This window comes from Bradyrhizobium ingae, from assembly GCF_055791185.1.
The window spans coordinates 111,745-165,871 of sequence record NZ_JBVUBB010000012.1; the positions used below are offsets into that span (position 1 = coordinate 111,745).

A 54,127-nucleotide genomic window follows, 5' to 3' on the forward strand; every position below is an offset into this window, starting at 1 on the left:
TCGCCAGCCAGCGCCTGCTCGAAAACATCCAGCGCCTGCAGGACCAGCTCAAGGCTGAGCGGGCGGCGACCACGAACAGGATCGCGTGAGCCTCATTGCAAGGGCAGCGATGAGCTGTTGAAGCGCTCGCCTACGCTCACTGTCATCGCCCGCCTTGTGCGCCACTTGCGCACTGGGGCGGGAAATCCAGTATTCCAGAGACGGTGACGTGATACGGAGAAGCCGCGGCGCGCTGCCCCTACCCCGCCTTCGCTTCCTCCGTCACCATCCGTACCGCGACGCGGTCGCGGCGGATGTAATGGTGCCACGCGGTGGCCGCGACGTGGACCACGATCAGAGCCAGCAGCACATAGGCAAAGAGAATGTGGCGGTCTTCATAGGCGCGCGCCGCTTCGCGGTCGGGCGAGGTGAATTGCGGCACGTGAAACAAGCCGAAGAAGCTGGAGTAATCGGGCGCATGTGCGCCGGAATGTGCCCAGCCGAGCATCGCGACCAGGATGACGATAAGATAGAGTGCCGCGTGGCTGATACGCGCGGCAAACTTTTGCCAGGGACGACTGTCGTCCGGCAGCGCCGGCGTCGGGTTACCGATGCGCCAGGCCAGGCGAATGACGGTGAGCAGCAGAACCACATAGCCGATGTCGGCGTGGATCGAGCGATAGAAGAAGCGATCGGGCCGCGCCGGCACGTGATTGACCCACCAGCCGAAGCCGATCATGCCGATGATCGCGACCGCGAGTATCCAGTGAAACCAGCGGGAGATACTGCCCCAGCCGGCAGGCGTGTTTCTGATCATGTCGGCTCCCCGAACTTTGCGGACGTCCCCAACTGCGGCGCAGCAATGGCGCGATCTGATAGCGGGCAAGCGGGGTCGAAGCGATTTGAATCGTTCCAAATTGGGCAGGACCCGTGTCCGCCGCAAAAGCGCCCCAAAAACCGAATGGTAACCATGGCAGGGCTAGGGTGACCACGTGACCGACTCTCCGACCATACTGGTGTTCGATTCCGGCCTCGGCGGGCTCACCGTGCTGCGCGAGGTCGTCGCTGCGCGCCCCGACGCTCATTATGTCTACGTCGCCGACGATGCCTTCTTCCCCTACGGCCATCACAGCGAGGACGAGATCATCGCCCGCGTGGTGCCGCTGGTCGGAGATCTGATCACCGCGCACAGGCCCGATCTGGTGGTGATCGCCTGCAACACCATGTCGGTTTCGGTCATGAGCCATTTGCGTGCTGCCTATCGCGTGCCCTTCGTCGGCACGGTGCCGGCGATCAAGCCGGCCTGCGCGCAGTCCAAGACACGACGCGTCTCGGTGCTCGGCACCAAGGCCACCGTCAAACGCGAATACACCCAGGCGCTGATCCGGGATCACGGCCAGGGCTGCGAGGTGACGCTGGTCGGCTCACCCGAACTCGCGTCGCTCGCCGAGGCGGCGCTCAGCGGTGCCACGGTCGCCGACGGCGCCATTTTCGCGGAGCTGAAGCCCTGCTTCGTCGGTAAGGCCGAGGAGACGACTGCACGCACCGACACCATCGTGCTCGCCTGCACGCACTATCCGCTGCTGCTCGACCGGTTGACCAGGCTCGCCCCTTGGCCGGTGAATTGGATCGATCCGGCTCCGGCGATCGCCCGCCGCGTTTCGGACCTGCTCGGCCCGCGCGTCACCGACCTTGTGCAGTCCGGCGCAGAGATCGTTTTCACGTCCAAGCGCAGCCATACGCTCGGCCCTGCACTGAAGCCATTCTTCGGCGGGCGCGTCCCGGCCTGACTTTTCCGGTCGCTGGCGCGCTGCTAGGTTGCGGAGCCCCTATCCCGCAGGTTCTGCGCCATGTCAGTCACGTCAACGCCGCTCAACCGTCTCCGCCAGCTCTGGCGTGAAGGTCGCCCCTCCTTTGGAGCGATCGCGACCATTCCGAGCGTGCAGACGGTGCAGATCATGGCGCGCTCGCTCGACTGGATCATCGTCGATCTCGAACATGGGCCGATCGGGCTGACCGAAGCGCACGCTATGATCGCCGCCACGACAGGCACGCCATGCACGCCGCTGGTGCGGATCGCCGCCAACGAGCCCTGGCTTGCCAAGGCCCCGATGGACATCGGTGCCTTCGGCATCAACTTTCCGATGATCACCAGCCGCGAGGAAGCCGAGAAAGCAGTGCGCAGCGTACGCTATCCTCCGCGCGGCGATCGTCTCTGGGGCCCCTTCCATGCGCCGTTCCGCTGGGGCCAGTCGATGCCTGACTACATGGCATCAGCCGACGACGAGATGCTCTGCATGATCACCATCGAGCATATCGACGCCGTCAACCGCATCGACGAGATCATGGCAACGCCCGGAATCGACATCGCAGTGATCGGTCAGGGCGATCTCGCCACCTCCATCAACAAGCGCGGCCAGATGGACGACCCCGAGCTGTTGGAGCTGATCGCCCGGGCCGAGGCCGGCATTCTCAAAAGCGGCGTGCCGATCGGCGGAGCGGCGCGTACCGCCGAGCAGGCCAACCGCCTGATCGACCGCGGCTATCGCGCCATAGCGCTTGGCTTCGACTGGTCATTGTTCCAACGCGGCATCATGACTGCTTTCGAGGGGATCAGGCGGTAGATCGCCCTTCGAGCGATTCTCAAGATCGGCTGCAGCTTACATCAAATTAACCATTTAAGGCATTGAAACGACATCATTTTACCGAAATTGACGAACCTTCTTGTGAACCCGGCCGGCCCCTGATTCATGAACCCGCTGGCTTCAACATGCCTGGTTCATGCTAGATCAGGGCGAGACGATCGACTCGTCCCACTTGTTTGAGCCCGCGGAAACCCGAGGACGATGCGCGGTACACCCAGGAAAATCTCGCTGCTGCGGCGCATGGTCTTTGACCTCATGTACGCCTCGATGGGCGTGCCCTTCGTCTCGCTGTCGCGGCCGCTCGAGATCCGCCCCCTGCTCGAGGCCCGCGCCAGCGCAAAGCTGCCGGCCGGCTGGGCCTCGATCTTCGTCAAGGCCTTCGCGCTCGTCGCCAGGGACGAGCCGATCCTGCGCACTCTCTACGCCAAATGGCCGTGGCCGGCCTTCTATGAGCTGCCCAAAAGCGTGGCGATGGTGGCAATCGCCCGCGTCGTGGATGACGAGGAATGCGTGGTGGCGCAGCGGATTGCCGGCCCGGACGCTCTGCCGCTGGCCGAGATCGACGTCCAAATCCGGCATGCCAAGGAGGCACCGCTCCAGGACGTGCCCATGGTTCGCAAGATGATGCTGGCAATGCGGCTGCCGCTGCCGCTGCGCCGGCTGGCGTGGCTGATCGGGCTCAATTTCGGCCGCCAGCGCGCCAGCTTTTTCGGCAGCTATTCGGTCACCTCGGTTGCGGCCTATGGCGGGGGCGAGCTCCACGCCATCACGCCCGGACCATTCATCCTGAGCTATGGGGTGGCCGAACCGGACCAGACCATCAATGTCGTCCTTCGCTGGGATCACCGGATTACCGATGCCGCCCCGATCGCTAGAGTCCTGACCAAGCTGGAACAGGTCCTGAACACTGAAATCGCTGCCGAATTGCGTGGCAGCCGGCAGGCTGCCGAGCCCAAGCCGATGCGGGCCGTTGCAACGTAAAAGATTGACAGGACGGCCCGATTTCTCCTAAAAGCCGCCTGCTCGCGGGCCGGTTTCGGCCCGCGAAGCGTTTCGCGACCCGTGGCCTTGTCCCTTGAAGCTTTGGGGATAGGGTCTGTCGGTGCCGGGTTTCCCGGTCACACAGGAGGGCGCGTTTCCTCAAACCAACCTAACTCTATCAAGAGGACGCGATGACTAAGCGCAGTGAGGCGAAGTACAAGATCGATCGCCGTATGGGCCAGAACATCTGGGGCCGCCCGAAGAGCCCCGTGAACCGTCGTGAGTACGGCCCTGGCCAGCACGGCCAGCGCCGCAAGGGCAAGCTCTCCGACTTCGGCGTGCAGCTCCGCGCCAAGCAGAAGCTCAAGGGCTACTACGCCAACATCAGCGAGCGCCAGTTCCACGGCATCTATGTCGAGGCGAGCCGCCTGAAGGGCGACACCGGCGAGAACCTGATCGGCCTGTTGGAGCGTCGTCTCGACGCGGTCGTGTACCGCGCCAAGTTCGTCTCCACCATCTTCGCCGCGCGCCAGTTCATCAATCACGGCCACATCAAGGTGAACGGCCGCAAGGTCAACATCTCGAGCTACCAGCTCAAGGTCGGCGACGTGATCGAGGTCAAGGAAGCCTCCAAGCAGCTCGCCCACGTTCTCGAAGCGAGCCAGCTCCCCGAGCGTGACGTGCCCGACTATCTCGAAGTCGATCACGGCAAGATGACCGCGAAATACGCGCGCATCCCCGGCCTCTCCGACGTGCCGTTCCCGGTGCAGATGGAGCCCCATCTGGTCGTCGAATTCTATTCGCGCTGATAACGAAGTTCGAAAGGCCCCGGCAAAACCGGGGCCTTGTCGTTTGGGCTGGTCACTCCCATTTCTCGATCCGCTCGTGCTATGATCGCATGCGATGGAGCTTGATCATGACACGTCTTTTGGACGAGGCCTTTAGCAAGGTATCGATCCTGCCCGACTCCGAGCAGGACGAGCTCGCGCGAGCACTGCTCGAGCTCGCAGGTGTCGACCAACCGCCGATCCAGCTCACAGAGGCAGAAGAGGCCGATCTGGCCGAAGCCGAAGCCGAGATCGCCCGCGGTGAGCTGGCCAATGCTGACGAAGTTCGCGCGATGTGGGCAAAGCACGGGCTGTGAAGGTCCGTTACACACTGCGGGCCCTCGCCCAGATCGACAATGCTTTGACCTACATCGAATCCCGATCACCGCAGGGAGCAGCTCATGTGCGCGACCGCATTGTTGCTCTGATTGCGTTACTGCGACCATCCCTATGCAGGACGGCAGACAACTCGAGCGAGCGTGCGCCGCCTCCCGGTCAATCCCTATCCCTATCTCATCGATTATCGCGTGACCGCGACGGAAATCGTTATTATGCGATTTCGACACGCCGCCCGACGTCCCCTTAAGAGCCGCTGACAACGAGCGAATGGAACTGCCCAAGGAGCAATGCCGATGCTCTATACCCCTCCCCCCGTCGATCCCAAGGCGCCGCCGGTGCGCGTCAACCTGCTCTCGGATACACAGACGCGGCCGACGCCTGCGATGCGCGAGGCGATGGCGCGTGCCGAGGTCGGCGACGAGCAGGTCGGCGACGACCCGACCACGAATGCGCTCTGCGAGCGCGTTGCGGACCTGCTCGGCAAGGAAGCTGCGGTGTTCATGCCCTCGGGCACGATGTGCAACATCACCGCGACGCTGGTGCATTGCCGTCCCGGCGACGAGATCCTCGCGCATGAAACCGCACATATCATCGCACGCGAAGGCGGCGCGCATGCAGCGCTCGGCGGCTTTCAGATTACGCAGCTCCAGGGTCCCGACGGACAGTTCACACCAGAGACGCTCCGCAAGGCGCTCCATCCGCGCACGCGCTATCAGCCGACCCAGAGGGTGGTCAGCGTCGAGCAGACCGCCAACATCGGCGGCGGCACGATCTGGAAGAAGACGGCGCTCGACGAGATCGTCGCGATCGCGAAGCAGAATGGGCTTGCGACTCATATGGACGGCGCGCGCCTGCTCAACGCCACCGTCGCCGCCGGAATCTCGGCACGTGACATGACGGCGGGCTGGGATTCAGCCTGGATCGACTTCTCGAAGGGCCTCGGCGCGCCGATCGGCGGCGTGCTTGCCGGCTCGCGCGACTTCATCGACGCGGTCTGGCAGTGGAAGCAGCGGCTCGGCGGCTCGATGCGGCAGTCCGGCATCTGCGCGGCCGCCTGCATCTATGCGCTCGACCACCATGTCGATCGCCTTGCGGATGACCACGCCAATGCGCGCGCGCTGGCGCGCGGGCTGTCGCAGATCGCAGGGATCGAGGTGCAGGAGCCCGAGACCAATCTCGTATTCTTCAAGCCCGACGGCGCAGGCGTCCCCGGCGACAAGATGGTGGGCGCCTTGCGCCAGCACGGCGTGATGCTTGCGATGATGGATGGCCGCATCCGCGCCTGCACGCATCTCGACGTGACGGCTGCGATGATCGAGGAGACGATCGGCCATGTGCGAGAGATCGCGCGCGGCGCATGATCAGCGCCCCATCGCCTCGTAGACCAGCCGCTTCAATTCGGCCTGGATCGGCCCACGCTGCGACGCCGACTGCATCATGCAGATGACGAACATGTCGTCTGTGGGATCGATGAAGAAGAATGTGCCGCCGACACCGTCCCAGCGATATTCGCCGGCCGGCAGAGGCGGCTTTGCTTCCGTCCGCACCGCAAATCCCAGGCCGAAGCCGCTATCAGGGCCCGGAAAATAGAACTCGGGATCCTTCCCGATCCCGCTCCCCTCGCCGATCTGATCCGACGCCATCAGCGCGACCGTCTCGCGCCTGAGATAGCGCCTTCCGTCGAACTCGCCGCCATTGAGCAGCATCTGCGCAAAGCGCGCATAGTCGCCGATGGTGCCGACCATGCCGGCTCCGCCGGATTCCCAGCGATGCGGTGCGGTGGGCTCCTTGATGCCTGCCACCGGCCGATCGAACCAGTCGCTCGGCAAGGGCTCTGCGATCATGGGGCGCTTGGTATCGTCGGCGACGAAGAACGCCGTATCGCGCATACCGAGGGGATCGAGCAGGCGCGCCTTCTCGAACTGATAGAGTGATTGCCCCGAAACAATTTCGATCACCCGCCCTAGCACGTCCGTCGAATGGCCATAGTCCCATAGCGTCTCCGGCTGCTCGGCCAGCGGCAATCGCGCCAGCCGCGCGACGAATTCTGCATTGTCGGGGTCGTCGTCGAACAAGCCGGCACCCGCATAGAGCTTGCGCACCGGGCTGTCGCCATAGAAGCCATAAGTGATGCCGGAGGTATGACGCAGGAGGTCGCGGATCGTGATCGGCCGCGCCGCCGGCACGAGCAGCAAGCGGCCGTCCGGCTGTGCGACACCAACCTTCACATCAGCAAAAGCCGGAATGTATTTCGAAAGAGCGTCGTCGAGATCCAGCCTGCCGTCGTCGACCAACATCATCGCTGCGACCGAGGTGACCGGCTTCGACATCGAATAGAGGCGGAAGATGGTGTCGTCCGTCATTGGCTGCACCGTCTTCACGTTGCGCAGGCCGAATTTTTCGTAGAGCGCGGGCCTGCCGTGCTGCTGGATCAGCAGGATCGCGCCGGGAATCTTGCCGGCCGTAACCTCGTTGCGAAGATAGTCTCTAACGGGCGCAAGCTTCTGCGGGTCGAGTTCACGTCCGGCAAGCAGGTCTTCCGCCGCTGCAACCGCGGCAAATGCCAGGAGCCCAGCGCAGACAAGCAGCCAACGTATGAGGGCCAGACGTCCTTCGGTGGAACGACGGCCCGGCTTCATCGTCAATCGTCGGCGCTGTGCGCCAACAGCGCCTCACGATGCAAGACAGCACTTGGCTCGGAGAAGCAGCAGAAGATGACCTGAGTAACGGAGGGGGTCGCAGCCAGAGCATCGACCGTGGTGGCGACCGCAATCTGCGCGGCGCGATCCGCCGGGAAACGATAGATGCCGGTCGAAATCGCCGGGAATGCTACCGAAGCGAGATCGTGCTTGCGGCAGAGCTCCATCGAACGGCGATAACAGGAGGCGAGCAGATCGTCTTCGCCGAGGGTGCCGCCATTCCACACCGGACCGACGGTGTGGATCACATGCGCCGCTTTCAGCTGATAACCCCGCGTGATCTTGGCATCGCCCGTCTTGCAGCCATGGAGCATGCGGCACTCGGCGACAAGATCCGGGCCGGCGGCCCGGTGGATCGCACCATCGACACCGCCCCCGCCGAGGAGCGACGTATTGGCGGCGTTGACGATGGCGTCAACGCCGAGCGTGGTGATGTCGGCAACAATGATCTCGAGCTGCGCGCCACCGATCCGGCGCGTCAGCATCGCCAAGGATCAGGCCGCCGCGTTGACGGCAACGCCCTTGTCGGAGAAGAGCTGCTGCAATTCGCCGGCCTGAAACATCTCGCGCACGATGTCACAGCCGCCGATGAACTCGCCCTTCACATAGAGCTGGGGGATGGTCGGCCAGTTCGAATAGACCTTGATGCCGTTGCGCAGCTCGGCCGATTCGAGAACGTTGAGGCCCTTATAGCCGACCCCGAGATGGTCGAGGATCTGCACGACCTGGCCGGAGAAACCGCACTGCGGAAATTGCGGCGTGCCCTTCATGAACAGAACCACGTCGTTCGACTTCACTTCGCTGTCGATGAATTCCTCGATGCTCATATCAATGTCCTTCCGGGGCGGAGCCCTTATCGCTTCGGGCCGGCTCAGCCATCTAACCCGATACCTGCCCCTATATGTAGCGCAAACTATTGGACATCCAAAGTAAAATGGCGGCGACGAAGCCCTGCCATGCGGCCGGATCGCCAGTTCAAGCCCCGGCCGAGCCATAGCCTGATGGCTCTAATATGATCACCGAGGAGGACTTTTATCCCGTAACGGAGGCCCTATCTAGGACGAACCTGTCTCTTGGAACCGAGCTACGCCTGCAACGTTTTCTTGTCCACCTGGAGAAAACCGTGACGAAACAAGCCTCCGCGACGGCCAGCCCGCTCCCTGCGTCACCGTTCTCCGAATCCGGCAGCCTCGCCGAGGCGCTCGTGGATGCCTTTGTGTCGGTCCGCAACGAGACCGAGCGCCGCGCCGCGCCGCTCAGCGCGGAAGATCAGCAGATCCAGTCCATGCCAGATGCGAGTCCGGCGAAATGGCACCGCGCGCATACGACCTGGTTCTTCGAGCAGTTTCTGCTCGGCGAGCACTGTTCGGGCTACAAGCCCTTCCATCCCGACTTCGCATTTCTGTTCAATTCCTATTACGTCAGCGCCGGCCCACGTCATGCCCGGCATCGCCGCGGCGACATCACGCGACCGAGCGCGGAGCAAGTCACGGCCTATCGGGCCTACGTCGATGCTGCCGTCGTGAGATTCTTCCGCGAGATGGACGAGGCCAAGCTTCACGCGATCCGCCCGCTCGTCGAAATCGGCCTCAATCACGAGCAGCAACACCAGGAATTGATGTTCACGGACATCCTCCACGCCTTTGCGCAGAATCCGGTCCTGCCCGCTTACGATCCCGAGTGGCGCTTCCCGGCCCCGAACCAAACCGGCGCAAAATGGCTTCCCCTGAACGAAGGCATTCACAGCATCGGACATGCCGACGACAGCTTTCATTTCGACAATGAGAAGCCGGCGCATCGCGCGCTCGTCGGCCCGGTGCGGATCGCACGAAATCTCGTCACCAATGCCGAGTGGCTCGCTTTCATGAAGGACGGCGGCTATTCGACGCCGGCGCTCTGGCTGATGGATGGGTTTGCCGCGGTCAGCAACGAGGGCTGGCAGGCGCCGGGCCACTGGCGCGAGATCGATGGTCGCTGGCACATGATGACGCTCGCCGGCCTCAAGCCGATCGATCCCGAGGCGGCCCTGTGCCACGTCAGCTATTACGAGGCGGATGCGTTCGCGCGCTGGGCCGGAAAGCACCTGCCGACCGAGATGGAATGGGAGGTCGCGGCCCGCGCCGGCCAGCTCAACGATGCCTTCGGCATCGTCTGGCAATGGACCCGCAGCTCATATTCGCCCTATCCCGGTTACCGCGCCGTGGAAGGCTCGCTCGGCGAGTACAACGGCAAGTTCATGGTCAATCAATTGGTACTTCGCGGCTCTTCGCTTGCAACTCCGGACGGGCACAGCCGTATCACCTATCGCAACTTCTTCTATCCGCACCACCGTTGGCAGTTCACGGGATTACGCCTCGCCGACTACGAGTAAAGTTTCATCCGACGATCAATGCGCGCCGGACAGCGCGTTCAGGAGAGTATCATGAATGTGCACGCCAGCGCTTTGGCCGAAGCCCATCTTCCTGACGAACAGACCACCGCCTTTGCCCGCGACGCCATCGGAGATCTGTCGCAGCAGCCGAAAAGACTGTCACCGAAATATTTCTACGACGCGACGGGATCAGAGCTGTTCGAGGCGATCACGCGCCTGCCGGAATATTACCCGACGCGCACCGAACTCTCGATCCTGCGCGAGCGCGGCAGCGAGATCGCGAAAATCATCCCGGAGCATGCGGCACTGGTCGAGTTCGGCGCCGGCGCGACAACCAAGGTTCGCCTGCTCCTGAAGCAATGCAAGTTCGCCGCCTATGTGCCCGTCGATATATCCGGCGATTTCCTTCAGGAACAGGCAAATGGCTTGCGACGGGATTTCCCTTCGCTCGGCATCCACCCGGTCGCCGCCGACTTCACCACGCCGTTTGAGCTGCCGCCAGCCGTCGCCGCGCTGCCCAAGGTCGGCTTCTTCCCCGGCTCGACCATCGGCAATTTCGAGCCGCACGAAGCCCAGGCCTTCCTGAAAAGCGCGCGCGAGATTCTCGGCCGGGGCGCGCTGATGATCATCGGCGCCGACCTCGAAAAGGACGAGCGCGTGCTTCACGACGCCTACAACGATGCAGCCGGTGTCACTGCCCGCTTCAATCTCAACGTGCTCGTCCGCATCAACCGCGAGCTCGGCGGCAATTTCGATCTCTCCGCCTTCACCCATCGCGCGATCTACAATCGCGAGCAGCACCGCATCGAGATGCACCTGATCAGCAGGAAGAACCAGACCGTGCGCATGCTGGGCACGAGCTTCTCGTTCCGGGCGGGCGAGAGCATTCATACCGAGAACAGCTACAAATACAGTCTGGAGCGGTTCGCAGCGTTGGCGCGCGGTGCCGGCTGGCAAGTGCGAGAGACCTGGACCGATTCGGCGCGGATGTTCTCGGTGCATGCGCTGGTCACGTCTGACTAGGCCAGACAACCGGCTCAATCGGCCTCGTCAGGCTTCGCGCGCAACGACACGGACTCCCACACCGCCACCACGATCAGGATCGCCGTCGTCGCGATCGACAGCCAGAGCGGCGACAGCTCGCTGCCGAACCAGCCAAGACCTAGCAGCGCGACGATGCCGACGCCGTGCGAGAGCTGGAGGAAGCCGCGGATGGTGTGCTTGAACAGGATCGTGCCAACCAGGAACACCAGGGGACCGCCGACCGTGCTCAATACCGTCCTGAGATCGGAATGCCCAGTGGGATGCTTCAGCACGAGCTCATCGGACACGGCGGTCAGGATGATGCCGGCAATGATCGGCATGTGCAGGTAGGTGTAGGCGAGCCGCGCCAGCCGCCCGGATTCGGCCGATTTCGAGATCAGCTCGGAGCCCGCCTCGGCGCCCTTGTGGAAATAGATCCACCACATCACGATGCTGCCGAGGAGAGCTGCCAGGAAGGCAGAGATATTTTCGCCGGTCCAGCTCAGCTCGGCAAAGGTCGCGCCGTTGACGACGATGGCCTCGCCGAGCGCGATGATGATGAAGCCGGCGCAGCGCTCGGCCATATGGCCACCCTCGACGCTCCAGGCCTCCATCGAGGAAAATCCCAGCTTCGGGACCCAGAAGCGCGCGGCCGGCGAGATGTATTCGAAGGCGACGGCCGCGAGCCAGAACCACAGCCGCCTCTCGCCCTCCGCAAATCCGCCCGCGATCCACAGCACGGCAGAGACGGAAAGCCAGGCCAGGATGCGGATCGCATTGTGCCGCACCAGGATCCGGTGCGGCGGCGTTGCGAACAGCCAGAAGGCGGTACGTCCTACCTGCATCGATGCGTACGCAATCGCAAACCACAGCCCGCGTCCCTCGAAGGCCGTCGGGATCGAGATCGACAGCACGAGGCCGCCCAGCATCATCAGGAACAGCAGGACGCGGACCGGCGTCAGCTCGGGGTTCAGCCAGTTCGTGACCCAGGCGGTGTAGACCCAGACCCACCATACCGCGAGGAACAGCAGCGTGACCTGCACCGCGCCGAGCGGCGTAAAACGGCCGAGCAGCGTGTGCGAAATCTGCGTGACGGCGTAGACGAAGACGAGATCGAAGAACAGCTCGACATAGGTCACGCGGCTAGGCTGGTCCGGCACGATGACACGAAACATCGCGCCGCGTGGATTTTCCGCAGCCATAACCTACCCCGGCGGCAAAAAGATCAATTCGACATCAGCTTCCGGGCACGCCGGTTTGCAGCGCCAGCGCGTGAAGCACGCCGCCCATCTGGCCGCGTAGCGACTGATAGACGATCTGGTGCTGCTGGACGCGGGACTTGCCACGGAAGGATTCCGAGATCACGGTCGCGGCGTAATGGTCGCCGTCACCGGCGAGGTCCCGGATCGTCACCTCGGCATCGGGGATCGCTGCCTTGATCATCGCCTCGATATCGTGGGCGTCCATTGGCATTCTGCTCTCGCTCCTGTCTTGGCAATTCAAGCTTTCGAATCACTTGCCGGGGTCCCCTGGACCGGCAGGCCCAAACTTAGCGTGAACGGCCTTCTGGGTCACGCTTCCCGGCACTATATTCTCCCCACTAGCGGGATAAAGGCACGACAAAGTGCCGCGCGCGGCCAATCGACCAAAAAGGCGTGAAATCATGAAGCTTCCGGGCCCCGACCACCCCATCACCATCACTCACAATCCCAGGCGCGTCCGCGTGACGGCGGGCGACGTCGTGATCGCCGACACCACGAAGGCCCTGACGCTGAAGGAGGCCCGGTATCCGGCCGTCCAATATGTGCCGCGGGAAGACGCCAACATGGCGTTGCTCGAGCGAACTGACCGCGTCACCCATTGTCCCTACAAGGGCGACGCGAGCTATTTCAGCGTCAAGGCCGACGGCAAGACGCTGGACAATGCGATCTGGACCTACGAGACGCCGTTCCCCGCCATGACCGATATCTCCGGCTATCTCGCCTTCTATCCGGACAAGGTGAAGATCGAGGAAGTCGGGTAGCCCCGTCATTCCGGGCGATGCGAAGCATCGAACTATGGTGCGCAGTTGCGCGCCTGAGGGCTGGTGCTAACGCACCATCCCGGACTGACGAGCTCAGCTACGCCCTGAAGATCGTGAGCCCCAACACCAGAAGCACCAGGAAGATCACGACGAAAACGTAGAACAGGAAGCGCGCGACGTCGGCGGACGCAGCCGAAACGCCGGTGAAGCCGAGCACGCCGGCCACGATCGAGATCAACAGGAAGATCAGCGCCCATTTCAGGATGGTCATCGCCTGCTCCGCGAGGTCCACACCGCCAAGGAGGGCGGGTATTTGAAAACTTCGTGAACTTTAACGTGCAGGGGATAGACCGGTTCCTCCGCCACTGGTACGGCCGCGAGACGAAGCATAGCCAGGCTAAACAGAACTTGCTGAATTCCCGGCGCGGCGGCAACATCCGCACCCAGGGAAGGATGCAACCGGGGCGAACATGACAACGATTTCACCTGCGGCGACGGCTGGCGTTGAGGTCAGCGCAACTCCCAAGAGCAAGGCGCGAAACCTGTCGCTGGATCGGGCGCGCACATTCCTGACGCTGGTGGTGCTGCTGCATCACTCCGTCATCCCCTATACCTATTTCGGTCACACCGATCCGACCGAGTGGATCGGGTTCGACTTGATCGTGCTCGCCAATGACTCGTTCTTCATGGCGATGTTCTTCTTCCTGTCGGGCCTGTTCGTCTGGCCCGGCCTCGGTCACAAGGCGCCGCTGGCCTTCATCCGCGACCGCCTGCTGCGGCTCGGCCTGCCATTTGCGGTCTGCGCGCTGACGCTGATCCCGCTCGCCTACTACGCGCTGGCATTGCAGGGCGGCTCCGATCTCACCTTCCCGGCGTTCTGGTGGAAGACGGTGACGGTCGGGCCATGGCCAAGCGGCCCGATCTGGTTCGTCTGGGTGCTGCTCGCCTTCGACGTCACGGCGTGCCTGCTCTACCGGGTCTCGTCGACGCTGGTATTTCCGATCAACCGGGTCTCACAATTGGGCTTCAAGGAGCCGTGGCGGTTCTGGCTGCTGCTCTGGATCGTCACCGAGATCGCCTACATCCCGATGCTGATCCATTACGGCGTCAATCACTGGTTCGAATTCGGGCCGTTCTCGGTGCAGGCGAGCCGCCTCCTGCTCTACGCCTCCTATTTCTTCATCGGCGCCGGCGTCGGCTGTGCCGGCATGGCCACCGGCGTGCTGGGCCCGGACGGCCAGTTGCCGAAAAGCCGATGGAGCTGGCTGTTCGTGACGCTCCTTCCCTATGCGGGCATGTGGTGCATGATCTACGTCAAGCGCGAGATCCTGGGCAATCCGCCTCATCTGCCGTGGTGGTACCATGCAGTCTACGGCTCGTTCTTTGTGCTGTTCTCGGCCGCAATCCTGCTGACGATCCTCGCCTTCTTCCTGCACTCGAAAGCACCGGGACCGACGTTGCTCGACCGCATGCAAGGCGAAGCCTACGGCATGTTCCTGGTGCACTATCCGATCGTGCTATGGATCCAATACTGGCTGTTCGACGTCAGCGTGCCGGCGATCGTGAAGGCGACGATCGCGTTCGTGCTCACGGTGATCTTGAGCTGGGCCGCCACCGCTGCGCTACGGAAGATCCCCGGCGCTACGCGGGTGTTGTGAGGCTCAAGAGCCGCAGCCCGGATGAGCGAAGTGACATCCGGGAAACCGCGTAAAGTAAAGGAAACAATCCAGACCGTCTCCGCGGAGAGATTCTGGATCGCTTCGCGGAGCCTGTCATCGGGCGGCGCTTCGCGCGGACCCGGTGGCACGGAATGACGGAGAATGCGGCAGCAACTTACGCCACCTTCGCGCCCATGTACTCCGGCAGCCAGCGCTCAAAGGCCGTGCGCAGCGACTCGATCTTGACCGGCGCCTCGCCGGCAATCGCGATCGTGTCGCCGCCGGTGGTTCCGATGCGCACGCAGGGCACCTCGCAGCCGCGCATTTTCGCGAGCACGAGGCCGGCCTGCGTCTCAGGCACGGTCACGATGTAGCGCGCCTGGTCCTCGCCGAACCAATAGGCGTGCGGCACGAGCGCGGCCGGCGCAGCCAGAAGGCGCGCGCCGATGCCGCTGGCCATCGCCATCTCGGCCAGCGCGATCAAAAGGCCGCCGTCGGAAAGATCGTGCGCCGCGGTCGCGGTGCCCGCATGGATCATGCCGCGCACGACATCGCCATTGCGCTTCTCGGCGGCGAGATCGACCGGCGGTGGCGCACCCTCCTCGCGACCGCAGATGTCGCGCAGGTAGACCGACTGGCCGAGCCAGCCATGGGTCTCGCCGATCAACAGGATCGCCTCGCCCTCGGCCTTGAAGGCGAGCGACGCGGATTTCGTGAAATCATCGAGCACGCCGACGCCGCCGATCGAGGGCGTCGGCAGGATCGCGCGGCCGTTGGTCTCGTTGTAGAGCGAGACGTTGCCGGACACGACCGGGAAATCCAGCGCGCGGCAGGCTTCCGAAATGCCCTTCAGGCAGCCGACGAACTGGCCCATGATCTCGGGCCGCTCCGGATTGCCGAAGTTGAGATTGTCGGTGATCGCGAGCGGCTTGCCGCCGACCGCGGTGATGTTGCGCCAGGCTTCGGCCACCGCCTGCTTGCCGCCCTCGAACGGATCGGCCTCGCAATAGCGCGGCGTGACGTCGACGGTCATCGCGAGGCCCTTCGGCCCGTCCTCTACGCGCACGACGGCGGCATCGCCGCCGGGACGCTGCAGCGTGTTGCCGAGAATGACGTGATCGTACTGCTCCCAGACCCAGCGCTTGCTGCAGAGCTCTGGCGTGCCGATGAGCTTTTCGAGCGCGGCACCGATGCCCATCGGCGCCGCCACTTCGCGCGCATGCACGACCGGCAGTGCGCCTGAGGCGACATGCGGCCGGTCATAGACCGGCGCCTCGTCGCCAAGCTCCTTGATCGGCAGGTCGGCCATGACGTCACCGCCATGCTTGACCACGAAGCGCTTGCTGGGCGTGGTGTAGCCGACCACGGCGAAATCCAGCCCCCACTTCTTGAAGATCGCCTCGGCCTCTTTCTCCTTCTCGGGCTTGAGCACCATGAGCATGCGCTCCTGGCTTTCCGAGAGCATCATCTCGTAGGCGCTCATGCCGGTCTCGCGCGTCGGCACCGCGTCGAGGTCGAGATCGACACCGAGGTCGCCCTTGGCGCCCATTTCGACTGCCGAACATGTGAGCCCCGCCGCACCCATGTCCTGGATCGCGATGACACAGCCCTTTTCCATGATCTCGAGGCAGGCTTCGAGCAGAAGCTTTTCGGCGAAGGGATCGCCGACCTGCACGGTCGGACGCTTCTCCTCCGACTTGTCGTCGAACTCGGCCGACGCCATCGAGGCGCCGTGAATGCCGTCGCGCCCCGTCTTGGAGCCCAAATAGACGATTGGCATGTTCACGCCGGAGGCCGCCGCATAGAAGATCTTGTCGGCATCGGCGAGACCGACCGCCATGGCGTTGACGAGGATGTTGCCGTCATAGCGGGTGTGGAAGCGCACCTGCCCGCCGACCGTCGGCACGCCGAAGGAATTGCCGTAGCCGCCGACGCCGGCGACCACGCCGGAGACGAGGTGCCGCGTCTTGGGATGCTCGGGTGCGCCAAAGCTCAGCGCGTTGAGGCAGGCAATGGGGCGCGCACCCATGGTGAAGACGTCGCGCAAGATGCCGCCGACGCCGGTGGTCGCGCCTTGATAGGGCTCGATATAGCTCGGGTGGTTGTGGCTCTCCATCTTGAAGACCACCGCCTGCCCGTCGCCGATGTCGATCACGCCGGCGTTCTCGCCGGGGCCCTGGATCACCCAGGGTGCTTTCGTCGGCAGGCCGCGGAGATGGATGCGCGAGGATTTATAGGAGCAGTGCTCGTTCCACATCGCCGAGAAGATGCCGAGCTCGGTGAAGGTCGGCTCCCGCCCGATCAGCTTGAGGATGCGCTCATACTCATCGGGCTTGAGCCCGTGGGCGGCGACCAGTTCGGGGGTGATCTTCGGTTCGTTCTTGAGCATGGATTCGGCGCTTTCGGCGGGGTCTGGCCGTTCTTAGGAACATCCACGGCCTGGGAAAAGCCCTTTAAGGCGCATTTTCCCACTGTCCATAGTTTTGCAGAAGAGGCCCGCGGGAGCAGGAATTGCACGGCGCGGACGGATCGGATTTAAGGGCAAAATCCCCTCATTTGAAGGCCCTATTCCTTGCACGAGCTGACCAAGACGACTTCTTCCCCCCGCCCCGACCTGCACGTCGCGACCGAGGGGGAATTCAAGGGCTGGCAAACCTGGATTCGCGACAGTTTTGAGAACCATATCGGCCCCTTCTGGCACCGCTTCGAGGAGGACGGCCACGTCCGCTGCGCCTTCCGGGTCGAGAAAAAGCACCTCAACGGGTCCCAGAACGTCCACGGCGGATGCTTCATGGCGTTCGCCGATTACTGCCTGTTCGCGATCGGCCGCCATGCGCTGCAGGGTCGGGGTGTGACCGTCAATTTTGGCTGCGAATTCCTCGATGCCGGCCACGAGGGCGAACTGATCGAATGCACCGGCGAGGTCACCCGCGCCGGCGGCTCGCTGATCTTCCTGCGCGGGGAGATGATGGCCGGCGAGCGCAGGCTGTTCACCTTCTCCGGCACGATCAAGCGGGTAAAGCGGAAGGCGCCATCATCGACCGGCGCTTAGCAATCCATAGTTGTCTGGTTCGCGCTGGTCTTTCGCGCGATCCAACACCCCTCCGTCAGCGTCCCGTAAGGGGATTCACGCCGCGCGATCGAGATGCGCGACGAGGCCGGCGAACAGGCCGCGCCCATCCGTGCAGCCCATGATGTCTTCGACGTGGTTTTCCGGATGCGGCATCATGCCGAGCACGTTACCCTTGTCGTTGACGATGCCGGCGATGGAATGGGCCGCGCCGTTGATGTTGCTGATATCGTCGACCACGCCTTCGGCCGAGCAGTAGCGATAGAGCACCCGGCCCTCGCCTTCGAGGCGCTTGATGGTCTCCTCATCCGCCTCGTAATTGCCCTCGCCATGGGCAACCGGTACGCGGATCACCTGGCCGGCATTGTAGCCGCGGGTGAACGGCGTATCGGAACGTTCGACGCGAAGATGCACGTCGTGACAGATGAACTTGAGCCGCGCATTGCGCATCAGCACGCCCGGCAACAGGCCGGACTCGCAGAGGATCTGAAAACCGTTGCAGACGCCGAGCACGAGGCCGCCCTTGGCCGCATAGTCGCGCACCGCGTCCATTACCGGCGCGCGTGCCGCGATGGCGCCGCAGCGCAAATAATCGCCGTAGGAGAAGCCGCCTGGCACTACGACGAGATCGGTCCCAACGGGGAGCGACGTCTCGGCGTGCCAGACCATCGCCGGCTCGTGTCCCGAGATCAGCTTCAACGCCCGCGCCATGTCGCGCTCGCGGTTGATTCCGGGAAAGACGAGGATAGCGGCTTTCATGGCTTTGAGTTCCGAAGCGAGGAATGGAATCGGGCTGGCCGGCGGCCAAATCGTGAGGAGACATAACCATTTGACGCGGATTTTACCAGTGCTAGCCTCACTTGGCCGCCTTGTGCACAGGCCATAACCGCCCTCTGGCCGAACGATTTTGCCGGGAATTGAAGTCATGAACGTGCCGTCGTCGCTCACCTCCTCAGCCGAGCCGATTTCCACCGAGGGCGTCGTTGCGGCCGGCGCCTATGTCGACGGCCGGCGCGTCGCCAACATCGCGATCAGCGAAGCCTCCAGCTGGCGGGCGAAGCCCGGGCATGTCGTCTGGATCGGGTTGCACGAGCCCGACATGTCGCTGCTCAGCGCCGTGCAGAAGCAATTCGATCTCCACGAGCTCGCGATCGAGGACGCCAACCACGCCCATCAGCGGCCGAAGATCGAGCAGTATGGCGAGGCGCTGTTCATCGTCGCTCGGACTGCGCAGCTGATCGACGGCCGCATCGCGTTCGGCGAGACGCACATCTTCGTCGGCGACGGTTATCTCGTCACCGTCCGTCACGGCGCCTCGACGTCCTATACGACGGTGCGCGAACGCTGCGAGAGCTGCCCGCGGGCGCTGGCGCGCGGCGAGGACTACATCCTCTATGCGATCCTCGATTTCATCGTCGACAACTACTCCCCCGTGCTCGAAAGCATTCACGATGAGGTCGAGGGGATCGAGGACGACGTGCTCTCGAAGCCGATCAGCAAGGCGCAGATCGAGCGGCTCTACATGCTGCGCCGCGACCTCCTGCGGCTGCGCAATGCGATCGGCCCGCTGGTCGAAGTCTGCCGCCGGCTGGAGCATGACGAGCTGTCGATGGTCCGCCCCACCATGCAGCCATTGTTCCGCGACGTCACCGATCACGTCAGGAATATCCAGGAGCGCATTGATTCCATGCGCGAGGTGCTCGCGTTCGCGTTTGAAGCAAGCCTCCTGGTCGGCCAGGCGCAGGAGACCGCGGTCTCGAAGAAACTCGCCTCATGGCTCGCGATCCTCGCCATCCCCACCGCGCTTGCCGGCATCTACGGCATGAACTTCAAGAACATGCCGGAGCTGCAATGGGAGTACGGCTATTACGCCCTGCTCAGCGTCATGGTGATCTCATGCACCGCGCTCTACTGGCGCTTCCGCCGTGCGGGATGGCTGTAAGCCGCCCCTCTCAGACGATCTCGACGCGATAGTTCTCGATCACAGTGTTCGCCAGCAGCTTGTCGGCAGCCTCCTTCAGCGCCGCCTCCGCCTTGGCCTTGTCGGCGCCGGCGAGCTCGATATCGAACACCTTGCCCTGACGGACGCTGGCGATGCCATCGACGCCGAGCGATTTCAGCGCGCCTTCGATGGCCTTGCCCTGCGGATCCAGAATGCCCGTCTTCAGGGTAACGGTGACACGTGCCTTCACGTCGATAATCCCTCTTAGCTCTTCACCAGCACCGGGCCCGAGCCCGCCGGACGCTCGTTCTCCATGAGGATGCCGAGGCGCTTTGCGACTTCGGTATAGGCCTCCAGGAGCCCGCCGAGGTCCCTGCGGAAGCGGTCCTTGTCGAGCTTCTCGTTCGACTTGATGTCCCACAGACGGCAGGAGTCCGGCGAGATCTCGTCGGCGACGATGATGCGCATCATCTCGTTCTCGAACAGGCGGCCGCATTCCATCTTGAAGTCGACGAGGCGGATGCCGATGCCGAGGAAGAGGCCGGTGAGGAAGTCGTTGACGCGAATGGCAAGCGCCATGATGTCGTCGATCTCCTGCGGCGTCGCCCAGCCGAAGGCGGTGATGTGCTCTTCCGACACCATGGGGTCATTGAGCTGGTCGTTCTTGTAGTAGAATTCGATGATCGAGCGCGGGAGCTGCGTGCCCTCCTCGATGCCGAGCCGCTGCGACAGCGAACCCGCGGCAACGTTCCGCACCACCACCTCGAGCGGCACGATCTCGACCTCACGGATCAACTGCTCGCGCATGTTGAGGCGGCGGATGAAATGGGTCGGCACCCCGATGTCGTTGAGGTGCTGAAACAGGTACTCCGAGATCCGGTTGTTGAGGACGCCCTTGCCCTCGATCACCTGGTGCTTCTTCGCATTGAACGCGGTGGCGTCGTCCTTGAAGTGCTGGATCAGGGTGCCGGGCTCGGGACCTTCGTAAAGAACCTTTGCCTTGCCTTCATAAATGCGACGCCGACGGCTCATGGGGATGTACCGTGTTTTGTTAAAATCCATGAATTTGGTGTGCTCCGGTTGACAAGGATTAGAACCCACAGCGGAGCTGCCGTGAACGGTCCGGAACCCATAGAAACAGAACAGGAACCAAACCTTTAGGCAACCTATCCGATTGGCTGTCCCAGCACAATCGATCCGGCTCTTCCGGTACCAACTTATACCGTCTTGCCTGCGGCTTAACGGCTCATTGGTCTGCCGATTCGTGCCCCTTATCTAGGCATCGGCCGGGGTCACCGCAACGCGGCGTCGCGGCCGGATTCAGGTAAGGGAAATGGAACGGAAAGCATGACCACGTTGGACAAGCGCGAGGAAGGTTTCGAGAAGAAATTCGCCCTCGACGAGGAGCAGAAATTCAAGGCCGAGGCCCGCCGCAACAGGATGCTCGGCCTGTGGGCCGCCGAGAAGCTTGGCATCACCGGAGAGGCGGCAGCGGCCTATGCCAAGGAGGTGGTCGCAGCCGATTTCGAGGAAGCCGGCGACGGCGACGTCCTGCGCAAGGTTTTGGGCGACTTTTCGGCCAAGGGCGTGGCCCTCACCCAGGAGGCGATTCGCGCCAAGATGACCGAGCTGCTGGCCGTGGCGGCGATCGAGGTCAAGGCCGGGAAATAGCTCACGCCTTCTCTTCAGCGCGCCGGCGCGCATGTGTTTTGCGCGCCGCGCGAAGTTTCCGGGGACGCTCGGCCACGACGGCACTGACGGCGCTGTAGTCACGCCGGATCGCCTCCAGCAATTGCCGCGCGGCCATGCTCAAAAATCCGCCGCGCCGGGTAACGACAGCCACATCGTGGCTTGCCGAGAGATCGCCGACGGCAATGGTCGACATGGTGCCCGAGGCCATCTCCTCGGCCACGTGGCTATGCGCGAGCAGCGCAAGGCCGAAGCCCGATTCGATGAGGCGCTTCTGCGCGGTGAGGCTGTCGACCGGTGTCCAGTCCACCTCGCCCAAACCGTGCGTCAGAAACAACGCAAAGACGTGGGAGGCCGCAATCTCGCGGCGCCCGGGGATCGCTGGAAACGCGATCCAGCGTTGTCCGCGAAGCTCGGCGAGCCGTCTGACGCGCTTGCCGGCGAGCGGATGCTCAGGCGCGCACACGACCTGCAGCCGCTCGGTCAGGATCGGCTCGCACGCGAGGTCGGCCGACCGGTCGACATTGTAGCGTAGGCCGATCGTCGCCTCGCCGCGGCGGATGAGATCGCTGACCTCCGTGCTGGTGGCGGTGCGAAGTGTGAGCGCAACGTCCGGATGCGCTCGCGCAAATCCTTTCATGATCTCCGACAGGCGACTGTCAGCGAGTGTGCCGGTCACGGCGAGCGAGACCGGCCCTGAATTCTGCTTCGTGAGCGCGCGTATCGCCTGCTCGGCATCCTGCGCGGCCGCCACGGCGCGCTCGGCATAGGGGACCAGCACGCGCCCGGCATCGCTCAGCAACGTCCGGCCTGCGACCCGCTCGAACAGGGGCACGCCGAGTTCTTCCTCCAGCAGCGCAATGCGGCGCGAGATCGCGGGCTGCGAGCGATGCAGCACCTTCGCCGCATTCGAGATCCCTCCCCTGCGGTGAACGGTCAGGAACGTATCGAGGGCATCGCTGTCCATCACGGACCTCATGCAAAAACCTGATGATGCGGAGAGAAATAACAAATTTGGCGAATGACGGAAACAGTCCTATCGCTGGTGTCCGAACAGACACCATAAGATGGAGCGAGCCATGGCAAGCCAATCAGAGAAGGCACAGACGTTTCGAGCCCTGCACGAGCGGCCGGGTGCCTTCATCATTCCCAATCCCTGGGATGCCGGCACCGCAAAGCTGCTCGCGGCCATGGGATTTGAGGCGCTCGCCACCACGAGCCTCGGCCTTGCCAACATGCAGGGCACTTCGACCGTCAGCCTCGATGCCATCCTCGACAATTGCCGCGCGATTGTCGCGGCGACCGACCTGCCGGTCAGTGTCGATCTCGAGAACTGCGGCGCACATGAGCCCAAGCGCGCGGCCGAGGCGATCCGGCGTGCGGCCGAGGCCGGCGCAGTCGGCGGCTCGATCGAGGATGCAACGGGCGATCGGGCGCGGCCGATCTATGATTTCTCGCTCGCGCTCGAGCGTGTCCAGGCCGCGGTGGAGATGGCCCGATCGCTGCCCGTCCCGTTCACGCTGACCGCGCGTGCCGAAAACCTTTTGCACGGACGCAACGATCTCGACGACACCATCAAGCGCCTGAGGGCGTTTGAAGCCGCAGGCGCCAACGTGCTCTATGCGCCGGGCGTGTACGACCTCGCAACGATCAAGACGGTCGTCTCGTCGCTGACAAAGCCCTTCAACCTGGTGACGGGCTTTGCCGACCCGACGCTGACGCTGGCGCAATTGTCGGAGGCCGGCGTCAAGCGCATCAGCGTCGGCGGTGCCATGTCGCGATTTGCGCTCGCAGCCTTCCTGCGCAGCGCGCGCGAGATGAAGGAGAAGGGATCCTTCACCTATGTTCGCGAGATGGCGCCGATCAAGGAGCTCCGCGACGCCTTTGCCGCGGTCACTCCTCCTTGAAGCCGTACTCCGGCACGTTGCCGCTGGCGCCGTAATATTTGTACGGCAGAAATTTTCCGCTCATGGTGATCTTGACGCGATCGCCCTTGGGATTGGCGACGCGCTCGATCGCCATGTCGAAATCGATCGCCGACATGATGCCGTCGCCGAATTCCTCCTCGATCAGCGCTTTCCAGGCCGGGCCATTGACCATCACCATCTCGTAGAAGCGGTAGATCAGGGGATCGGTCGGCGGCATCGGCGTGCCGGTGCCGCGCATCGGCACCTCGTTGAGCATCGCAGTCTCCGCCTTCGACAGCCCGAACAGCTCGCCGGCATTTGCCGCCTGCGGCTTCGTCAATTTCATCTGGCCCATGATCGCGCCGACGATCAGCACCTCCGAATAGCCACCGATCTTCTCGCAGATGTACTTCCAGCTCCAGCCCTTCTCGCGCTTGATGTCGAGCAGCTTTTCGGTGAGGTCGGAGCGTTTCATGTGGGGGTCTCCCTTGGCTAATGGTTGCGTCGCGTCATTCTGCTCCCTTCCGGCAAGCGGAGAGACGCAACGTCATTTCGTATCGCGCTGGGGGTGCACGAAGCGTGCCAATGGATTGGGCACCGACGCTGTAGGTGGGCAAAGCGTCCGCCTTCGTTCGAAGAACGAAGGCGGGAGCGTGCCCACCTCGTCTGCTTCGCCCCGGTGATAGAAGGTGTGGGCACGCCTCTGCCCTCGCTCTTCGAGCGATGGCCGAGGCTTTGCCCACCCTACGGATTTTCCGACTTGTCGCGCGGCATCGCCGCCAACCGCACCAGCTCGGCTTCAAGATCGAGCTCGACATCCGCGGCCCGGATCTCGATCACCCGGTAGTCCCTCGCCTCGAGCCACGCTCGCCTTGCCGCCCGATCGGCAACGATCGTCTCGCTCTCACCCGGGTTGACCAGCTCGATCGCAATCCGGTGCTGAAAGGAGACGAAGTCCGGAATGTGCCGGCCGACCGGGGTCTGGCGCTTGAACTGGCCGGCGAAGCGGCGGTCGCGGGTCAGGGCCTGCCAGAGCAGGCGCTCGGCATCGGTCGGGTTGCGGCGGAGGAGGCGCGCGAGCCCGCGCACGGTGCTGCCGCTGTCGGGCACTCCGCCCTGGCCGTGCTCGGCCAGCAGCGCGCGCAGCCGCGTCGCCTGCTCGCCGTCGAGCACACCGCCCTTGGCCTGCCCTTTCCGCCCCTCGGCGATCGCCATCACCACGCCGTGCAGGGTGTGCATGTCCTGCTTGGTCGGCTCCATGCGGGTGAAGATGTTGCGCAGATTGACCAGCATGGTGTCGCGCTTCTCGGCCGGGCGCAGGAATTCGACGCGGTCGAGCTCGCGCACGAGGTTTTCGAAGAAGGCCTGGATCTGGTGCTGCGAGGCACGCTCGGAGCGCTCCGGCATGCCGTGCGGCAGCGCGCCCTCCGTCGCCCGCTTGAACCATTCGTAGCCGACGAGCAGCACAGCCTGCGCGAGATTCAGCGAGGCGAAGCCAGGGTTGACCGGGAAGGTGATGACCCGGTTGGCGAGCGCGACCTCCTCGTTGGTCAGCCCCCAGCGCTCGCGGCCAAAGAGGATGCCGGCTTTTCCGCCGGTGACGATATGGCCGGCGATCTCGGTCGTCGCGGCTTCCGGGCCGACCACCGGCTTGGCCTGATCATGGGCGCGGGCGGAGGTGGCGAACAACAGGTCGAGGTCGGCGACCGCCTGCTCGACGGTGTCGAACAGCTCGACCCGCTCCAGGATGTGGTCGGCACCCGCCGCGGCACGCTGGGCGGCGATGTTGGGCCAGCCATCGCGCGGGTTGACGATGCGCAACCGGCTCAGGGCGAAGTTGCCCATGGCACGAGCCGCCATGCCGATGTTCTCGCCGAGTTGCGGCTCGACCAGGATCACGATGGGGCCCTCGAGGGCGAGACCCGCCTTGCTCTTGTCAGTCCCCGACATCTCGTTTTGCTTTCACGCTGGTTCTCAAGGCCTTACGGAAGGCGCTCCAAAGAATTGATTCAAGCAGGCCTGTCGGGCCGGCTCCGTTACCCCGTCGTTTGCCTGTCCTGACAAAATTCTCAAGGGAAATAACGGGGTTAGAATCGGCTTTTGAATCTCGCCCGAAACCTTACCCTGGGCCCGGCCGGATGACCGGCCGCGCCTCCGCATCTGCGGAAGCTGGATGAGCTAAAAGTGCATAATCCCTTGGCTTTCGCCCGCCGCGTCCCGGTGCTAAGAGGCGGCGGATATTCCCGTTTGCGCGCCAAAGCGCCGTTCCCAAGAGGCTCCCCCGATCATGGCAAAAATCAAGGTGTCCAACCCCGTCGTCGAACTCGATGGCGACGAGATGACCCGGATCATCTGGCAATACATCAAGGACAAGCTGATCAACCCATTCCTCGATGTCCAGCTCCTCTACTTTGACCTGGGGATGGAGTACCGCGACCAGACCAACGATCAGGTGACGATCGACGCCGCCGAGGCGATCAAGAAGGTCGGCGTCGGCGTGAAGTGCGCCACCATCACCCCGGACGAGGCCCGGGTGAAGGAATTCAACCTAAAGCAGATGTGGAAATCGCCGAACGGCACCATCCGCAACATCCTCGGCGGCGTGATCTTCCGCGAGCCGATCATCTGCAAGAACGTGCCGCGCCTCGTTCCCGGCTGGACCAAGCCGATCATCATCGGCCGCCATGCCTATGGCGATCAGTACCGCGCCACCGACATCAGGTTCCCCGGCAAGGGCACGCTGTCGCTGAAGTTCGTCGGTGAGGACGGCACCGTGATCGAGAAGGAGGTCTTCAAGGCCCCCGGCGCCGGCGTCGCGATGGAGATGTACAATCTCGACGACTCCATCATCGACTTCGCCCGCGCCTCCTTCAACTACGGCCTGATGCGCAACTACCCGGTCTATCTCTCGACCAAGAACACGATCCTGAAGGTCTATGACGGCCGCTTCAAGGACATCTTCCAGGACGTCTTCGACCGCGAGTTCAAGAAGGAATTCGACGCCAAGGGCCTGACCTACGAGCACCGCCTGATCGACGACATGGTGGCCTCGGCGCTGAAGTGGTCCGGCGGCTACGTCTGGGCCTGTAAGAACTACGACGGCGACGTGCAGTCCGACACGGTCGCGCAGGGCTACGGCTCGCTCGGCCTGATGACCTCGGTCCTGCTCACGCCCGACGGCAAGACGGTGGAAGCCGAAGCCGCCCACGGCACCGTGACCCGCCATTACCGCGAGCACCAGAAGGGCAAGGAGACCTCGACCAACTCGATCGCGTCGATCTTCGCCTGGACCCGTGGCCTCGCCCACCGCGCCAAGCTCGACAACAATCCGGAGCTGGCGAAGTTTGCGACCACGCTCGAGAAGGTTTGCGTCGACACCGTCGAAGACGGCTACATGACCAAGGACCTCGCGCTGCTCGTCGGCGCCGACCAGCGCTGGCTCTCCACCACCGGCTTCCTCGACAAGGTCGCCGAGAACCTCGCGAAGGCGCTGGCGGCGTAGGCCGGCGTCTCGCCTCAACCACCGTCATTGCGAGCGAAGCGACTTGTCCGCCGTAGCTCGAAGAGCGAAGGCGGAAGCAATCCAGACTGTCTCCGCGGAGAGACGCTGGATTGCTTCGTCGCAAGAGCTCCTCGCAATGACGAGACCTTTGTTCGAGGAAGCATCATGCCGACATTCAAGAGTCTTGCCTTTTCTGTCTTCGCACTGGCCAGCACGTCTGCGTTCGCCGCCGATGCGCTGCCCGAGGCGATCGCCGCCCCCGGCGAGACCGTCGTGCTCAGCGTCCACGCCGAAGGCGCGCAGGTTTATGAGTGCAAGGCAGGGACCGACGGCAAGCTCGCCTGGGCCTTCCGCGAACCGATCGCGACGCTGCTGTCCGAAGGCAAGACGATCGGCCGACACTATGCAGGTCCCAATTGGGAGCACGCGGACGGCAGCGCCGTGGTCGGCAAGGCCATCGGCAACGCGCCGGGTGCAACGGCAGGCGATATTCCCTGGCTGAAGCTCGAGGTCGCCTCGCGCCGCGGCAGTGGCGTTCTGACGCCCATCAGCACTGTCCAGCGCATCAACACCCATGGCGGCAAGCTCGAGGGTTCTTGCGAAAAGGCCGGCGAGTTCAAGAGCGCGCCCTACTCGGCCGAATATATCTTCCTGCGCAAGGGCTAGCGATCCAGGGCTGCCCGATCAGCCCGCTCCGCCGGCGCCTTCCCTCTCCGCCTGCGCAAGCTCGGCCGCCGCTAGGTCGCCGGCCTCGCCAAGTCGCGCCTTGGCGGTCTTGTGGACGTGGGCGGCGAGCGTCGGCATGCGCTCGATCAGGGCGTGGAAATGCTGGGCGTCGAGCACGAGAAGCCGCGTCTTGCGTGTCGCGGTCACCGTGCCGCTGCGCTTGGTCTTGTGCAGCAGCGCGATCTCGCCGAAGAACGTGCCGTCGGCGAGCCGCACATGCTGGTTGGGCAGCTCGATCTCGACCTCACCTGCCGTGATGAAATACATCGACGAGGCGGCGTCGCCGCGCCGGACCAGAATCTCACCTTGCTCGATCGTGCGGGCGCGAAGCAGCCGCATGATGTCGGCAATCTCCGATGCCGTCAGGGGCGAGAACAGCGGCACCCGCGCGAGCATCCCCCAGGTGACGACGAAGTCGCGACGCCTCACCTCCTCGGCAAAAGCCGAGGAAATGATCGCGACGGGCAGCGCGATCATGGCAAAGCCGCTGATGATCGCGAAGACCGAGACGAACTTGCCGAGCGGCGTCACCGGCACGACGTCGCCATAGCCGACCGTTCCGAGTGTCACGATCGCCCACCACATCGCCTGCGGGATGGTGCCGAGCTTTTCCGGCTGCACCTCGCGCTCGATCGCATAGAGGAGCGAGGCGAAAGTGAGCACCACGCCGACCAGGATGACGATGCAGCCGATCAACGCGCGCCGTTCGGCATGGACGGCTGCGAACAGTGAGCGCATCGCCGGCGAATAGCGGATCAACTTGAAGAACGGCAGCACGCCGAGCGCAGCCAGCGTCGCGTGACGGCCGGTGGCCAGCACGATCGCTGCGGGGAGAAACGCCATGAGATCGATGATGCCGAGCGCGGAGAAGACGTAGGAGAGCCGGTCGGCCAGCGCCGACCCCTTGCGAGGCGTGTGGCCGGCGACCGTCCACAGCCGCGCCGCATATTCCAGCGCGAACACGATCACGGAGAGAATGGTGATCGCCGAGAACAGCGCGCCGAATTGCGCGTCCAGCTCCGGCACCGAGGCCAGCGTCATTGCCACCACGACGAGCACGATGACGGCAATGATCACCTGGATGAAGCGCGACCCGGCGGAATAGGCCAGCGGGTCGTGCTCCAGAAGCTCGTAGAGGCGATCCCTCAAATCGGGATCAAAAAGCCCACGTCCTCGCGGAACGAGGCGCACGGTGTCTACGCGCCGACCATGGCTTTTTCGATCGCCGAAAGCGCCGCCGCCGCATTGGCGCCGTCGGGCCCGCCGGCCTGCGCCATGTCAGGCCGGCCGCCGCCACCCTTGCCGCCGAGGGCTTCGGAGGCGACGCGGACCAAATTGACCGCGTTGAAGCGCGAGGTGAGATCGGCCGTGACGCCGACCACCACGCCGGCCTTGCCGTCGCCGGTGACGCCGACGATCGCAACCACGCCGGAGCCGATCTGCTTCTTGCCGTCGTCGGCAAGGCTCTTGAGATCCTTCATCTCGATGCCTTCGACCGCACGCGCCATCAGCTTGACGTCGCCGACTTCTCGCACGCCTGCGGCTGCGCCATTGCTAGACGATGCACCGCCGCCCATCGCGAGCTTCTTGCGGGCGTCGGACAGTTCGCGCTCGAGCTTCTTGCGCTCGTCCATCAGCGCGGTGATGCGCGCCGGCACGTCATCGAGCGAAGTGCGCAGCTCGGCGGCAGCGGTCTTCGCCAGCGCCATGGTGTCATTGGCGTGCTTGCGCGCATGGCGCCCCGTGAGCGCCTCGATACGGCGCACGCCGGAAGCAACCGCGCTCTCGCTCGTCAACGTGATCAGGCCGATATCGCCGGTGCGCTTGACATGAGTGCCGCCGCAGAGCTCGACCGACCAGCCGAGTGCATTGGCGCCGTGTTCGCGCGCGGTCTTGCCCATCGAGACGACGCGAACCTCGTCGCCATATTTCTCGCCGAACAGCGCACGCGCACCGGCTTCGCGGGCTTCATCCACGCCCATGATGCGAGTCGTGACCTCGTCGTTCTCCAGCACCACGTCGTTGGCGATGTCCTCGACGCGGGCGAGTTCCTCCGGCGTGATCGGCTTCGGATGCACGAAGTCGAAACGCAGACGATCGGGCGCGACCAGCGAGCCGCGCTGCGCGATGTGGTCGCCGAGCACCTGGCGCAACGCCTCATGGATGAGATGGGTCGCCGAGTGGTGCGCGCGGATCGAAGAGCGTCGTCCGTGATCGACCTCGAGTTGGAGCGCGGTGCCGAGCTTCAATTCGCCGCTCTCCACCGTGCCGATGTGAACGAAGAGATCGCCAAGCTTCTTCTGCGTGTCGGTGACACGGAATTTGATTCCGCCCTCACCGATCATCACGCCGGTGTCGCCGACCTGACCGCCGGACTCCGCATAGAACGGAGTCTGGTTGAGCACGAGCGCGCCGGTCTCGCCGACCTTGAGGCTGCCGGTTTCCTTGCCGTCCTTGATCAGCGCCGCGACGACGCCTTCGGCGCTCTCGGTCTCGTAGCCCAAAAATTCGGTGGCCCCGAGCTTCTCGCGCAGCGGAAACCAGATCGCCTCAGAAGCCGCCTCACCCGAGCCCGCCCAGGATGCACGCGCCTTCTCGCGCTGACGCTCCATCGCATCCGTGAAGGCGGACTGGTCGACGCTGATGCCGCGCGACTTCAGCGCGTCCTGCGTGAGATCCAGCGGGAAGCCATAGGTGTCGTAGAGCGTGAAGGCGACGTCGCCATCGAACATGTCGCCCTTCTTCAAGGACGCGCTCTTCTCGTCGAGGATGGCAAGGCCGCGAGCCAGCGTCTTGCGGAAGCGCGTCTCTTCCAACCGCAGCGTTTCCTCGATCAGCTTTTCCGCGCGCACCAGTTCCGGATAGGCCTGGCCCATCTCACGGACCAGCGCCCAGACCAGGCGATGCATCAGCGGTTCTTTCGCGCCCAGGAGCTGCGCATGGCGCATCGCGCGGCGCATGATCCGGCGCAGCACGTAGCCGCGGCCTTCGTTCGAGGGCAGCACGCCGTCGGAGACGAGGAAGGCCGACGAGCGCAGATGGTCGGCGATCACCCTGAACGAGGCAACGGTCTGCTCATTCGGTCCGCTGCCGAGCGCGGACGCGGTCGCATCGATCAGCTGACGGAAGAGATCGGTCTCGAAAACGCTGTCGACGCCCTGGAGGATGCAGGCCATGCGCTCCAGGCCCATGCCGGTGTCGATCGAGGGGCGCGGCAGCGGCTGCCGGTCCTCCTTCGTCACCTGCTCGAACTGCATGAACACGAGATTCCAGAATTCGAGGAAGCGATCGCCGTCCTCTTCCGGGCTGCCCGGAGGTCCGCCCCAGATATGCTCGCCGCGATCGATGAAGATCTCCGAGCACGGGCCGCACGGACCGGTATCGCCCATCGCCCAGAAATTGTCCGAGGTCGGGATGCGGATGATGCGATCGTCGGAGAAGCCCGCGATCTTCTTCCAGAGCCCGTGCGCCTCGTCGTCGGTGTGATAGACGGTGACGAGCAGCTTGTCCTTCTTCAGCCCGAAATCCTTGGTGATCAAAGTCCAGGCGAGCTCGATCGCGCGCTCCTTGAAGTAGTCGCCGAAGGAGAAGTTGCCGAGCATCTCGAAGAAGGTGAGATGGCGCGCGGTATAGCCGACATTGTCGAGGTCGTTGTGCTTGCCGCCGGCGCGCACGCATTTCTGCGAGGTGGTGGCGCGGTGATAGGGGCGCTTCTCGACGCCGGTGAAGACGTTCTTGAACTGCACCATGCCGGCATTGGTGAACATCAGCGTCGGGTCGTTGCGCGGCACCAATGGCGAGGACGGCACGATCTCGTGGCCGTTCTTGGCAAAGAAGTTCAGAAAGGTCGACCTGATCTCGTTGACGCCGCTCATGTTCATCCAATCGGGTGATAGGACCCGCCAGAGCCATCCAAACTCGACACCAAGGCTGATATCTGCGGGCGATAGCGCTTTTAGACAAGGTGAGCTGCCCTGTCCAGAAACTGTGCAGAGAGATCAGAGGGTTGCCGCACGCGCTCAATCCGCCGTTGATAGCTGCAGCAGCCGCGTTGACAGCCTTGGCCGGCCTGTGTTCTGTACCTACCTGTATCGTACGGCCACGTCGGGAGAGACCGGCTTTGGTAGCCGGCGCCGAAGGAGCAACCGCCCCGGAAACTCTCAGGCAAAAGGACCGCGTGGCTTTGACAGCATCTGGAAAGAGGCGCCGACGGGCATCGAAGCCCGGATGGCACCCGCCGACGGGATAATACTCTCAGGCACAGCGACAGATGGGGCTTCGACTGGTTTTTCGGGGAATCCTCCCCGGGAACCGCGAGGGCCCCTGTGATGCTTGCGCGCGACGACCAAAACTCCCTCAGACGTACCCCCCTTTACGCCCTGCACGTGTCGCTTGGCGGCAAGATGGTGCCGTTCGCCGGCTATGAAATGCCCGTGCAGTACCCTGCGGGCGTCCTGAAAGAGCACCTGCATACCCGCAGCTCCGCCGGCCTGTTCGACGTGTCCCATATGGGCCAGATCGCGCTCCGGCCGAAGTCCGGCAAGGTCGAGGACGCGGCGCGCGCGCTGGAGCGGCTGGTGCCGCAGGACATCGTGGCGCTCGCGCCCGGGCGGCAGCGCTACGCCCAGTTCACCAATTCGGACGGCGGCATCCTCGACGATTTGATGGTCGCCAATTTCGGCGATCACCTGTTCCTGGTCGTCAACGCCGCCTGCAAGGCCGAGGACGAGGCGCATCTGCGCGCGCACCTCTCCGATGACGGCATCATCGAGTCGCTGAACGACCGCGCGTTGATCGCGCTCCAGGGGCCGAAGGCCGAAGCCGTGCTGGCGAAACTTTGTGCAGAGGCTCCGTCCATGAAGTTCATGGACGCAGGCCCGCGCAAGGTCGATGGCATCGACTGTTTCGTGTCGCGCTCGGGCTACACCGGCGAGGACGGGTTCGAGATCTCGGTTCCCGCAGGCGATGCCGAACGCCTGGCAAAGGCGCTGCTCGCAAATTCCGACGTGCTGCCGATTGGCCTCGGCGCCCGTGATAGCCTGCGGCTCGAAGCCGGGCTTTGCCTCTACGGCCACGACATCGACACCGCAACCACGCCGGTCGAAGCCGCGCTGGAATGGTCGGTGCAGAAGAGCCGCCGCACCGGCGGCGCCCGCGCCGGTGGTTTTCCGGGCGCGCAAAAGCTCCTCGCCCATTTCGATCAGGGCGCATCGCGTCGCCGCGTCGGGCTGCGGGCCGAAGGCCGCGCGCCGGTGCGTGAAGGCGCGCTCTTGTTTGCGGACGCGACCTCGAGCGAAGCGATCGGCACCGTCACGTCCGGCGGTTTTGGCCCGAGCCTGAATGCACCGGTGGCGATGGGCTATGTGCCCACTGCGAAAAGCGCGCTCGGCACGAAGCTCTTTGCCGAAGTGCGCAGCCAGCGGCTGCCGCTCACCGTCGCCGCCATGCCATTCGTGAAAAACACCTACAAACGCTGAGGACTGAGAATGACCACGACGCTGTACACCTCCGACCATGAATGGCTGAACATTGACGGCGATGTCGCAACCGTCGGCATCACCGATTACGCCCAGCAGCAGCTCGGCGACGTCGTGTTCGTCGAGCTGCCCAAGGTCGGCCGCGCGCTGAAGAAGACGGAAGCTGCGGCCGTGGTCGAGTCCGTGAAGGCGGCGTCCGACGTCTATGCACCGATCTCGGGCGAGGTGCTCGAGGTCAACCAGGCGGTCGTCGATGAGCCGGCGCTGGTCAATTCGGACGCCGCAAGCAAGGCGTGGTTCTTCAAGATCAAGATTGCCGACAAGAGCGAGCTCGGCGGTCTCATGGACGAGGCCGCCTACAAGGCGCACACGGCGTAAAGCGAGGACCAATGATGACCGCGCACCGCAAATCCAACGGCGACACCGCCTCTTTCGTTCGCCGCCACATCGGCCCCTCCGCACGCGATGTCGCGGCGATGCTGGACACCGTCGGCGCAAAAAGCATGGACGCGCTGATGGCGGAGACGCTGCCGGCCTCGATCCGGCAGGCAGCTCCCCTCGATCTCGGCAAGCCCTTGAGCGAGACCGAAGCGATCTCGCATATGGGCGAGCTTGCAGCCCAGAACCAGGTGTTCACCTCGCTGATCGGCCAGGGCTATTCAGGCACGATCTTGCCCGCGGTCATCCAGCGCAACATTCTGGAAAATCCCGCCTGGTACACGGCCTACACGCCCTACCAACCCGAGATCAGCCAGGGCCGGCTGGAAGCTCTGTTCAACTTCCAGACCATGATCTGCGATCTCACCGGGCTCGATGTTGCCAATGCCTCGCTGCTCGATGAGGCGACGGCTGCGGCGGAGGCCATGGCGCTCGCGGAGCGGCACTCGCAGGTGAAAGCGCAAGCCTTCTTCGTCGACAAGGACGTGCATCCCCAGACCCTCGCGGTGATGCGCACCCGCGCCGAACCCCTGGGCTGGAACCTGATCGTCGGCGATCCCCTCACTGATCTCGACAAGACCGACGTGCTTGGCGCGCTGCTGCAATATCCGGGTTCGTCGGGCGCAGTGCGCGACCTGCGGCCGACAATCGCGACGCTGCGCGCCAAGGGCGCGCTCGCGATCGTTGCCGCCGATCTGCTGGCGCTGACGCTGCTCGCCTCGCCCGGCGAACTCGGCGCCGATATCGCGATCGGCTCGGCGCAGCGCTTTGGCGTGCCAATGGGCTACGGTGGACCGCATGCGGCGTACATGGCGGTGCGCGATGCGCTGAAGCGCTCGCTACCCGGCCGCATCGTCGGCCTCTCCGTCGACTCGCGCGGCGCGCCGGCCTATCGCCTCGCGCTCCAGACTCGCGAGCAGCATATCCGCCGCGAGAAGGCGACCTCCAACATCTGCACCGCGCAGGTGCTGCTCGCGGTGATCGCCTCGATGTACGCCGTCTATCACGGCCCCGAAGGCCTCTCGCAGATCGCTCGCACGGTGCATCGCCGCACCACCGTGCTGGCCGCGGGCCTGCGCAAGCTCGGCTTTGCGCCAGCTTCCGAAAACTTCTTCGACACGGTCGCCGTGGACGTCGGCGCGAAGCGCGGCGAGATCGCAGAGCGCGCGGCATCCGAGAAGATCAATCTCGGCCTTGGTGATGGTGCCCTGCGCATCGCGCTCGACGAGACCACGACGCCGGCCACGATCGAGGCCGTCTGGCGCGCGTTCGGCGGCAAGCTCGCTTATGCCGAGATCGACGCGACCACGCGCGAGGCGCTGCCTGACGCGTTGAAGCGGACGACGCCCTTCCTCACCCACACGGTGTTCCACGCGCACCGCTCGGAAACCGAGCTGCTGCGCTACATGCGCAAGCTCTCAGACCGCGACCTCGCGCTCGACCGTGCGATGATTCCGCTGGGCTCGTGCACGATGAAGCTGAACGCGACCACCGAGATGATGCCGCTGACCTGGCCGGAGTTCGGCAACCTGCATCCATTCGCGCCAAGCGAGCAGGCACGCGGCTATCACGCGCTGTTCGCGCGGCTCGAAAAATGGCTGTGCGACATCACCGGCTATGACGCGATCTCGCTGCAGCCGAATTCCGGCGCGCAAGGCGAATATGCCGGGCTGCTTGCGATCCGCGGCTATCACGCAGCGCGCGGCGAAAGCCACCGCAAGGTCTGCCTGATCCCCTCCTCCGCGCACGGCACCAATCCGGCCTCGGCCGCGATGGTCGGCATGGAGGTGGTGGTCGTCGCCTGCGAGAAGAACGGTGACGTCGACGTCAACGATCTTCGTGCAAAGGCCGAGAAGCACTCGAACGATCTCGCCGCCATGATGATCACCTATCCCTCGACGCACGGCGTGTTCGAGGAGCACATCAGCGAGATCTGCGACATCGTGCATGGCCATGGCGGCCAGGTCTATCTCGATGGCGCAAACCTGAACGCGCAGGTCGGCCTGTCACGGCCCGGCGATTACGGCGCCGATGTCAGCCATCTCAATTTGCACAAGACCTTCTGCATCCCGCATGGCGGCGGCGGCCCCGGCATGGGCCCGATCGGCGTGAAGGCGCACCTTGCGCCGTTCCTTCCAAGCCATCCGGAGAATCGCCATCCCGCGACCAGCCCGGATACAACGGTCGGCCCGGTCTCCGCCGCACCGTTCGGCTCGGCCTCGATCCTGACCATCTCCTACATCTACATCCTGATGATGGGCGGCGAAGGGTTGAAGCGTGCGACCGAGATCGCGATCCTCAATGCCAACTATGTCGCGGCACGTTTGGATGCGCATTTCCCGGTGCTCTACAAGAACGCGAAGGGTCGCGTCGCGCACGAATGCATCATCGACCCGCGACCGCTGAAGACGACGAGCGGTGTCACCGTCGACGACATCGCAAAGCGGCTGATCGACTACGGCTTCCATGCTCCGACCATGAGCTTCCCGGTCCCGGGCACGCTGATGATCGAGCCGACCGAGTCGGAATCGAAGGCCGAGCTCGATCGCTTCTGCGACGCGATGATCGCGATCCGGAAGGAAATCGCCGAGGTCGAAGGCGGCCGCTTCAAGATCGAAGCGTCGCCGCTGCGCCATGCGCCGCACACCGTGCACGACATCGCCGACGACGACTGGAAGCGCGCCTACACCCGTGCTGAGGGCTGCTTCCCGGCCGGCACCTCTCGCACCGACAAATACTGGTGCCCGGTGGGCCGCGTCGACAACGTCTATGGCGATCGCAACCTCGTGTGCTCGTGTCCGCCGGTGAGCGACTACGCGCAGGCCGCGGAGTAAAGCTTACGGCGCAACCAGCGAACGGCTTTGCGCATCCCAGCGCCACAGCCGTTCGTTGGTCAAGAGTGTGCCGCCCCACCAGCGCCGAATCGGATTGTGGCGGCGGAAATCTTCCCGGCCTTCAACGACCGATCGACCAAATTCGGTTAGCGACAGCCGACTCCGGCGATAAGCGGCGTTGCGACCTCGCGCATCATGCGGGGCAAGCGTCGCGAGTTTCGGATCGAGACCCGCGATCGCCGGCATCGGGCCGGACCCAAGCCCTTCGAGCAGCGGGCCAAGCTCCCACTGGTCGAATACGCGCGTTTCGAGCGACCCGCCCGGCTGAAACAGCTCCTTTGTGCGATTGTACCCCCTCGCAATCAAATCGAGGAGCCGCGCTTCCGTCGCACCCAGCCCGGTCATTGGTGACGGCAGTTCTGCCAGCAATTCTTCCATCGCCGGCTTCAGAAAGGGCAAGCTGGGGAAATCCCTGCCGAGCAATCCGAAACAAAGCTCCGGCGTTGGTGCCCTGTAGGCCTCCCAGGCGATGCGCGCGACCTCGAAGTCACGCTCCGTGACGCTGAATTCTCGCAGGGTAGGGTCGCGAAGCCGAGCGCCGTCTGCTCCGAACAGATCGAAATCGATGAGTCGCAGTTTGAGACGCCCTACCGCGTATGGTTTGGAGCGGAGATAGTCGAGGATCCAGAAGAGCTGCAATTGATTGTTCGGGCTGGAATCGAACCACAGTTCGATTAGCTCGACGCCGTAGGCCTCGCAGAAATGGACCAGTCCGAGTTCCTTGTGCGCGAGACCGCTCTGGGACGATCGGCCAACAAGATCGGACCAACGCACCTCCGGATCGCCTCTAAAAAAGCCTCCCGTGAGGTATTTCTCGAGGTGGTGCGACGTCGGCAGCGGGCCCGAGACGAATCGAAAGATCAGCGGCACGACCATGTCGGCGCGATCTGCGTAGGTGAGACCAACGCCGGACGAACTGGTCAGAATCATACGCTTCATCGCGGACGCGCCCACCCTCACGCAGAAACGAAACGGGCACCGAAGACGTCGGCAACTCAACGTCCTCAGCGCCCGCTCCTCGCGAAACTCTATTCGGCTAAGCGCTACTCCTCCGTCGGCTCCTCGCCGTCGGCGTCGCGCTCGGGATTGCCGGCGAGAATCTGCTCGGCGATCAGGCCGGAGTTCTGGCGGATCGCCATTTCGATCTTGGCGGTGACGTCAGGGTTGGCCTTCAGGAACGCCTTGGAGTTTTCGCGGCCCTGGCCGAGGCGCTGGCTGTCATAGGAGAACCAGGCGCCGGACTTCTCGACGATGCCGGCCTTGACGCCGAGATCGAGGATCTCGCCCATCTTGGAGACGCCCTCGCCGTACATGATGTCGAACTCGACCTGCTTGAAGGGCGGCGCCAGCTTGTTCTTCACGACCTTCACGCGCGTGGTGTTGCCGACGACCTCGTCGCGCTCCTTGATCGCCCCGATGCGGCGGATGTCGAGGCGGACGGAGGCGTAGAACTTCAGCGCGTTGCCGCCGGTCGTGGTTTCCGGCGAGCCGTACATCACGCCGATCTTCATGCGGATCTGGTTGATGAAGATCACCATGGTGTTGGACTTGTTGATGGAGGCCGTCAGCTTGCGCAGCGCCTGGCTCATCAACCGCGCCTGGAGACCGGGCAGCGATTCACCCATCTCGCCTTCAAGCTCGGCCTTCGGCACGAGTGCTGCGACCGAATCGATCACCATCACATCCACCGCGCCCGAGCGCACCAGCGTGTCGCAGATTTCCAGTGCCTGCTCGCCGGTGTCGGGCTGCGAGATCAGGAGATCGTCGATGTTGACCCCCAACTTGCGCGCATAGACCGGATCGAGCGCGTGCTCCGCGTCGATGAAGGCGCAGATGCCGCCCTTCTTCTGCGCTTCCGCCACCGTGTGCAGCGCCAGCGTGGTCTTGCCCGAGGATTCCGGCCCGTAGATCTCGACGATGCGCCCCTTGGGCAGACCGCCGATGCCGAGCGCGATATCGAGCCCGAGCGAGCCGGACGACACCGCCTCGATGTCCATCGAACGGTCGCTCTTGCCGAGCTTCATCACCGAACCCTTGCCGAACTGGCGCTCGATCTGAGAGAGCGCGGCAGCCAGGGCTTTACTCTTGTCCATGGAAGATCCTTCGACGATACGCAGGGCAGTGGCGGACATCTGATCGTGCTCCTTATGGCGGGGATTCGGCGTTGCTACAAACGATTGGCGAGGCGGCTCGGCGATAAAAGTACCGTACACCGTTTGTTCCAGGTTCGCAATATGTTCTTTTTCCCGTCTGGGGACGATCCGTATTTAACCCCCCGTGTCGTAAGCCGATTTTCGGCGTGTCCTAATTCGTTCTTCACCCGCCAAGCTCTGTTCATGACCGCTGTTCGCGGTTGCCACCATTAGGCCAAGTTCTGTTCATGCCTCCGATGAACTAGACGCTCCCGCCTAGTCCAAACGAGGTAGCCTGTTTCGTATAGGGAACAATTAGCCTGGTTGCGCGTCGTTTTGGGCCCCCAGCCGAAAGGTGCCCCCCCGACTGCTGGAGGAAAACCCTATCAAGCGGGTTGGCGGCCCCCCGTTGGGGCCGTTTAAATTCAAGAAGATAAGGCCGCCTCAGTTGGCGGCCGCTTTCGTCTCATGACGTCCAACCACCCGGCGGCGGGCGCCGCGCAAGGCCAAGACGGTTTGGGGCTCTCACCAAGATGCGTGAAAACAACCCCATGCAAAGTAGCCGGCCATGAAACGAGCCCACGAAACGGGCCCATGAAACGGGCAAGGCCGCCTCGTCCGGCGGCCTCTTCTCGTCCCGCGTGCCGGCCTACAGCACGGCCAACAGAATGAGTCCCACGACCAGCACAACAAACCCCATCGCCGTCGCAGCGGCGAATGATCGCTCTACATTATCCATATGCCACCCCTGATCGGCGGGCCACGTTCCCCCATGGCGTCGCCGAACGCGCTGAGTCTCCTCAATCGCTGTGTCGTAATTTCTGCGAGTGGGTGTCGGAATTGGGACGGGATTGGTCCCTGAGATGGCAACGCGACCTGTCCGCATTCAGGCTCGAAGAGCCGATCGCCGAGGCCGGCCTGTAAGCTCCTTGTAAGCTGCGCGGGTTAACCTCGCTTGGCTACGGTGTTGCAGCCCAGCACCTCAGCCTCCAATAACCTTCTGCCCCGCCCGGCTCTCCCCTGGCGGGGTTTTTTTCGAGGTGCTCAATCCCAGAGTTGGCGCGCCAGCCGCAGCGAGAAGGATCTCATCGAAGGTATGGCCAGAAGGACGACTGGCAACGCCGAGGCCCATGCGATCAGCCCGAACGCGAATACGAAATGGCTGCAGCGATGGAGCAAGGCACTTGCCGCAGGCTCATCTCATCGCGCGATGCGAGCCGGGCGTCAGCGGCGGCGCAGCGGATGGATCGCCGCCACAGCCTGACGGCTGTTTCGACAGTCCCTCGAAGCGCCAGAAGGTGATCACACTGGTCTCGCCGCATTGCTCGCAAGCAAGCGTCTCCTCGCCGAGGCTGTAGCGCCCGCGCCTGAAGACCGCAGGTGATGCCGGCTGCCTGCAATGCGGACAAACCAGCGAAAAATTTCGCGCATCCCAGCGCAACACGAGGTTACGAAGCCAGCCCACGTCATCCTCTTTACGAGGTAGAGTTTCTTACGAGGTCAAGTTGGCGAGTACAATATATTGAAACCTGGCGTTGTCATGTGCGACCAAAGACGTTGTCATCATGGAACTAACGGCCAGTCCCATCAGCGTGTTTTTCGCAGAAGGCCGTCAGGCAGTTTGCTTTCGCGTATGGCATTTTGCGCGCCATCGCTTTCACACAGCATAACGTTCATGAAAAAAGGCGCGTGGAACCCGTGGTTCTCCGGCCATGAACAAAGTTCCTGCTCGGCCGTGACCGGGCAACGCTCGGTCAATTCGGATAGTTGCTCCGCCCGCCGTCCCTGTCGTGCATTTGAAGTATGCGGACGAAATCCGCCATGCTCGAACGGTCGTCGCCCTCGCTTGCGCGCAGGTTGTAGCCGTCTGTCTCGGGTCGGCCGCGCTGCCAGACCCGCTTGAGGAGGTCGACGATAACTTTCATGGAATCCGAACGCGTTGCCGCGCCCGCCGAGGTTTGAGCCGAATACTCTGGGTGAATTCTTGCCGAACCAATGCGTGAGTCGCAGACTGGTTCCTTATCGCCTGCCGGAATTTGCCCGCCCGTTTGCGGGGGACGCCTTTCGCTGCGTCACTTCGGCTGCTCGCGCGGATGATGATTTCGTTGCATTGTCCGCGACTTAGCGGCAAAATTTCATGGGCAGCGGGAATATTATGACGTTCAACATGTTACGTTAATCATAGGTGAATCGTGGAGGTAGGCCATGAATCACAGGGGCATCGAGTTCACTGTGGCCAAGACGGCGACGCAAGGCGTCTGGCAATGGCAATTCCGCATCGGTGAAACGGTCAAGACCGGCAAGACCGAGACCAAGATCGATCTCCTTGCCATCCGTCGCGTGCAGTTGCGTATCGACCGGGAACTCAAGGCTATCGATCGCAAGACGGCGTGAGCCGATCGTGACGATTATCATCGGGCCGGCCTTGCGCCGGCGCGCCATCCGGTCGGCAAGATCCCGCGGGCGAAACACCATGCCGAAACTCCTTCAAGCCCCTGCCCCTCGAATATAGGGAGATTGGAGGCCGAAGAGGAGTCCGGCTGGTCGTAGCACTCAGTTGGCGGTCGACCCGGTCTTGGGCTTCTTGGCCGCGGCAGAGGCCTTCGGCGCGGCTGCGGTCTTTGGCGCAGCAGTCTTGGCTGGATCGGAGCGCATGGCGCCCCAGGGATCGCTGGAGGCCTTGGCGTCCGGAATCTTCTTAATCGTCTCCTTGTAGCGCTGATCGCGCTCGGCATCGGCCGCCTTCTCCTCGTCCGTCTTGCTCGGCGCATCCTGCAACATATTGATATGAGGCATCGCATCCTGCGCGTAGACCGGCCCGGCGATCACAGCCAGCAGCGCCGCTATACGGAAAACCTTCATTACGTCACTCCTCGATATCGATGGGTCGAGCCGGCGGGTCGTCAGCGGAGACGCCGCTTGCCCGCGCGACGGGCTAGAAACGGTCGGATTTGCAGGATTTGGGCGATTGCAGCCAATCGTCCCAGATCGGGCCGCATTTGGTGCACCCGCCCAGCGCAAGGCCGAGCAGCCCCAAGCAAAACACCAAGACAAATCGCCGCAACATCATCCACCCTGTTCCCAGGCGCGGCATCATAGGGGGCCAAGTCGGGCATTTTCAAGCCGGGGCGGAAGCCCAGGATGAGGTGACTTTGCCGTGCCGGGCCGTGCCGGGCAGAATGGCCGAAACATCGGGCAACAGAAGGGAAACGGAATCATGCCAGCGCAGCCAACGACCGAATTCGACATCGAGGAGGCGAGGCGCGTGCTGGGCGACGTGTTCGCACCATGGGTTCAGGATCTCGGCCTGTCGGTCGAGCGCATCGACCATGAACCGCCGCCGAACGATACGGACTGGCAGCCAGGCGCGGTGCTGCGCATGGCGTTCTCGGAGCGGCTGTGCCGCAGCGGCGGCGTGGTCTGCGGCCAGGCCCTGATGGCGCTCGCCGACACCTCCATGGTGATCGCGATCCTCGCCGCCAATCGCGGCTATCGGCCGATGACGACCGTCGACCAGACCACGCACTTCATGCGCGCGGTCTCGTCGTCGGACGTCCTGGCGGATGCGAAGGTGGTGCGGCTCGGACGCACCATGAGCTTTGGTCGCGTCATGCTGCTCTCCGCCACCGACAACAAGCCGGTGGCGATGGTCTCGAGCGCGTTTGCGATGCTGCCAGGCTAACTACTTGCCCAGCACTTCGTCGGCGGCGGTGACGATGCTCACGTTCGGATTCTTTCCGCAATAGATCCCGAACTGCTTGGCGTTCTCGACGAACACGTCGGTGTCGATGATCGCGTTGTCCTCGTCACCCTTGTACCAGCCATCCATCCAGGTCAGCACCATCTTGATGGTGTCGTCGCCGCTCTCGATGAACTGCTTGCAGCTCATGGTGGCGAGATCGAGCTTGGCAGCGTTGGCGGGAGCCGATGACAGCGCGAGGGCGGCAGCGAACAAAATCGAAATCGTGGTCTTCATCAATATCTCCATTGGCGAGGGGCGCCGCAATTGATCAGCCTCGAGGCGAGGCCGTGGGAAGCGCGAGCACAACGTTCGCGCCGCCGCGCATTGTCGTAAACGAAGTATGAAGCGGGCCGCAAGCACGACGTATATTGAATTTAGTTCGATGTAATTTCTGTGCCGTAATTTACGCACTCGCAATTTGGATTAACGGACATGATTGAGAAGCGTGCAGCGCAGCGACATCGGGTTTTCAAGGGTGCGACGATCACCTTTGAAAGCCGCGGCGTTGCGTGCACGGTGCGGAATTTATCGAGCGAAGGCGCTGCAATCGACCTCGACGGCCGCGTTTTGCTGCCGACGTCTTTTACTCTGTCGATCTCCAGCGATCAATTCGCGCGCAAGTGCCGCACCGTGTGGCGCAACGACAAACGCCTCGGTCTCGCCTTCGAGCAATAGCTCGCGGCGTGTGAACCGCGGTTCGCAAAACGCGTCTTTCGCGCCTGGCGACTAGACCGTTCTGCGGCGACTCACGCGCCAGCGGAAGCCGGCGATGGCGAGTGCGATCACCGCGAGCAGCAGCACGGCGACCGCCGCCCAGAACCGGCCGCCGGGACGATCGAGCGTGCGCACCAACAACGGGGGCGACTCCCCTGCCCGCGCCAGGCGGAACGCGACCACGCTGTCACCGATCGACGTGCCGCCTTCCGAATGGCCGCCGGCACCGATCGCGACATATTGCTCGCCCTTCCAGAGATAGGTCATGGGATTGGCAACGCCGGGCACGGGCAGCCGGCCCTGCCACAGCTCGCGCCCGCTTTTCGCATCGAAGGCGCGCAGGTAAGCATCCATCGCGCCGGTAAAGACGAGACCGCCCGCAGTGATCGCAACGCCGTTGACGAGGGGCGTGCCCCACGCAAACGGCAGGCCGAGTGGCGCGAGATCCTCGGTGGTGCCGACGGTGGAGCGCCAGAGGATCTTGCCGGCCTTGAGGTCGACCGCGACCATCTCGCCCCATGGCGGCTTGACGCAGATCAGCCCCATCGGCGACATCACGACCGAACGCGACATCGCAAACGGCGCGCCCTGCTGCTGACCGAAATCATGGCCCGGCGGCGGATTGAAGCCGGCCGCATCCGCGCGCGGGATCAGTTTGATGAGATGCGCAACCCGGCTGGTGTTGGCATAGAGGATCTGGTTGACGGGATCGAACGCCGCGCTGCCCCAGTTCACGCCGCCGCCGGTGAACGGAAATTCCAGCGTGCCCTGCGTCGAGGGCGGCGTGAACAGGCCCTCGTTGCGTGCCGCCGCGAATTGCCCCTTGCAGGCGGAGCCCATGCCGGGGATCAGCGAGAAGGTATCGTCCGCCGAAATGGCCTGCTGCGTCAGCGCCGGCACATGGGTCGGGAACGGCTGCGTCGGCGACAGCTTTTCGCCGTCCGCCGCGTCTTGCGGAACGCTGCGCTCCTCGACCGGCCACACCGGCTTTCCGCTGTCGCGGTCGAGCACGAAGACGAAGCCGTGCTTGGTCGGCTGGATCACGACGTCGCGCTGACCCTCGCCGGTGTCGATGCGCGCGAGCGTCGGCTGCGCCGGCAGGTCGTAATCCCAGACATCGTGATGCACGGCCTGGAATGACCATGCGATTTCGCCGGTCTCGATGCGCAGGGCCACGACCGAATTGGCGTGCTCGTTGTTGCCCGGACGTTTGCCGCCCCAGAAATCCGGCGACGGCGAGGAGGTCGGCAGGACCAGCAGCCCGCGCGCCTCATCAACCGACATCGGCGCCCAGACGTTGGCGTGACCTGCCTCGATGCCGTCGCGCTTCAGAGGCTCAAAGCTCCAGCGCGGCTGGCCGCTGCGTGCGTCGAACGCGCGCACCGTGCCCGCCGGCGCGTTGACGCGCCGGTTGTCGCCGATCGCAGAGCCGACCACGACGACGCCGCGCCCGACCGCGGGTGGCGAAGTGATCTGGAATTCGCCGGGCCATTCCAGCTTCATGCCGACGTCGATCCTGACCTCGCCCTTGTCGCCGAAACCGGCGCAGGGAATTCCGGTCTTCGCATCGAGTGCGATCAGTCGCACATCGTTGGTGCCCATGAAGATGCGGGCGTGGCACGCAGCATTCGCCGGCGCCTGGTCGTCCACCCAATAGGTGACGCCGCGACAGACGAAGCGGTTTGCGGGGCGATAATCGGTGCGGATCTTCGGATCGTAGCGCCACTTCTCGGCGCCCGTGCCGGGATCGAGCGCGATCACCTCGTTGAAGGGCGAGCAGAAGACCAGGCTGTCCTCGACGAACAAGGGCGTTGCCTCGAACTTCGTCCGCTTCATCACCTCGCCCGGGCGCGTCACGAGATCGCCGGTGTGATATTCGAAGGCGCGAACGAGATTGCCGACATTGTCGGGCGTGATCTGCTTCAACGCTGAATATTTTTGACCACCGGCGTCGCCGCCCCAGAACTCCCAGCCGAAGGCGGGAGCCAGCCCGTGCATCAGGACCGCAAACAGGCCGGCCAGATGACGCAGGCGGATCATGGCGCTGGCCCGGCGCTATTTTGGCTTCTTGGCAGGCTCGGTCTGGCGCGCTCCGCCCCACGGGTCGTATTTCTCCTTGGGATCGGGAATGCGCTCGAGGGCCGCTTTGTAAGCCTTCTCGTCGACCTCGGGAGCTTTCTTCTCGGTCTTCGGACCGTCGCTGCCTTGGCGCCGGCCGCCCATCTGGGCCTGGGCAGGCGCGGCAACGAATGCGAGCACGGTCACCACGACGACTAAAATCCTCATGCGTCAATTCCTCCCACCTGGCGTACCAGCCTAGCCTGCATTGCCTTATAGGCAAATCCCGCCGGCCCTTCGGTCCCGCTCAGCAATTGTTGATCGAGGGGGACTTCGATCGGCCGTCTTCGTCCCCATTTGTCGGGACGCAGGGGATCTTCACGGATGCTACGGATCGTTACTCATGCGGCACTGCTCGCCGGCGCGCTGGCGCTCGGCGCGTGCGGCTTTGCCGACAGCCGCGCACCGGTGCCCGAGTTCATGCGGATGAAGGACGCCGAGCAGCCGCCTCCCGAACCAGCACCCGATGTCAAGAAAATCGTTCGCGAGCAACTCGACGTCGTCTTCATGGCGGCGTCTTATCCGCGCGAGGTGCAGGTCGCCCCGCCCCATCACGAAGTCCGCGGGCTGGGCTGGACCTCCTGCGTCCGCGCGCAGCTCACCTCGGCAACTGGCACCGCGCTCGGCACCCAGACCTACATCGTGACCATCAGCGGCGACAAGATCGTCGATCGGCGACGCGCAGAAGCCGACGACATCTGCGGATCCGAAACCTACGAGCCTATCTAGGGGACGCTTCGCCTTTCCAGGCACTATGTTCCCTGGAACATCAGTCGTGTTCCGGGAAAAACCCGCAAAGGCGACCGGAACGAATGCCTGCGCCCATTCTTGTCACCCCGAGGGCAGTTGCCACGGAGAAGACTGATGAGGACAACGATGATTGCGTTGCTGGCAGGCGTCGGGGCCCTGGCTGCGACAGGAGTCGCGAAGGCTGCCGACATCTACACGACCAGTGAATACACCAATCCCGATCTCGCGCAGCAGGTGCGCCTCGTCTGTGACGACACCGGTCGCTGCTATCATACCCACAGCGGGGCCCGGGTGATCATCCGCGATCGCGATTCCTACAACTACATGCCGCGCGATCGCTATTACGAGCGCCGCACCTATCGCGACTACGACCGGCCGCGCGCCGGCGTCGGCTTTAGCGCGCCGGGCGTCAGCGTCGGCATCGGCGAGGATCGCTACTAGTTCCATCGCATGGAATCGGAAACGACCGGACGACGCTGTCGCCCGGTCGTTTTCGATTCATTGGCTGACAGTGCCCGCCAGGCCACCAGGAACGGGGCGACATCCGGTGCTTGCCCCCGGATGGTCAACAGGACGTTAACACTACCGTTCGAATTGACGGCTTGCGCCAACCGTATTTTCCAATCTTTGCGCTAAGCATGAGCCCGTGACGCGGTTCGGGCGAAGGCCCGGCCAGCGTGAACGGGGAACGACGGGACGTGGTCGATATTACACATCGAGCTGCGATCAGGAGCGCATCCGCAGGCGATGCCACGGCTCCGCGCGTGCATTCCCTCTCGGAAAGCGCATCGCTTGTCCCCCTTGCATCAGTCGACCTCGGGCAATGGCGGACGCTGAGCGCGAGAGCGATCGAGCCGAACGCCTATTATGTGCCGCCATGGGAGCTCGCCGTCAGCGCGACCGCCCGCGGCCGCACCGGCGCAATGACACTGCGCGCGATCGATGCGTCGAGGCAACTGATCGGGCTGATGCCGGTCGTCCCGCTTTGGCGCGCCTGGAAAATCCCCCTGCCCGCGCTGGTGAGCGCGCACCCGTACGGCACACTGTGCAGCCCGCTGCTCGATCGTGACACGGCGAGCGAAGCCGCTGCGCGCCTGCTCGACCAGGCGCGTGATGCCGGAGCCCACGCATTGATCCTGCGCGACGTCGCGCTCGATGGCGCAGCGATGAGATCGCTGACTGCAATTTCGACAGGCGACGGATTGAAGCCGCGCGTGCTGGGCTCGTACATGCGCGCCAGTCTCGATGCGACGCAGGATGGCGATCGGCTGCTGCGCGAGGCCCTCGGGGCGAAGAAGCTCAAGGAGCTGCGGCGCCAGCGGCATCGGCTCGAAGAGCACGGTCGCGTCTCATTCGATGTCGCGCGCACGCCCGACGAGGTCAGGCTGGCGCTCGAAACATTCCTGCAGATCGAGGCCAGCGGCTGGAAAGGCAAGCGCGGCACCGCGCTGATCCGGCACGCAGGCGATGCCACCTTCATTCGCCGCGCCGCGCCCGCGCTCGCCGAAACCGGTCAATGCGAGATCATCAGCCTGCGCGCTGGGGAAACGCCGGTTGCCACGGGCATCGTGCTGCGCCATCAGGATCGCGCGTTCTTCTTCAAGCTCGGCATCGACGAGAGCTTTGCAAAATATTCGCCGGGCGTGCAGCTCACGGTCGAGCTGACGCGCCATCTCTGTGCGGATCCGTCCATCGCCAATGCGGATTCCACCGCAGGCGCCGATCACCCCATGATCAACCCGATCTGGCGCGGCCGCTTTGCCATCGGTGACGTGCTGATCCCGCTGAGGCGGAACGACCCGATGGTGGCGCTGATCCACGCCGCGCTGGTTGCGCGGAAAGCCGCGCTGGACGCTGCGCGGCGGGCCGTTCGCCTGCTCCGCAGCTAGAGTGCCTACTCCGCTGCCTGCGCGTTGATCTCCTCCGACACCTGACGGATCGCGCGCGCGAGCAGGTTCGGATCCTGCGCGCCCGACACGGCGTATTTCTGCGCGAAGACATAAGTCGGCACACCCGAGATGCCCTTCTCGGCGGCCTCCTGAGCCTGCGCCGAGATCAGCGCGACGTCCTCGTCGCTGGCAAGCCGCCGTCGCACGTCGTCGGCATTGAGCCCGACATCGGCCGCCGCCTGCACCAGCACGTTGACGTCGGTGAGATCGCCGCCGTCGCGGAAATAGAGCTCCATCAGCCGCTGCTTCATCTCGGGCGCCTTGCCGGCAGCCTCGGCCCAGTGGATCAGCCGATGGCAGTCGATCGTGTTGGGCTGACGCTGCACGAGATCGGGCCGATAGGTCAGCCCCTCCTCGGCCGCGGCCGCAACGACGCGGCCAGCAATACCCTTATAGGCCTCGACCGAGCCGAACTTCTTAGTCAGATATTCCTCGCGGCTGATGCCCTCGCGAGGCACCCAGGGATTGAGGAAGTAGGGACGAAAGTTGACCTCGACCGGCACGTCCGGCACCAGTGCGAGCGCATTCTCGATCCGGCGCTTGCCGATATAGCACCAGGGGCACACCACGTCGGAGACGACGTCGATCTGAAGCGGTTTCAGCGTGCTCATGTTCGGTGAGCTCATTGGCAATCTCCTTCGGCGAACCTTTGGTTCCACCGCAAGATAAGCCGAACGAGGCCCCAGGCAAGGGCGTTAGCCCATTTTGGCCGCCATCTGCTTCAGCCGCTCGGCAGTGCGCTCATCCGCCGGAAAGAACGTCTCCAGCGCCAGCTCCGACAGCGTGATATCGACGGGCGTACCGAACACCATGGTGGTGGAGAAGAAACTTAGTATCTCGCCCTCATGCCGCAGCTTGAAGGGGATCGCGACATTGTCGTGCGAGAGCGGCGCCGAGCGCGCCGGAATCGGATAGCTCTTCAGATCATTGTAGAGCTTGATCAATTCAGGATCGGCTGTCGCCTCGCATTGCCGGTGCAGCCGCTCCAGGAGATGCCCGCACCATTCGGCGAGATTGACGGTGCGCGGCGCGAGCGCCTCGGGATGGAAGGCGAGCCGCAGCACGTTGAAGGGCTGGCCGAGCAGCCGCTGCGGAATGCCGTCAAGCAGCGGCGCCACCATGCGGTTGGCGGAGACCAGATTCCAGTGCCGGTCATAGGCGAGCGCCGGGTTCGGCTCATGCGCCCTGAGAACGAGGTCGATCGCCTGGCGGGCTGACTTCAAGGCCGGATCCTCCAGCGAGCGCTGCGGAAAGGCCGGCGCATAACCGGCCGAAACCAGCAGCACGTTGCGTTCGCGCAAGGGAACATCGAGCCGCTCGGCGAGCTTCAACACCATCTCGCGCGAGGGCGACGCGCGGCCGGTCTCGACGAAACTCAAATGCCGGGCCGAGATCTCCGCTTCGCCCGCAAGATCGAGCTGGCTCATGCGCCGGCGCTGCCGCCATTCGCGCAAGTGATCGCCGATATGGATGGGTTGAGCGCGCTCGGCCTGCGTCGTCGATGCATGTGCGTTCATGGTCAAAAACCTAGCATGCGGATTTCGTCCCTTCCATTACGTCAGAGGTAATCGAATTAGGCAGGGCCGTGGCTCATCTTCCCGGGCAACAGGAGACGACCATGATTGCGCTGCTCCTCTACCGGACCGTTGCCGACACGTTGCTGCCCTGGGCGTTGAAGTTTGCAACCCGACTACTCGCGCGCAGCCTCAACATGCCGGAACCGCTGGTGAATTCGACCGGCGACTTCGTCGTCGCACAGGTGCTGGCCTTCGAGCACAGCGTCGGAAAAAGCCTCTGCCCATTCCGCCTCGCACGCGCCATTCGCGCCTTCTGGCGCGCGCTGCACTGATCTGCCCCCCAAGCCCACAAAAGGAGAACGACCATGATCTTCGCCTCCACCTTGCTGCGCCGTGCACTGCTCGCTGACGCGATCTTCAGCGCCGTCTCGGCCGTCGGCCTCGCCCTCGGCGCCGGTGTCTTCGCCTCGCTCTTCAATCTGCCCGAGACGCTGCTGCGGGAGACCGGCCTGTTCCTGATTGCCTATGCGGCACTGGTCGGATGGCTCGCCTCGCGCAGCTCGGTGCCGAAAGCGCTCGTCATCCTCGTCGTGATCGGCAACGCCATCTGGACGGTTGCAAGCATCGCGCTGCTGTTCTCCGGCGCGGTGTCGCCGAACGTCGCAGGCGAACTCGTGGTCGTCGCCCAGGCAATCGCGACCGGCGTGTTCGCGGAATTGCAGTACGTGGGGTTGCGCAGGAGTGTGGGTGCTGTGGCGGCGTGATCAACGCTATTGCCGCGCAAATGCGTCGTCGCCCGGCTCAACCGGGCGACCCACTGTTCCAGAGACAGTTGTGATTGAACCGAAAAGCCGCGGCGTACTGGATGCCCCGCTTTCGCGAGGCATTACGGCAGAGCTTGAGGCTTACGCCCGCGCGCGACCGTTGGCCTTGCCGTTGGCGTGCTTGCCGTTGAGCTTTTTCTTCGCCGCGCCCTTTGCATTCGCCTTCTGCGCCTTGCGCTCGGCGCGCGCCTTCACCTTGGTCCGCTCGGCCCGCGCCTCGGCGCGGAGCTTCTTGCGCTTGTTTTCGCAGGAAGCGCACTTGCAGCCGATCGGCTTGAGATAGGCTTTGAAATAGTCGGTGCCGTAGTCGTAGTTGATCTCGTCGCCGGCCTCGATGTTCCTGATGGCGCGGATGAACACCTTGCGCTCGCGCGGGCGAACGTCCGATTCCGCGTTCGGGCGGCAGGAATGGTTGATGTAGCGCGCGACGTTCTTGCGCACCGAGCCGTCAATGGTCCAGCGGCCGTTGAGCTCGAACAGGTATTTGTTCTCGATGTCGTCCTGCTCGGGAATCCGCGAGTCCAGGATCGGTCCGAAATAGCGGATGATCCGGGTACCCTTCTTGATCGGTTTGGTGGCGAAGAGGCCAAGTCCGGTCTTGGAGCGGCCGACGCGATAGGGTTTGTTCGACGAGATGGCTGGCATGATCGAGATAAGTGACAACGCGGGACGAAGCGAAGGCGCTCTTCTAGAACGATTCCGCGGCCATGTCAGGTGTCTCAAGGCCCCGTTTGAACCTTCCCCACAATGAACACGTCTGAATGAGCGGAGTTCCGCGGCATGAGGGGGTCGTCGTGAAGCATGTCACACTTGGCTGCCTGACCGCGCTGCTCGCCAGCGTCGCGCTCGATCAGGCCGGCGCCCAATCCTTCGGCAGCACCTACACCTCGACCGCGCCCAAGGATTGCCGCCGGATCGGCAAGCCGAGCGCGCTCGACGGCAGCACGACGCGGGTCTGCCCCGGCAAGGCCGGGCTCGTGGTGCTGATCGCCGAGGACGATCTGCGCGAGGTGGTCTCGGTCGGCCGCGACCGTACATTTGCGGCAAAAGAGCCGGCAGCGCAGCTCTGGTTCCAACCGTTCAACTCCACCGAACACACTGTGGAATGGCGCACCGAGGGCACAGGGCCGTTCGCCATCATCCAGCGCTGGCACATCGCCGACGGTGCCGATCTCGACAAGCAGGGACGGCCGAAGACCAAGGCGATGCTCGCGGTGACGCGACTGCCGCCGGGCCCGGTCTGCCATGTCGCCTATATCGACGTGACGGCGAATGCCAATGCCAACGAGCTGGCGCGCCAGGCCGCCGACCGATACGCGCGCGATTTCACATGCGGCAACGACGAAGTGAAGGTCATGGGCGCAAGCGGCCGCGCCGTCGAACTCGCGACGCGCTAGGCTTTCTTTTTTGCGCGGCGATAGCGCGCCAGGAGGCGCTCGCCCTTGGCCGCAATGCGCCGCGCAGCCGCGACCGTCCTGGGCACCGGTTCGCCCCAGGCATGGGCGGACAATGCGTGCCGCGTCGGACGGCCCTTGGCATCAACCAGTGGCGGCAGCTTCTTGCGGCCATAGAAGCGCACGGCCCAGCTTCCCTTCCGTCGCATGTCCTGCGACGTCATCTCCGTTTCCGGCTGGCGACGCCCGGCCGCAAGTGCGCGCCTTCCTTGCGGGCAAAGGCCTCGCGGCCAGCGGCCGTCAAACCGCCGCGCGGATCCTTCTCGCGCCGGACTGCGCTACGCTTGTGCGTATTTCTCGCTGACGTCTTCGACTTCGTCCTGGATCTTGCCTTGGACTTTGCCCTGGACTTTGCCTTGGAGGTCTTCGCCTTGGAAATTTTCTTGGCCTTGGAAGATTTCTTGGCCTTGGAAGATTTCTTGGCTGCGATGCGCATATTCTCCACGAGGTTGGGATAGCGGCGCCCTGCCCGTCGGGCGCGGGTCCTTGCCGCCGATTTTTGCGTGGGAGTGAGATGCTTCGAGGCCTTACCTGCCCGCTTGCGCGGGTTAGGCCGTTTCCAGGGGGCACGCGGTGTTCTGGCCATGCCGCGTCAACGCACGGCGATGGCAAGGGTTGCGGCGACCCTGATCGATCAGCACCCCGGCGGTTTCCCCGCCACCGTCGACTTCAGGATTGCTTCCAGAAGCTGTTCGGCCGTAGTGCCCTTCGGCAGCCGCTCCAGAATATCCTCGAGGCGGCCGTCGAGCAGCAGCATGGTGAAGCCGTGCACCATCGACCAGGCGCGCGCGATTGCGGCGGCCTGGTCGAGCGTCATCGTATCGCGGCTGATCTGCTCCTGCCGCATCGCGCCGATGGCGTTGGCAAGTCCCGCGAAGGAGGCTCCCGCGGCCTCGTGCAGCGAGGGCCTGGAATAATCGAGCCGTTCGGTGCGGAACATGATGCCATACATGCCGGGATGGGCCTGCGCATAAGCGACATAGGCCTTCGGTCGCGCCAGCGCCTGCTCCAGCGGCGTTTTGGCGGCATCGCAGGCAGAGGCCATCGCCGCGTTGAACTGGCGGAAGCCGACCGCGGCGAGCTCGCTGACGAGACCGGTGAGATCGCCGAAATGATGCGTCGGCGCGGCATGCGACACGCCGGCCTCGCGCGCCACCGCGCGCAGCGTCAGCCCGGCGAGCCCGTCGCGTTCCAGCACGCGTTCCGCCGCCTTCAGCAACGCCTCGCGCAGCGCACCATGATGATAAGGCGTCTCGGCCTTCCCGCCCGCGGCGCGGCGCGGCCGCTCCTTGGCAGCGGTTGACGGCGGTTTTCCGGGGCGAGCGCGGCGGCTGGTTTGGGTCTTGGCCATGAGTGGCGTTATATGACGCCATTTTGACAGTGTAAAGATTTCGCTTGACCAAAGCTCGAGGCGGCACTAGCGTATCTTTACGGTGTAAAGATAAAGGGAGGGTCCGCCTTGCTGCAGGATGTATTCAACCGAGTGCCGGCCAATCGCGCGCCGATCCCGTTCGAAGCCGACGCGCCATTCCTAAACGTCGTCGGCGAATTGCCGCGCGAATTGAACGGCACGCTCTATCGCAACGGCCCCAATCCGCAGTTCGAGGTGCCGGGCGCGCACTGGTTCGTCGGCGATGGCATGCTCCACGCCTTTCATCTGGAGAACGGCCGCGCGAGCTACCGCAATCGCTGGGTCCGCACTCCGAAATGGCAGGCCGAGCACGATGCCGGCCGCGCATTCTTCGGCAGTGGTTTTGGCCGCAAACTGCCGGACGCGCCTGCTCACATCACGGACGGCGGCGTAGCCAACACCAACGTCATCTTCCACGCCGGCAAGCTGCTCGCACTCGAGGAAGGTCACCTGCCGACCGAGATCGAGCCCGGCACACTCGCGACGCGCGGCTACTGCAATTACCAGGGCCGCATTGCCGGCACCTTCACCGCACACCCGAAAATCGATCCCTCGACCGGCGAGATGGTATTCTTCGGCTACAACGCGAGCGGCCCGCTCACGCCCACCCTCTCTTACGGCGCGATCGACGCCACAGGCAGGGCGACGCGCTTCACGCGTTTCGAGGCGCCCTATGCCAGCATGGTGCACGATTTCATCGTCACCGAGAACCACGTGCTGTTTCCGATCCTGCCCACCACCGGCAGCATGGAGCGCGCGATGAAGGGCCGGCCGCCCTACGCGTGGGAGCCCGAGAAGGGCGCCTATGTCGGCGTGATGAAGCGCAACGGCAGGCCCGAGGACATAGTCTGGTTCCGAGCTGAGACCTGCTACGTCTTCCACGTCATGAACGCCTGGGAGGACGGCAACTGCATCATCGCCGACGTCATGCAGTTCGAGGAGGCGCCGCTGTTTCCGCATCCCGACGGCCGGCCGACCAATCCCGACAAATCGTTCGCACGCCATTGCCGATGGACCTTCGATCTGGCCGGCAATACCGACCGTTTTCAGCAGACCTATCTCGACGATCTCACCGGCGAATTCCCGCGCGTCGATGATCGCCGCGCAGGATTGACGACCAACCATGGCTGGTACGCCTGCGCCAATCCAGGCCTGCCGATGTTCTCTGCGCTGTCCGGCATCGTGCATGTCGATGGTGCGGGAAAGCGCCTCGGCCATTACCTGCTGCCGGCCGGCGACAGCATCTCCGAACCGGTGTTCGTCGAGCGTGCCAGGGATGCCGCGGAAGGCGATGGCTGGCTGCTCGCCGTGGTCTGGCGCGCTCGC

Annotated in this window: 59 protein-coding genes, 1 pseudogene and 1 riboswitch (2 of these 61 running past the window's edge); of the genes and pseudogenes, 31 read left to right on the forward strand and 29 right to left on the reverse strand. The window is 64.0% G+C overall.

What is annotated here, in order from left to right; all coding sequences use genetic code 11:
• Positions 1-89: the final stretch of a Crp/Fnr family transcriptional regulator gene (locus ACV1FX_RS19475; RefSeq protein WP_473119167.1), read on the forward strand. 718 nt of this gene lie to the left of the window's left edge; 89 of the gene's 807 nt are visible here — the last part of the coding sequence; its start codon lies off the left edge, out of view; its stop codon occupies positions 87-89.
• Between the two features lie 149 nt (positions 90-238).
• Here the strand turns inward: ACV1FX_RS19475 and ACV1FX_RS19480 are convergent, their stop codons facing one another.
• Positions 239-796, reverse strand: a complete 558-nt coding sequence (locus ACV1FX_RS19480; RefSeq protein ID WP_473119168.1) for a cytochrome b — start codon at positions 794-796, stop codon at positions 239-241.
• Between the two features lie 175 nt (positions 797-971).
• Between ACV1FX_RS19480 and murI the strand changes: the two genes are divergently transcribed.
• The 7 genes from murI (at position 972) to ACV1FX_RS19515 (ending at position 6,132) form a co-directional block, all read left to right on the forward strand.
• Positions 972-1,769, forward strand: a complete 798-nt coding sequence (murI, locus tag ACV1FX_RS19485) for a glutamate racemase (RefSeq protein ID WP_473119169.1) — start codon at positions 972-974, stop codon at positions 1,767-1,769.
• Between the two features lie 60 nt (positions 1,770-1,829).
• The gene (locus ACV1FX_RS19490; protein WP_473119170.1) at positions 1,830-2,603 is read left to right on the forward strand and encodes an HpcH/HpaI aldolase family protein; all 774 of its coding nucleotides are present in this window, start codon (positions 1,830-1,832) and stop codon (positions 2,601-2,603) included.
• A gap of 222 nt (positions 2,604-2,825) precedes the next feature.
• Positions 2,826-3,605, forward strand: coding sequence for an acyltransferase (locus ACV1FX_RS19495; protein ID WP_473119171.1), 780 nt, complete (start codon positions 2,826-2,828; stop codon positions 3,603-3,605).
• A gap of 191 nt (positions 3,606-3,796) precedes the next feature.
• Positions 3,797-4,414, forward strand: coding sequence for a 30S ribosomal protein S4 (gene rpsD / locus ACV1FX_RS19500; protein WP_018647416.1), 618 nt, complete (start codon positions 3,797-3,799; stop codon positions 4,412-4,414).
• A gap of 107 nt (positions 4,415-4,521) precedes the next feature.
• On the forward strand, positions 4,522-4,749 hold the full coding sequence (locus ACV1FX_RS19505; RefSeq protein WP_473119172.1) for a hypothetical protein: 228 nt from the start codon (positions 4,522-4,524) through the stop codon (positions 4,747-4,749).
• Positions 4,750-4,911: 162 nt separating this feature from the next.
• Positions 4,912-5,028, forward strand: a complete 117-nt coding sequence (locus ACV1FX_RS19510; RefSeq protein WP_473119173.1) for a hypothetical protein — start codon at positions 4,912-4,914, stop codon at positions 5,026-5,028.
• A 36-nt stretch (positions 5,029-5,064) separates the two neighbouring features.
• On the forward strand, positions 5,065-6,132 hold the full coding sequence (locus ACV1FX_RS19515; protein WP_473119174.1) for a threonine aldolase family protein: 1,068 nt from the start codon (positions 5,065-5,067) through the stop codon (positions 6,130-6,132).
• On the opposite strand, the gene ACV1FX_RS19520 is transcribed toward ACV1FX_RS19515, so the two are convergent.
• Genes ACV1FX_RS19520 through grxD form a run of 3 tightly spaced genes read right to left on the reverse strand, consistent with a single transcriptional unit; the run spans position 6,133 to position 8,297 of the window.
• The gene (locus ACV1FX_RS19520) at positions 6,133-7,410 is read right to left on the reverse strand and encodes a serine hydrolase domain-containing protein (RefSeq protein WP_473119175.1); all 1,278 of its coding nucleotides are present in this window, start codon (positions 7,408-7,410) and stop codon (positions 6,133-6,135) included.
• A 2-nt stretch (positions 7,411-7,412) separates the two neighbouring features.
• Complete coding sequence (locus ACV1FX_RS19525) at positions 7,413-7,961, reverse strand: O-acetyl-ADP-ribose deacetylase (protein ID WP_473119176.1); 549 nt, start codon at positions 7,959-7,961, stop codon at positions 7,413-7,415.
• Positions 7,962-7,964: 3 nt separating this feature from the next.
• A complete protein-coding gene (gene grxD, locus ACV1FX_RS19530; RefSeq protein ID WP_473119177.1) occupies positions 7,965-8,297 on the reverse strand; it encodes a Grx4 family monothiol glutaredoxin in 333 nt (110 codons plus the stop codon).
• 296 nt (positions 8,298-8,593) lie between these two features.
• On the opposite strand from grxD, the gene egtB reads away from it, so the two are divergent.
• On the forward strand, positions 8,594-9,841 hold the full coding sequence (gene egtB / locus ACV1FX_RS19535; protein WP_473119178.1) for an ergothioneine biosynthesis protein EgtB: 1,248 nt from the start codon (positions 8,594-8,596) through the stop codon (positions 9,839-9,841).
• A gap of 51 nt (positions 9,842-9,892) precedes the next feature.
• Positions 9,893-10,864, forward strand: a complete 972-nt coding sequence (gene egtD, locus ACV1FX_RS19540; protein ID WP_473119179.1) for an L-histidine N(alpha)-methyltransferase — start codon at positions 9,893-9,895, stop codon at positions 10,862-10,864.
• A gap of 14 nt (positions 10,865-10,878) precedes the next feature.
• On the opposite strand, the gene ACV1FX_RS19545 is transcribed toward egtD, so the two are convergent.
• Positions 10,879-12,066: a low temperature requirement protein A gene (locus ACV1FX_RS19545; RefSeq protein WP_473119180.1), complete on the reverse strand. Its 1,188-nt coding sequence runs from the start codon at positions 12,064-12,066 to the stop codon at positions 10,879-10,881.
• A 34-nt stretch (positions 12,067-12,100) separates the two neighbouring features.
• Complete coding sequence (locus ACV1FX_RS19550; protein ID WP_027525381.1) at positions 12,101-12,337, reverse strand: BolA family protein; 237 nt, start codon at positions 12,335-12,337, stop codon at positions 12,101-12,103.
• Positions 12,338-12,527: 190 nt separating this feature from the next.
• Between ACV1FX_RS19550 and ACV1FX_RS19555 the strand changes: the two genes are divergently transcribed.
• Positions 12,528-12,887, forward strand: coding sequence for a DUF427 domain-containing protein (locus ACV1FX_RS19555; protein ID WP_473119181.1), 360 nt, complete (start codon positions 12,528-12,530; stop codon positions 12,885-12,887).
• 97 nt (positions 12,888-12,984) lie between these two features.
• On the opposite strand, the gene ACV1FX_RS19560 is transcribed toward ACV1FX_RS19555, so the two are convergent.
• The gene (locus tag ACV1FX_RS19560; protein WP_473119182.1) at positions 12,985-13,158 is read right to left on the reverse strand and encodes a DUF1328 domain-containing protein; all 174 of its coding nucleotides are present in this window, start codon (positions 13,156-13,158) and stop codon (positions 12,985-12,987) included.
• 199 nt (positions 13,159-13,357) lie between these two features.
• On the opposite strand from ACV1FX_RS19560, the gene ACV1FX_RS19565 reads away from it, so the two are divergent.
• Positions 13,358-14,545, forward strand: a complete 1,188-nt coding sequence (locus ACV1FX_RS19565; protein ID WP_473119183.1) for an acyltransferase family protein — start codon at positions 13,358-13,360, stop codon at positions 14,543-14,545.
• 175 nt (positions 14,546-14,720) lie between these two features.
• Here ACV1FX_RS19565 and purL read toward each other — a convergent pair whose 3' ends face one another.
• Complete coding sequence (gene purL / locus ACV1FX_RS19570; protein ID WP_473119184.1) at positions 14,721-16,934, reverse strand: phosphoribosylformylglycinamidine synthase subunit PurL; 2,214 nt, start codon at positions 16,932-16,934, stop codon at positions 14,721-14,723.
• A 183-nt stretch (positions 16,935-17,117) separates the two neighbouring features.
• Here purL and ACV1FX_RS19575 point away from each other — a divergent pair, with 183 nt between their 5' ends.
• Entirely contained in the window at positions 17,118-17,597 is a 480-nt protein-coding gene (locus ACV1FX_RS19575) for a PaaI family thioesterase (RefSeq protein ID WP_473119185.1), read from the forward strand.
• A 75-nt stretch (positions 17,598-17,672) separates the two neighbouring features.
• Here the strand turns inward: ACV1FX_RS19575 and purQ are convergent, their stop codons facing one another.
• Positions 17,673-18,374, reverse strand: a complete 702-nt coding sequence (gene purQ / locus ACV1FX_RS19580) for a phosphoribosylformylglycinamidine synthase subunit PurQ (protein WP_473119186.1) — start codon at positions 18,372-18,374, stop codon at positions 17,673-17,675.
• 166 nt (positions 18,375-18,540) lie between these two features.
• Here purQ and corA point away from each other — a divergent pair, with 166 nt between their 5' ends.
• Positions 18,541-19,557, forward strand: a complete 1,017-nt coding sequence (gene corA / locus ACV1FX_RS19585) for a magnesium/cobalt transporter CorA (protein WP_473119187.1) — start codon at positions 18,541-18,543, stop codon at positions 19,555-19,557.
• Between the two features lie 10 nt (positions 19,558-19,567).
• On the opposite strand, the gene purS is transcribed toward corA, so the two are convergent.
• Positions 19,568-19,807: a phosphoribosylformylglycinamidine synthase subunit PurS gene (gene purS / locus ACV1FX_RS19590; protein WP_247280678.1), complete on the reverse strand. Its 240-nt coding sequence runs from the start codon at positions 19,805-19,807 to the stop codon at positions 19,568-19,570.
• A 14-nt stretch (positions 19,808-19,821) separates the two neighbouring features.
• Positions 19,822-20,589 carry a phosphoribosylaminoimidazolesuccinocarboxamide synthase gene (purC, locus tag ACV1FX_RS19595; protein WP_008974302.1) on the reverse strand — a complete coding sequence of 256 codons (768 nt, stop codon included), beginning with the start codon at positions 20,587-20,589 and terminating at the stop codon, positions 19,822-19,824.
• Between the two features lie 315 nt (positions 20,590-20,904).
• Between purC and ACV1FX_RS19600 the strand changes: the two genes are divergently transcribed.
• Positions 20,905-21,228, forward strand: coding sequence for a DUF1476 domain-containing protein (locus ACV1FX_RS19600; RefSeq protein ID WP_473119188.1), 324 nt, complete (start codon positions 20,905-20,907; stop codon positions 21,226-21,228).
• A 1-nt stretch (position 21,229) separates the two neighbouring features.
• Here the strand turns inward: ACV1FX_RS19600 and ACV1FX_RS19605 are convergent, their stop codons facing one another.
• Positions 21,230-22,213, reverse strand: coding sequence for a LysR family transcriptional regulator (locus ACV1FX_RS19605; protein WP_473119189.1), 984 nt, complete (start codon positions 22,211-22,213; stop codon positions 21,230-21,232).
• A gap of 112 nt (positions 22,214-22,325) precedes the next feature.
• Between ACV1FX_RS19605 and ACV1FX_RS19610 the strand changes: the two genes are divergently transcribed.
• On the forward strand, positions 22,326-23,153 hold the full coding sequence (locus tag ACV1FX_RS19610) for an isocitrate lyase/PEP mutase family protein (protein ID WP_473119190.1): 828 nt from the start codon (positions 22,326-22,328) through the stop codon (positions 23,151-23,153).
• Here the strand turns inward: ACV1FX_RS19610 and cynS are convergent.
• Both cynS and ACV1FX_RS19620 read right to left on the reverse strand, forming a co-directional pair.
• Positions 23,140-23,628, reverse strand: coding sequence for a cyanase (gene cynS, locus ACV1FX_RS19615; protein ID WP_473119191.1), 489 nt, complete (start codon positions 23,626-23,628; stop codon positions 23,140-23,142). The genes ACV1FX_RS19610 and cynS overlap by 14 nt on opposite strands.
• 269 nt (positions 23,629-23,897) lie before the next feature.
• On the reverse strand, positions 23,898-25,103 hold the full coding sequence (locus ACV1FX_RS19620) for a TrmJ/YjtD family RNA methyltransferase (protein WP_473119192.1): 1,206 nt from the start codon (positions 25,101-25,103) through the stop codon (positions 23,898-23,900).
• A gap of 337 nt (positions 25,104-25,440) precedes the next feature.
• Between ACV1FX_RS19620 and ACV1FX_RS19625 the strand changes: the two genes are divergently transcribed.
• Both ACV1FX_RS19625 and ACV1FX_RS19630 read left to right on the forward strand, forming a co-directional pair.
• A complete protein-coding gene (locus ACV1FX_RS19625) occupies positions 25,441-26,655 on the forward strand; it encodes an NADP-dependent isocitrate dehydrogenase (RefSeq protein ID WP_473119193.1) in 1,215 nt (404 codons plus the stop codon).
• Between the two features lie 165 nt (positions 26,656-26,820).
• A complete protein-coding gene (locus ACV1FX_RS19630; RefSeq protein ID WP_473119194.1) occupies positions 26,821-27,321 on the forward strand; it encodes a DUF3455 domain-containing protein in 501 nt (166 codons plus the stop codon).
• An 18-nt stretch (positions 27,322-27,339) separates the two neighbouring features.
• Here the strand turns inward: ACV1FX_RS19630 and ACV1FX_RS19635 are convergent, their stop codons facing one another.
• Together ACV1FX_RS19635 and alaS are read right to left on the reverse strand one after the other, a co-directional pair.
• A complete protein-coding gene (locus ACV1FX_RS19635) occupies positions 27,340-28,572 on the reverse strand; it encodes a cyclic nucleotide-gated ion channel (protein WP_473119195.1) in 1,233 nt (410 codons plus the stop codon).
• 5 nt (positions 28,573-28,577) lie between these two features.
• Complete coding sequence (alaS, locus tag ACV1FX_RS19640) at positions 28,578-31,256, reverse strand: alanine--tRNA ligase (RefSeq protein ID WP_473119196.1); 2,679 nt, start codon at positions 31,254-31,256, stop codon at positions 28,578-28,580.
• 220 nt (positions 31,257-31,476) lie between these two features.
• Positions 31,477-31,566: riboswitch (glycine riboswitch) on the forward strand.
• A 143-nt stretch (positions 31,567-31,709) separates the two neighbouring features.
• On the opposite strand from alaS, the gene gcvT reads away from it, so the two are divergent.
• The 3 genes from gcvT to gcvP are packed head-to-tail and all read left to right on the forward strand — an operon-like array spanning position 31,710 to position 36,130.
• The gene (gene gcvT, locus ACV1FX_RS19645) at positions 31,710-32,858 is read left to right on the forward strand and encodes a glycine cleavage system aminomethyltransferase GcvT (protein ID WP_473119197.1); all 1,149 of its coding nucleotides are present in this window, start codon (positions 31,710-31,712) and stop codon (positions 32,856-32,858) included.
• A gap of 9 nt (positions 32,859-32,867) precedes the next feature.
• Positions 32,868-33,236, forward strand: coding sequence for a glycine cleavage system protein GcvH (gcvH, locus tag ACV1FX_RS19650; RefSeq protein ID WP_473119198.1), 369 nt, complete (start codon positions 32,868-32,870; stop codon positions 33,234-33,236).
• A 14-nt stretch (positions 33,237-33,250) separates the two neighbouring features.
• A complete protein-coding gene (gene gcvP / locus ACV1FX_RS19655; RefSeq protein WP_473119244.1) occupies positions 33,251-36,130 on the forward strand; it encodes an aminomethyl-transferring glycine dehydrogenase in 2,880 nt (959 codons plus the stop codon).
• Positions 36,131-36,133: 3 nt separating this feature from the next.
• Here the strand turns inward: gcvP and ACV1FX_RS19660 are convergent, their stop codons facing one another.
• The 4 genes from ACV1FX_RS19660 to ACV1FX_RS19675 all read right to left on the reverse strand — a co-directional run bounded on the left by ACV1FX_RS19660 (position 36,134) and on the right by ACV1FX_RS19675 (position 40,247).
• Positions 36,134-37,066, reverse strand: a complete 933-nt coding sequence (locus ACV1FX_RS19660; protein ID WP_473119199.1) for a hypothetical protein — start codon at positions 37,064-37,066, stop codon at positions 36,134-36,136.
• Between the two features lie 167 nt (positions 37,067-37,233).
• Entirely contained in the window at positions 37,234-38,322 is a 1,089-nt protein-coding gene (gene recA / locus ACV1FX_RS19665) for a recombinase RecA (RefSeq protein WP_473119200.1), read from the reverse strand.
• Positions 38,323-39,517: 1,195 nt separating this feature from the next.
• On the reverse strand, positions 39,518-39,787 hold the full coding sequence (locus ACV1FX_RS19670; RefSeq protein WP_473119201.1) for a hypothetical protein: 270 nt from the start codon (positions 39,785-39,787) through the stop codon (positions 39,518-39,520).
• A 289-nt stretch (positions 39,788-40,076) separates the two neighbouring features.
• Positions 40,077-40,247 carry a hypothetical protein gene (locus ACV1FX_RS19675; RefSeq protein ID WP_473119202.1) on the reverse strand — a complete coding sequence of 57 codons (171 nt, stop codon included), beginning with the start codon at positions 40,245-40,247 and terminating at the stop codon, positions 40,077-40,079.
• A 280-nt stretch (positions 40,248-40,527) separates the two neighbouring features.
• Here ACV1FX_RS19675 and ACV1FX_RS19680 point away from each other — a divergent pair, with 280 nt between their 5' ends.
• Positions 40,528-40,716 (forward strand): hypothetical protein, encoded by a 189-nt coding sequence (locus tag ACV1FX_RS19680; protein ID WP_473119203.1) that lies wholly within the window; start codon positions 40,528-40,530, stop codon positions 40,714-40,716.
• Between the two features lie 159 nt (positions 40,717-40,875).
• Here ACV1FX_RS19680 and ACV1FX_RS19685 read toward each other — a convergent pair whose 3' ends face one another.
• Positions 40,876-41,184, reverse strand: a complete 309-nt coding sequence (locus ACV1FX_RS19685) for a lysozyme inhibitor LprI family protein (RefSeq protein WP_473119204.1) — start codon at positions 41,182-41,184, stop codon at positions 40,876-40,878.
• Positions 41,185-41,539: 355 nt separating this feature from the next.
• On the opposite strand from ACV1FX_RS19685, the gene ACV1FX_RS19690 reads away from it, so the two are divergent.
• Positions 41,540-42,004: a PaaI family thioesterase gene (locus ACV1FX_RS19690; RefSeq protein ID WP_473119205.1), complete on the forward strand. Its 465-nt coding sequence runs from the start codon at positions 41,540-41,542 to the stop codon at positions 42,002-42,004.
• On the opposite strand, the gene ACV1FX_RS19695 is transcribed toward ACV1FX_RS19690, so the two are convergent.
• Complete coding sequence (locus ACV1FX_RS19695; RefSeq protein WP_473119206.1) at positions 42,005-42,298, reverse strand: HdeA/HdeB family chaperone; 294 nt, start codon at positions 42,296-42,298, stop codon at positions 42,005-42,007.
• Positions 42,299-42,496: 198 nt separating this feature from the next.
• Here ACV1FX_RS19695 and ACV1FX_RS19700 point away from each other — a divergent pair, with 198 nt between their 5' ends.
• Positions 42,497-42,739, forward strand: coding sequence for a PilZ domain-containing protein (locus ACV1FX_RS19700; protein ID WP_473119207.1), 243 nt, complete (start codon positions 42,497-42,499; stop codon positions 42,737-42,739).
• Between the two features lie 51 nt (positions 42,740-42,790).
• Here the strand turns inward: ACV1FX_RS19700 and ACV1FX_RS19705 are convergent, their stop codons facing one another.
• Together ACV1FX_RS19705 and ACV1FX_RS19710 are read right to left on the reverse strand one after the other, a co-directional pair.
• Positions 42,791-44,776, reverse strand: a complete 1,986-nt coding sequence (locus ACV1FX_RS19705; protein WP_473119245.1) for a pyrroloquinoline quinone-dependent dehydrogenase — start codon at positions 44,774-44,776, stop codon at positions 42,791-42,793.
• Positions 44,777-44,833: 57 nt separating this feature from the next.
• Complete coding sequence (locus ACV1FX_RS19710) at positions 44,834-45,064, reverse strand: hypothetical protein (protein WP_473119208.1); 231 nt, start codon at positions 45,062-45,064, stop codon at positions 44,834-44,836.
• A gap of 156 nt (positions 45,065-45,220) precedes the next feature.
• Between ACV1FX_RS19710 and ACV1FX_RS19715 the strand changes: the two genes are divergently transcribed.
• The 3 genes from ACV1FX_RS19715 (at position 45,221) to ACV1FX_RS19725 (ending at position 47,535) form a co-directional block, all read left to right on the forward strand.
• Positions 45,221-45,625: a hypothetical protein gene (locus ACV1FX_RS19715; RefSeq protein WP_473119209.1), complete on the forward strand. Its 405-nt coding sequence runs from the start codon at positions 45,221-45,223 to the stop codon at positions 45,623-45,625.
• 135 nt (positions 45,626-45,760) lie between these two features.
• Positions 45,761-46,087: a hypothetical protein gene (locus ACV1FX_RS19720; protein WP_473119210.1), complete on the forward strand. Its 327-nt coding sequence runs from the start codon at positions 45,761-45,763 to the stop codon at positions 46,085-46,087.
• Between the two features lie 257 nt (positions 46,088-46,344).
• Entirely contained in the window at positions 46,345-47,535 is a 1,191-nt protein-coding gene (locus tag ACV1FX_RS19725; RefSeq protein WP_473119211.1) for a GNAT family N-acetyltransferase, read from the forward strand.
• A gap of 5 nt (positions 47,536-47,540) precedes the next feature.
• On the opposite strand, the gene ACV1FX_RS19730 is transcribed toward ACV1FX_RS19725, so the two are convergent.
• Both ACV1FX_RS19730 and ACV1FX_RS19735 read right to left on the reverse strand, forming a co-directional pair.
• Entirely contained in the window at positions 47,541-48,206 is a 666-nt protein-coding gene (locus ACV1FX_RS19730) for a DsbA family oxidoreductase (RefSeq protein ID WP_473119246.1), read from the reverse strand.
• 84 nt (positions 48,207-48,290) lie between these two features.
• Positions 48,291-49,112: a helix-turn-helix domain-containing protein gene (locus ACV1FX_RS19735; protein ID WP_473119212.1), complete on the reverse strand. Its 822-nt coding sequence runs from the start codon at positions 49,110-49,112 to the stop codon at positions 48,291-48,293.
• A gap of 101 nt (positions 49,113-49,213) precedes the next feature.
• On the opposite strand from ACV1FX_RS19735, the gene ACV1FX_RS19740 reads away from it, so the two are divergent.
• On the forward strand, positions 49,214-49,444 hold the full coding sequence (locus ACV1FX_RS19740; RefSeq protein ID WP_473119213.1) for a hypothetical protein: 231 nt from the start codon (positions 49,214-49,216) through the stop codon (positions 49,442-49,444).
• A 33-nt stretch (positions 49,445-49,477) separates the two neighbouring features.
• On the forward strand, positions 49,478-49,876 hold the full coding sequence (locus tag ACV1FX_RS19745; RefSeq protein ID WP_473119214.1) for a hypothetical protein: 399 nt from the start codon (positions 49,478-49,480) through the stop codon (positions 49,874-49,876).
• 141 nt (positions 49,877-50,017) lie between these two features.
• On the opposite strand, the gene ACV1FX_RS19750 is transcribed toward ACV1FX_RS19745, so the two are convergent.
• Positions 50,018-50,581: an SET domain-containing protein gene (locus ACV1FX_RS19750; protein ID WP_473119215.1), complete on the reverse strand. Its 564-nt coding sequence runs from the start codon at positions 50,579-50,581 to the stop codon at positions 50,018-50,020.
• 116 nt (positions 50,582-50,697) lie between these two features.
• On the opposite strand from ACV1FX_RS19750, the gene ACV1FX_RS19755 reads away from it, so the two are divergent.
• On the forward strand, positions 50,698-51,333 hold the full coding sequence (locus ACV1FX_RS19755) for a hypothetical protein (protein ID WP_473119216.1): 636 nt from the start codon (positions 50,698-50,700) through the stop codon (positions 51,331-51,333).
• Here ACV1FX_RS19755 and ACV1FX_RS19760 read toward each other — a convergent pair.
• Positions 51,330-51,976: pseudogene (locus tag ACV1FX_RS19760) on the reverse strand (DUF6321 domain-containing protein). The gene ACV1FX_RS19755 and the pseudogene ACV1FX_RS19760 sit on opposite strands and share 4 nt — an antisense overlap.
• 48 nt (positions 51,977-52,024) lie before the next feature.
• A complete protein-coding gene (locus ACV1FX_RS19765) occupies positions 52,025-52,741 on the reverse strand; it encodes a TetR/AcrR family transcriptional regulator (RefSeq protein WP_473119217.1) in 717 nt (238 codons plus the stop codon).
• A gap of 108 nt (positions 52,742-52,849) precedes the next feature.
• Between ACV1FX_RS19765 and ACV1FX_RS19770 the strand changes: the two genes are divergently transcribed.
• Positions 52,850-54,127: the 5' portion of a carotenoid oxygenase family protein gene (locus tag ACV1FX_RS19770; RefSeq protein ID WP_473119218.1), read on the forward strand. 123 nt of this gene lie beyond the right edge of the window; 1,278 of the gene's 1,401 nt are visible here — the first part of the coding sequence; the start codon lies at positions 52,850-52,852; its stop codon lies beyond the right edge, outside the window.

Bases quoted from the DNA above. Each gene is read 5' to 3' on its own strand.
- purC (WP_008974302.1), bottom strand. From the start codon at position 20,589: ATGAGCCGTCGGCGTCGCATTTATGAAGGCAAGGCAAAGGTTCTTTAC.
- ACV1FX_RS19685 (WP_473119204.1), bottom strand. From the start codon at position 41,184: ATGAAGGTTTTCCGTATAGCGGCGCTGCTGGCTGTGATCGCCGGGCCG.
- gcvP (WP_473119244.1), top strand. From the start codon at position 33,251: ATGACCGCGCACCGCAAATCCAACGGCGACACCGCCTCTTTCGTTCGC.
- ACV1FX_RS19735 (WP_473119212.1), bottom strand. From the start codon at position 49,112: ATGAACGCACATGCATCGACGACGCAGGCCGAGCGCGCTCAACCCATC.
- ACV1FX_RS19740 (WP_473119213.1), top strand. From the start codon at position 49,214: ATGATTGCGCTGCTCCTCTACCGGACCGTTGCCGACACGTTGCTGCCC.
- ACV1FX_RS19555 (WP_473119181.1), top strand. From the start codon at position 12,528: ATGAAGCTTCCGGGCCCCGACCACCCCATCACCATCACTCACAATCCC.
- ACV1FX_RS19545 (WP_473119180.1), bottom strand. From the start codon at position 12,066: ATGGCTGCGGAAAATCCACGCGGCGCGATGTTTCGTGTCATCGTGCCG.
- egtD (WP_473119179.1), top strand. From the start codon at position 9,893: ATGAATGTGCACGCCAGCGCTTTGGCCGAAGCCCATCTTCCTGACGAA.
- ACV1FX_RS19630 (WP_473119194.1), top strand. From the start codon at position 26,821: ATGCCGACATTCAAGAGTCTTGCCTTTTCTGTCTTCGCACTGGCCAGC.
- grxD (WP_473119177.1), bottom strand. From the start codon at position 8,297: ATGAGCATCGAGGAATTCATCGACAGCGAAGTGAAGTCGAACGACGTG.
- ACV1FX_RS19605 (WP_473119189.1), bottom strand. From the start codon at position 22,213: ATGGACAGCGATGCCCTCGATACGTTCCTGACCGTTCACCGCAGGGGA.
- ACV1FX_RS19505 (WP_473119172.1), top strand. From the start codon at position 4,522: ATGACACGTCTTTTGGACGAGGCCTTTAGCAAGGTATCGATCCTGCCC.
- cynS (WP_473119191.1), bottom strand. From the start codon at position 23,628: ATGAAACGCTCCGACCTCACCGAAAAGCTGCTCGACATCAAGCGCGAG.
- ACV1FX_RS19490 (WP_473119170.1), top strand. From the start codon at position 1,830: ATGTCAGTCACGTCAACGCCGCTCAACCGTCTCCGCCAGCTCTGGCGT.
- rpsD (WP_018647416.1), top strand. From the start codon at position 3,797: ATGACTAAGCGCAGTGAGGCGAAGTACAAGATCGATCGCCGTATGGGC.
- ACV1FX_RS19560 (WP_473119182.1), bottom strand. From the start codon at position 13,158: ATGACCATCCTGAAATGGGCGCTGATCTTCCTGTTGATCTCGATCGTG.
- ACV1FX_RS19610 (WP_473119190.1), top strand. From the start codon at position 22,326: ATGGCAAGCCAATCAGAGAAGGCACAGACGTTTCGAGCCCTGCACGAG.
- ACV1FX_RS19690 (WP_473119205.1), top strand. From the start codon at position 41,540: ATGCCAGCGCAGCCAACGACCGAATTCGACATCGAGGAGGCGAGGCGC.
- ACV1FX_RS19675 (WP_473119202.1), bottom strand. From the start codon at position 40,247: ATGAAAGTTATCGTCGACCTCCTCAAGCGGGTCTGGCAGCGCGGCCGA.
- ACV1FX_RS19750 (WP_473119215.1), bottom strand. From the start codon at position 50,581: ATGCCAGCCATCTCGTCGAACAAACCCTATCGCGTCGGCCGCTCCAAG.
- ACV1FX_RS19715 (WP_473119209.1), top strand. From the start codon at position 45,221: ATGCTACGGATCGTTACTCATGCGGCACTGCTCGCCGGCGCGCTGGCG.
- ACV1FX_RS19695 (WP_473119206.1), bottom strand. From the start codon at position 42,298: ATGAAGACCACGATTTCGATTTTGTTCGCTGCCGCCCTCGCGCTGTCA.
- ACV1FX_RS19600 (WP_473119188.1), top strand. From the start codon at position 20,905: ATGACCACGTTGGACAAGCGCGAGGAAGGTTTCGAGAAGAAATTCGCC.
- ACV1FX_RS19765 (WP_473119217.1), bottom strand. From the start codon at position 52,741: ATGGCCAAGACCCAAACCAGCCGCCGCGCTCGCCCCGGAAAACCGCCG.
- ACV1FX_RS19625 (WP_473119193.1), top strand. From the start codon at position 25,441: ATGGCAAAAATCAAGGTGTCCAACCCCGTCGTCGAACTCGATGGCGAC.
- ACV1FX_RS19480 (WP_473119168.1), bottom strand. From the start codon at position 796: ATGATCAGAAACACGCCTGCCGGCTGGGGCAGTATCTCCCGCTGGTTT.
- ACV1FX_RS19620 (WP_473119192.1), bottom strand. From the start codon at position 25,103: ATGTCGGGGACTGACAAGAGCAAGGCGGGTCTCGCCCTCGAGGGCCCC.
- ACV1FX_RS19680 (WP_473119203.1), top strand. From the start codon at position 40,528: ATGAATCACAGGGGCATCGAGTTCACTGTGGCCAAGACGGCGACGCAA.
- corA (WP_473119187.1), top strand. From the start codon at position 18,541: ATGAACGTGCCGTCGTCGCTCACCTCCTCAGCCGAGCCGATTTCCACC.
- purL (WP_473119184.1), bottom strand. From the start codon at position 16,934: ATGCTCAAGAACGAACCGAAGATCACCCCCGAACTGGTCGCCGCCCAC.
- ACV1FX_RS19755 (WP_473119216.1), top strand. From the start codon at position 50,698: ATGAGCGGAGTTCCGCGGCATGAGGGGGTCGTCGTGAAGCATGTCACA.
- ACV1FX_RS19710 (WP_473119208.1), bottom strand. From the start codon at position 45,064: ATGAGGATTTTAGTCGTCGTGGTGACCGTGCTCGCATTCGTTGCCGCG.
- ACV1FX_RS19745 (WP_473119214.1), top strand. From the start codon at position 49,478: ATGATCTTCGCCTCCACCTTGCTGCGCCGTGCACTGCTCGCTGACGCG.
- ACV1FX_RS19705 (WP_473119245.1), bottom strand. From the start codon at position 44,776: ATGCACGGGCTGGCTCCCGCCTTCGGCTGGGAGTTCTGGGGCGGCGAC.
- ACV1FX_RS19660 (WP_473119199.1), bottom strand. From the start codon at position 37,066: ATGGTCGTGCCGCTGATCTTTCGATTCGTCTCGGGCCCGCTGCCGACG.
- alaS (WP_473119196.1), bottom strand. From the start codon at position 31,256: ATGAGCGGCGTCAACGAGATCAGGTCGACCTTTCTGAACTTCTTTGCC.
- ACV1FX_RS19720 (WP_473119210.1), top strand. From the start codon at position 45,761: ATGAGGACAACGATGATTGCGTTGCTGGCAGGCGTCGGGGCCCTGGCT.
- ACV1FX_RS19700 (WP_473119207.1), top strand. From the start codon at position 42,497: ATGATTGAGAAGCGTGCAGCGCAGCGACATCGGGTTTTCAAGGGTGCG.
- recA (WP_473119200.1), bottom strand. From the start codon at position 38,322: ATGTCCGCCACTGCCCTGCGTATCGTCGAAGGATCTTCCATGGACAAG.
- ACV1FX_RS19550 (WP_027525381.1), bottom strand. From the start codon at position 12,337: ATGCCAATGGACGCCCACGATATCGAGGCGATGATCAAGGCAGCGATC.
- ACV1FX_RS19565 (WP_473119183.1), top strand. From the start codon at position 13,358: ATGACAACGATTTCACCTGCGGCGACGGCTGGCGTTGAGGTCAGCGCA.
- gcvH (WP_473119198.1), top strand. From the start codon at position 32,868: ATGACCACGACGCTGTACACCTCCGACCATGAATGGCTGAACATTGAC.
- gcvT (WP_473119197.1), top strand. From the start codon at position 31,710: ATGCTTGCGCGCGACGACCAAAACTCCCTCAGACGTACCCCCCTTTAC.
- ACV1FX_RS19520 (WP_473119175.1), bottom strand. From the start codon at position 7,410: ATGAAGCCGGGCCGTCGTTCCACCGAAGGACGTCTGGCCCTCATACGT.
- ACV1FX_RS19730 (WP_473119246.1), bottom strand. From the start codon at position 48,206: ATGAGCACGCTGAAACCGCTTCAGATCGACGTCGTCTCCGACGTGGTG.
- purQ (WP_473119186.1), bottom strand. From the start codon at position 18,374: ATGAAAGCCGCTATCCTCGTCTTTCCCGGAATCAACCGCGAGCGCGAC.
- ACV1FX_RS19515 (WP_473119174.1), top strand. From the start codon at position 5,065: ATGCTCTATACCCCTCCCCCCGTCGATCCCAAGGCGCCGCCGGTGCGC.
- ACV1FX_RS19495 (WP_473119171.1), top strand. From the start codon at position 2,826: ATGCGCGGTACACCCAGGAAAATCTCGCTGCTGCGGCGCATGGTCTTT.